The following is a 57,671-nucleotide window of genomic DNA, read 5'->3' as shown; positions in this document are numbered from 1 at the left end:
GCCCAAGCGAGCAACGTTTCGCGTTAGGTTTGAGTAACGGCCAAGTGATCGTTATCGGGATCGAGTTTGGCTTAACCTACCCAGACAACAAACGCGTTATTACGCCATCATTACGTTATCCGATTGGTGAAGAGCCATTAACGATTAATAATGAGGGCGCTGTTTATAATCTGGTGTTTGATTTCAGCGACAGCCGCATGAGTTTTGCTTACCAAGATGCCAATGGTGCTTGGAAGTTAAATCGCCAGGAAGGCGAAGAAAACATGATGACTGAAGAGGTTGAATGGTCATCTGTTGAAGTGTTTATTGAAGATGCACCTAATCATGTTATTTCGGCAATAATGACACCCGATCATCGTCAGCTTATTTTAGGCGCGACCAATAAACTGTTTGTCTACAACACTCGTGACGCAGACTCGATTGAATTACTTCAAGTTATCGATGTTCAAAAAGTCGGAGCTCAAGTGAGACAAGTCAATTTGCTTGCCGGTGCTAGCTCGATTTTGGTCAGTTATGACAGTGGTATTGTCAGTCAGTATTTCCAAGTTAATAGCGATAAAGGTCGTTTGTACCAACAAATTCGTGAGTTTGACGATATAGCACCTGTAAGTGTTATGGCGACTGAGTTTTACCGTAAAAGCTTTGCTGTATTGAGTAAAGAAGGTGAATTAACTCTGCTTTATACCACGAGTCAACGTGAACTATTTGATGAGAAATTTCAGTTAACCAACCCAGGTCAAATGGCGTTTAGTCCGCGTTCAAATGGATTAGTGATTGAAGCTGATAACAAACTTAACCTTTTCTCTGTAGAGAATAGCCATCCAGAAATATCCTGGAGCGCGTTGTGGGATAAAGTATGGTACGAAGGCTACCCAGAACCTAAATACGTATGGCAATCAACGTCTGGTACTGACGACTTTGAAGCTAAATTGAGTTTAATGCCCTTGGCATTTGGCACCATGAAAGCGGCATTTTACGCCATGTTATTTGCATCGCCACTGGCGATTGCTGGGGCAATTTATACCGCTTACTTTATGACGCCTAAAGTGCGCAACGTGGTTAAGCCAACGATTGAAATTATGGAAGCATTACCGACGGTTATTTTGGGGTTCTTAGCCGGTTTGTGGTTAGCGCCACTGATTGAGGAACACTTGCCCGGTATTGTGGTGTTGTTGATATTATTACCCACATCCATTCTTACTACCGCATTTGCGTGGAGTAAATTACCAGAAAAATGGAAGCAACGTTTACCTGAAACCTACCAAGAACTGATGCTATTACCAGTGATTATATTTGTTGGTTGGTTTGCATTTGAGATAAGCCCAATAATTGAAGTGGCATTTTTTGACGGCAACACGCGTCAGTTTATTACCAACGATTTAGGCATCACCTTTGACCAACGAAATGCGCTGGTTGTGGGAATCGCCATGGGATTTGCGGTTATTCCAACCATATTCTCAATTGCTGAAGATGCGATTTTCTCTGTGCCTCGTCATCTATCAAACGGCAGCTTGGCATTAGGTGCGACAAACTGGCAAACCTTAACTCGAGTGGTGTTACTCACTGCCAGTCCGGGGATTTTCTCGGCCATCATGATGGGCTTAGGCCGCGCGGTAGGGGAGACTATGATTGTGTTAATGGCAACCGGTAACACTGCCATCATGGAGTGGAGCGTTTTCGAAGGTATGCGTACCTTAGCGGCAAACATTGCGGTGGAAATGCCAGAATCGGCCATTGGTAGCTCGCATTATCGTGTGTTGTTCTTAGCCGCCTTTGTATTGTTTGTGTTCACCTTCTTCTTTAACACTATTGCTGAAGTGGTTCGCCAACGTTTACGCGAACGTTATAGCTCACTGTAAGGAAAGATGATGACTCAATTAATGATTATTTCGCCAATCGCCTTGAGAGGTTTGTGCAATGGGTAAGTGGTTTAAATCAGGTTCACCGTGGATTTGGATGACCGGTGGTGCCGTTAGTATCAGTTTAATTGCCGTATTAGGCTTATTACTGTTAATCGCTTGGCGTGGTCTAAGTTACTTTTGGCCCGCTGATGTTTATCAATGGCAGCTTGAAGACAATAATGGGGTTAAAAGTACCCTTATTGGTGAAATTTATGACCGTGAAGAAGTGCCAACAGAGCGCTTAATTTCAGCAGGGCATAAGTTTACTAAGCATCCTGGTGAGTTTGTGATGCGTTATCTGGTTAAAACCGGTAACCGTGAGTTTGTTGGCTTAGATTTTCGTTGGATCCTTGCAACAGATATCGTCAGCCGTTCAATTCCCGCTGATGTCGCTAAGCTTGAGCGTACGCAAAATGGTAACTTTTACGGTTATCCTGTTGCGGTTATCGAAGACGGTAAACGCCTAGCGTTAAACAGTGAATCAGATATAGAAGCTTCTTTGTTTGACCACATAGATCGCGCTGTAGCGATATCTGATCAAGCCCTGGAGTTGCAAAAAAGCGATATTGGTTCGATTAATTACCAAATGGAGCGTTTACGTTTAAAAGAACGTGGATATGAGCTGGATGGTGAATTAACTGAGGCACGTAAGGCTGATATTAAGGCGCAACTTGATCAACTTCAGCAAGACTACTTAGTGCTTGAAAAAGACTTATTTGCTCTGCGTGACAAAGCTGCCCGTGACTCTGTAATTATTAAAGACATGCGCGGCGTTGAGGTTACCTTGCCTCTAGACTCTATTTTAGACGTAAGCTATGTCAATCATATGAGTTTGCTACAAAAGATAACTCACTGGTTTGTGGGCATAGGTCGCTTTGTCAGTGATGACCCACGTGAAGCAAATACTGAAGGTGGGGTGTTCCCAGCAATATTCGGTACGGTATTTATGGTGATGCTGATGGCGGTGATTGTGACCCCATTTGGTGTTATTGCAGCCATTTACTTACATGAATACGCTAAGAAAGGTCCGATTACTAAGCTAATCCGTATTGCGGTGATTAACTTAGCCGGTGTGCCTTCAATTGTGTATGGTGTGTTTGGTTTAGGCTTCTTCGTTTACATGATGGGCGGTTCAATTGACCAATTGTTCTTCCCCGAAGCCTTGCCATCCCCTACATTTGGCTCACCTGGGGTGCTGTGGTCTGCACTAACCTTAGCAATTTTAACGTTACCAGTGGTGATTGTATCGACGGAAGAAGGCTTAAGCCGTATTCCGAGTGCTGTACGTCAAGGTAGTTTGGCCTTAGGTGCAACCAAAGCCGAGACTTTATGGCGCATTGTAATACCAATGGCAAGCCCGGCAATTATGACCGGTTTGATTTTGGCAGTAGCCCGTGCAGCAGGCGAAGTGGCACCGTTAATGTTGGTTGGTGTGGTTAAGCTAGCGCCAACATTACCGATTGATATGAATTTCCCATTTGTGCATTTAGAACGTAAGTTTATGCACTTAGGTTTCCATATTTACGATGTCGGCTTCCAAAGCCCTAACGTAGAAGCTGCTCGTCCATTGGTGTATGCAACTTCGTTCTTATTAGTATCTGTAATTGTTGCCCTTAATTTAACCGCTATCAGCGTGCGCAACCATTTACGTGAAAAATTCCGTTCGCTAGAACACTAATTAGCGATATCCTGAAGGAAAGATAAAATGATTTCTATTGATAGTTCAACAATGAAAAAAGAAGCCGTTGATTTAGTTAACTTACCGGCACAGGATACCGCGCTTGAGATACGTAACTTAGATTTACGTTACGGGAATAAACAAGCGTTATTTGATGTGTCGATGAAGATCCCTAAAAAACAAGTTACTGCTTTTATCGGCCCAAGTGGTTGCGGTAAATCAACGCTGTTACGTTGTATTAATCGCATGAATGACCTAGTTGATATTTGTAAAATTGACGGTGAAATCTTGCTTCATGGACAAAATATTTATGACAAGAAAGTTGATGTAGCAGCATTACGTCGTAATGTAGGTATGGTGTTTCAGCGTCCTAACCCGTTTCCTAAATCAATTTATGAAAACGTGGTTTATGGTTTACGTTTGCAAGGGCTAAGCAACCGTCGTGATTTAGATGAAGCGGCTGAACGTTCACTGCGTGGCGCAGCCATTTGGGATGAAGTGAAAGACCGCCTACACGACAATGCATTTGGATTATCAGGTGGTCAGCAACAACGTTTGGTGATTGCTCGTGCCATTGCCATTGAGCCAGAAGTATTATTACTCGATGAGCCAACGTCGGCACTGGATCCAATCTCAACCTTAACCATTGAAGAATTGATCACTGAATTAAAGCAAAAATATACCGTGGTGATTGTGACGCATAATATGCAACAAGCGGCGCGTGTGTCAGATCAAACGGCATTTATGTATATGGGTGAACTGGTTGAATACGCTAATACCAACACCCTTTTCACTACCCCTAAAAAGCGTAAAACAGAAGATTATATTACCGGTCGATACGGTTAATCTGGCTAAAACGCTTTTAATTAATATACAGAATTTAGGTGGGTATCATGGATAAAATGAATTTAAGTAAACATATATCAGGCCAGTTTAATGCTGAGCTTGATGATATTCGCAATCGCGTATTGGCGATGGGCGGTTTAGTTGAACGTCAGCTTGAGCAAGCATTAGATGCTCTTGCAAGCCTTGACTCAGAGCTGGCTCAACAAGTGATTGAAGGCGATCATAAAGTGAATGGCATGGAAGTGGCTATTGACGAAGAATGCACTCGTATTATTGCCAAGCGTCAGCCTGCAGCAAGTGACTTACGCTTAATTTTGGCTATTTCAAAAACCATTACCGATCTTGAGCGTATTGGTGATGCGTGTGTTCGTATTGCCAAAGCCGCGGTTGAAAAACGTGCTAACAGCCAACAACCTTTATTGGTGAGTATTGAAAACATGGGGCGTCATGCCACACGTATGCTGCACTCAACTTTAGATGCATTAGCTCGTATGGATGCTGACCAAGCATTTGAATTACATAAAGAAGATGCCAAAATAGACAAAGAGTATGAAGGTATCATCCGTCAATTAATGACTCATATGATGGAAGATCCACGCTCAATTCCTGGTGTATTAGACGTATTATGGGCTGCGCGTGCTGTTGAGCGTGTTGGTGATCGTTGTAAGAACATCTGTGAATACGTGATCTATTATGTAAAAGGTAAAGACGTTCGTCATATTTCTTACGAAGAAATGGAAAAAGAGCTTTAAGTCTCTAAATTGTAATATTCAAATCTAGAGTGCCTAAGTAAGCCATTTTTCGACCTTGTAATAAAGCCCCCATCGATAGGGGCTTTTTTTATGTAAGTGAGAGAAATGTATTATCAATATCATCAATATATTGATGACCAAATCTACTTTTTCATTGATTCAGCTGATCTTTTTTTAGGTAATCTTTTCTAAATACTAATGATTTAACAAACGATTATGTGGACATAATGACCATTGTTGGCGACATGCTATGGTTCATATTGTCGCAATGAAGTTGTTAAATTTATATTTAGGCATATTAATTTAGAGGTGTGTCGCATTTTTAATATGGCACTGTAATTGCTTTATTTCAGTATCCATTCCTTACGGCAAGATATATGAGATGTGAGATCAATCGTTTCGATAACGTAAATAAGATTTCAGGTGAGTTCAGTGGCGCATTTGCTGATTTAGGTACCTTTCTTCCTCTCGTTTTAGGCTTAATTGCCCTTAATCAATTCTCTCCCCAAGGGATATTTTTAGGATTTGGTTTTTTTGCCTTATTTACGGCATTTTATTATCGACGCCCCATTCCGATACAACCTATGAAGGTGATCAGTGCGTTAGTCATTGCAGAAGGAATGTCTCCTGGAATGTTACAAGCATCTGCCATGTTAATGGGCCTTATTCTACTGGTTTTAGCCTATAGCGGCATTATTCAATGGATGGCTAAGTTGTTATCGCCGGCGATCAGTATTGGGATCCAGCTAGCAATAGGACTCCAATTGATATGGTTAGGTGGCGTCATGATGAGCGAAACATGGTGGGTCGGCATACTTGCTTTTAGTTTTTTGTTTGCCAGTCGTTTTATGCCAATGCAATATTTGGTGATGCCGGTAGTGATTATTCTTGGCATTGTTTGGCAGTTAACAAGTGGGACTCTGCCCAGTGTTAACTTGAGCCATACCAGTGTTTGGCCGTTGAGTTGGCCGAGTATCGATGAGTGGGGCTCTGCTGCCGTTTTATTGGTGCTACCTCAGTTAGCGCTCACATTGACCAATGCAGTGATTGCGATTTCTGCGATGGCAAAAGATAAATTTCCTCAAGAAAGTGAAAGATTTGAACCACAACAATTTGCTAAAAGCTCTGGTTGGGCTAACTTGCTGTTATCGCCTTTTGGTGCAACGGCAATGTGTCACGGCGCTGGTGGGTTGGCGGTGCAATATCACTTTGGCGCACGAACCTGGCTAGCACCGACTATTTTTGGTAGTGCGTGCATTGTTATTGCCATCTTTTGGGGTAAAGGTATTGCCAGTGCATTGTCATTGATCCCTTTAGCCGTTTTAGGTAGTTTACTTGCCATAGCAGGGACACAATTAGCATGGTCTAAACGTTTATTTGATGGCAAGCCGTTTTGTATGTTGGTTATTTTATCAACCGCGGTGACGTGTTTATTGATTAACACCGCAGCCGGTTTGGCTGTTGGTGTCGTACTAGAGTTAGGTCGTCACCAATGGTTGCATCTTGTTAACTCGAAACAGTAATCGTGCACTTGTAGGGTAATATTTGTGAGCTTATGGTATCTTTTTTTATCTGGACAGTCTGACAGCGCAGCAATAGTCCAATGAGTCAGTTGCTATTTTTGAAGTGACTAATCAACAAACTGTGGTAACATTTTTGTCCTGTTCTATCTTCTTTTGTGTGATCAATGAAAAATACCCTTACTCGTGGTTTAACGAATTTATTACCTATGGTGCTATCGATCTGGCTTTTCTGGTCATTGTTCATCTCCCTTGATGGTTTAGGTAAGCTATTACTTGATATTGTTGGAATAGAACCTGTTTTTGTCGGCGCAGGTTTTTGTTTGGTCGCAGCCTTAGTCTTTATCGCGGGATTATTATTTTCAGTTAGCCCAATTGTGTGGGTCTATGGCTGGATTGAAAATCAACTGATGAAGTTTCCATTGTTTAAATCGGTTTATGGCAGCATTCGGGATATTGCCAGTTTAATGAACCGTGACGGCCAACCTAAAACCCAAAAAACCGTGTTAGTAAAGCAAGCCAATGGTAGCTTTGTGGTCGGTTTTATCATGAGTGAGTTTGCGCCACAGCCCTTAGTTGATGCTTTGCCTGAAGGCGATTGGGTGCCAGTATTATTTCAATTGAGTTATCAAATTGCTGGGGTAACAAGCTTAGTAAAGCGTGAAGACTTAATCAGTGTTGATTGGTCTTTTGAAGATGCAATGCGCTTTAATTTAACCGCTGGAATATCGAATATCAAAGACGCTTCATAGCCGCTAAAATCTGTTTGGAGCGATAACAGTTGATAAAAGCGATAGCTGCCAACGCTGTACTAAACATAAAGCGTTTTAGGGCTAAAGACTAGGGCGGGTTTGCCGTTCTGCTCGTTCGTTTGTCATCTCTAGTTATCGCTTTGACTTTGCATATATGACCATTGCAGCGTAATGGTCTTCAAGATGCTATAAACAATTACCCCAAGTGATAACTGTGATTATCCTTGAGGCCATTTTATTTATGAGTGATAAATTAATGTCAGCCAACGAAAGTAAATTAGATAAAGTATTAGCTGAAGACAGAGACTATAAAGCCTCTCGTGAGAAAGGCTATCGTGAGCAAGCCCTTAAGCTCTACCCTTGGGTATGTGGTCGCTGTACTCGCGAATTCACCCATAAAAATTTATCTGAACTCACGGTACATCATCGTGATCATAACCACGATAACAACCCATCAGATGGCACCAATTGGGAATTATTGTGCTTGTACTGCCACGACAACGAACACTCACGTTTTGAAGAATTAATTCGTTATGGCAGTACCAAAGAAGCCAAACAACAAGCGGCCACCTTCAACCCATTTGCTGACTTAAAAGCCATGATGAAGAAGTAGTTCAGCGACGGGTAAAGTGCTAAGAGAGATGACAAATTAATAACCGGCGATGACAAGCGCGAAACCGCCTAGGATCTAGGACGTTTCACGGCGAGATGCTATAACATCAAATTCAAAAGGGTGAAGCTTAGGGGGCTAGATTCCATCATGGCAATACTTCTGAGCTATGCCTGATGCCTTTACCCTTGTTACAGAAGGCGAAGCGCACTAGCAGGACGCTGTACGCCTAGTATCTAGGCTCGTAACCACTCGTTATCGCTCGTTATAACCTATCAGCGCTTAATCCGTTTTTCAGCTTCCAACCATTTGGCTCGTGACAAGGTCTGATTATTACTCTCACCTAAAAACTGTTGTTTTCTGGCCGTTAAACTGTCCCAAATGAGCTGTTGTTGCTCATCATTCATTTGTGACCAAGTGACAATCTCATCGATGTGACGAAAACAACCCATACAATAATCATCAGCATTTAAGCCACAACGGGCGACACAAGGTGAGTGCATAGTTTACAATTCCGGTTTAGGTATTCAATGGACTGCATCCTATCATTTCAATCAGCTAAGGTTAACTATAAGCAGCCATATGTCAGTAATCGATTATCATTCTACCTTTAACGCGGTCGATGCACTTCTTGATGCTTTAAAACCCTTATGGCAGCTGGTCGCGTTTGAGTGTGACCACTTACCTTGGCAACAGACCTTTCCGCAGTTAGCTCAAAAGGTGTGGCAGCTTGACGATGGTGAGATAGATAACCTCGATATGGATCAGCAGTTGCTGGTTGAGACGTTATTGCCCAGTTTGATGAGCGATATTAAACAAAGTCTATTACCACAGGCTGACGAACTCATTAGTCAACTAAGCTGGTTAGTCATCACTTCGGCTGCACAATCTGTTCACTCAGAGAATATGATCGATTTTTCCAGTCAAGAGCAACAGAATAATCAGCCTGAAAATGACGATTTAGTGCATTTTAGCGCTCATATTAAAGGGCGGAAATGGCAGCAAATTACGGCGTTTTCACATCAAGTTGATCCAAAGTATCAACCTTTGTTACCTCGATTACCCATTTTAGAATGGTGTGCTGGTAAAGGCCATTTAGGCCGTTTAGTCGCCAAACAGCAACAGGTTGAGGTGACCAGTCTTGAGTGGCAAGCGAGTTTATGCGCCCAAGGGCAAATGTTTGCCAAACAATGGCAAATCCCGCAGCGTTTTATTTGTGCCGATGCGTTTGCGCCAATAGACTCAAGTAAACCGCTATTGTTAATCGATCAACATGCCATCGCATTGCACGCCTGCGGTGACTTACACATATGTTTACTCAAGTTAGCAACCTTAGCGGGTACTCGGGCGATTTCTATTTCACCTTGTTGTTATCATTTGATTGAGCATGAAGATTATCAGCCGTTATCGGCTTTAGCCAAAGGCAGCGCTCTGAAGCTGTCAAAGCATGATTTACAACTACCCTTGCAACAAAGCGTTATTGCCAACAGTAAAAAACAACAATTACGCAATCAAGAGGTATCATGGCGCTTAGGATTTGATAGCTTGCAGCGAGATATTCGAGGTGTAGAGGCTTATTTGCCGGTGCCGACGATTAAAAAAAGCCAGCTTAGCGGTAGTTTTAGCGATTTTTGCCAATGGGCAGCAAATCAAAAGCATTTATCACTATCCAGTGAGATTAATTTAAGCCATTATTTGCACCGCGGTATTGCGCGTCAACGCCTGACAAAGAGAATCGATTTAGTGGCTCATTTATTTCGTCGTGCATTGGAGCGCTGGCTATTGCTCGACCGAGTCTGTTTTTTACATGAGCAGGGATACCAAGTTACCTTGGCTGAATTTTGTGCAAACAGTGTGACACCACGAAATGCCTTGATCCAAGCAATTAAAACAGACGAATAACAGCATTTGTCACAAATCGGTAAATTAAACCATTGTTTATACTAGTCTATTTACCTTAAAACTGTGAAAATCAACATACTAGTTAATCAAGCAATAAAATCTAACCATAAATAATTATCCAAATGACGGTATTGGCTTACTGTTTTTGATTGAATAATTAGGCCATTCTTGTTCAAATGGCGGGTTAATAACGAATAACAACTATTCTAGTGGCTTTTGGGCTTGCTAGAGCGAAGCGAATTATACGGTTTAATGAAATATTCACGCGTCTTTATCAATAGTCTGGCCTATGAGCTAGCACCACAAGTAGTGTCGAGTAGCGATTTAGAATCTCGCTTGGCGCCACTGTATCAAAAGTTTCGTATTCCAATGGGGCAACTTGCCGCATTAACCGGAATTACCGAGCGTCGCTGGTGGCCTAAAGGTCATCGTTTATCAGATGGTGCCATTGCTGCAGCACGAAAGGCCTTGAATGAAACCGGAATCAATGTCAGTGATTTAGGCGCGGTGGTTTACACCGGTGTCTGTCGTGACCAACATGAACCCGCTACCGCTTGTCGTATTGCTGCTGAACTCGGGGTGTCTAAAGACACTGCAATCTACGATATCAGTAATGCGTGTTTAGGTGTGTTGTCGGGCATTTTAGATATTGCTAACCGCATCGAGTTAGGCCAAATCAAAGCCGGTATGGTGGTGTCGTGTGAATCTGCACGAGACATAGTTGATGCGACCATCGACCACATGTTAGCTGAACCGACCATGCAAAATTTTGCTCAATCACTGGCGACATTAACCGGTGGCTCAGGCGCTGTTGCGGTAATTTTAACCGATGGCACTTTGGACCTTAAAACCACTCGCCAACACCAGTTGTTAGGGGCGAGTCATTTGTCTGCACCAGAACATCACCAATTGTGTCAATGGGGCCTGCAAGAAGCTGGGCACTTGTTGTACCGTGAGTTTATGCGTACAGATGCTGTCACCTTATTGAAAGAAGGTGTCGAGCTTGCCAAGCACACTTGGGAGCATTTTTTAGAGCAGCGCGATTGGGTTGTCGAACAAGTTGATAAAGTCATTTGTCATCAAGTGGGGGCTTCCAATCGTCGACAAGTGCTCAATGCATTAAATATACCCCACGAAAAAGAATATCCCACCTATCAAACATTAGGCAATATGGGCACGGTCTCACTTCCTGTGACGGCGGCAATTGCTCATGATGAAGGCTTTTTACGTGTTGGCGATCAAGTCAGCTTTTTAGGAATAGGCAGTGGCTTAAACTGCATGATGTTAGGAATTAAGTGGTAAGCCTATGGCTGCACTGACGTTTTTGCATTTCATTATAAAAATAGTTAACAGGATGCATCATGCTAGACAACTTGCTGCCATTTAAACGTCATTTTTTAGATCGTAATGGCAATAAACTGCACTATATCAACGAAGGCCAAGGCGAGCCTGTTGTGATGGTGCACGGTAATCCTAGTTGGAGTTACTACTACAGAAATTTAGTCAGTGCCTTGAGTGATTCCCATCAATGTATTGTGCCAGATCATATTGGCTGTGGTTTATCAGACAAGCCTGATGATCCTCAATATGATTACACTTTAAAAAGCCGCATTGACGATTTAGAAGCTTTGCTGGACAGTCTTGATGTTACACAAAACATTACTATAGTGGTGCATGACTGGGGCGGTATGATTGGTATGGGCTTTGCGGCGCGTCATCCCGATCGCATTAAGCGTATCGTGTGTTTAAACACTGCAGCCTTTCATTTGCCTAAAACCAAGCCGTTTCCATGGGCGCTATGGATTTGTAGAGAAACTTTGCTAGGCACCTTGCTGGTTCGTGGCTTGAACGCGTTTTCGTCAGCGGCTTCTTATGTCGGCGTTAAGCGAAAGCCAATGGCAAAAGAGGTTCGAGAAGCCTACGTTGCGCCTTTTAATTCGTGGAAAAATCGTATTTCGACCTTACGCTTTGTGCAAGACATTCCCCTAAAGCCAGGCGATCGTAATTATGATTTAGTCACCAGTATTGGCGACAGCTTAAGTCAGTTTGCTGATGTCCCGACATTGATTTGCTTTGGCTTACAAGATTTTGTATTTGATAAGCATTTTTTACAAGAATGGCGACAGCGAATGCCTCATGCGACTGTGCACGAGTTTGCTGACTGCGGTCATTACATTCTTGAAGATGCCAGCGACGAAGTCATTGGCTTAATCAAAGATTTTATCGCAAAAAACTAATCCGACTAAAAGGCTCATTTGAGCCTTTTAGTGATTTTAAGCGTCTAAAAAGTTTGGCTTGGTTATCTGTGTTATCACAGCAAGCCTGCTCAGATGAATCATCCACATTAGTCAGAATGAATAAACATGACTCAAACCACCGTTGTCGCTAATGCCAATATCTGCCAGCATCTAAACACCGCTGCGCAAACCATGCCAACAGAGCTTGCCGTTGCTGTGCAACATGCCAAGCAAGGGCGATTTGATTATCAAGAAATTGATTTTATCAGCCTGCATCAGCAATCAGATATGATTGCCAAAGGCTTATTGCAATTTGGTATTACGCGCGGCATGAAAGCCGTGTTAATGGTGACACCCAGCCTTGAGTTTTTTTCGCTTACCTTCGCCTTATTCAAGGCTGGGATTATTCCTATTCTGGTCGATCCTGGCATGGGCATTAACAACCTTAAACAGTGTTTTGAAGAGTCACGCCCGGATGTGTTTATTGGCATACCTAAAGCCCATATTGCAAGGCGTATCCTCGGTTGGGGTAAGGGCAGTGTTAAACACCTTATTAATGTCGGAGGCTCGGGTTTACAGCGTTGGTTAGCCAATGCGATTAGCCTAGAAACCATAATTGAAATTGGCCGTAATCAAGCGCAACCACTTAAGATAGCATTGCTTGAACGCGATGAAATGGCGGCGATTTTATTTACCAGTGGTAGTACAGGAACCCCCAAAGGCGTGGTTTATAGCCATGGGATGTTTGAAGCACAAATTAGCGCCCTTAAACACGATTACGGTATTACTCCTGGCGAGCGAGACTTAGCCACATTCCCGCTATTTTCATTATTTGGCCCAGCACTGGGCATGGCGTCTATTGTGCCCGACATGGATGCCAGTAAACCCATTAGCGCCAATCCTGCTAATTTGTTTGCTGCAATCGATCAATATCATTGCAGTAACATGTTCGTTAATCCCGCCTTATTAGAACGCTTAGGCCAAGCGGGCGAACAAACTCAGCATAAGTTAACCAGTGTTAAACGGGTTATTTCAGCTGGTGCGCCAGCCACAATTAGCTCGATTAAACGTTTTAGCCAGATGCTTAACCCACAGGTTGAAGTGCTGAATTCTTACGGCGCGACAGAATCTTTGCCTATCAGCATGATTGGCAGTCATGCATTGTTTGCTACTAGCGAATTAACCGATCAAGGTAAAGGCATTTGTGTCGGTAAGCCAATACAGTCTGTCAGTGTGGATATCATTGCGGTTACTGATGCAGCGCAGCCTGAATGGGCAAAGGTTAATAAGCTTAGCGCCAACCAAATAGGTGAAATCGTGGTGAGTGGTCCCATGGTCAGTCAAGCCTATTATCAACGTCAACATGCGACAGACTTAGCTAAAATTAACGATGGTGATCGCGTCATTCATCGTATGGGTGACGTAGGGTATATCGACGATCATGGCTTATTGTGGATGTGTGGACGTAAAGGTCACATAGTTGATGCTACGCGAGGTAAGCAGCGACTTAAACGCTTTTATACACTGCCCTGTGAGCGAGTGTTTAATACTCATCCTCAAGTTAAGCGTTCCGCCATTGTTGGCGTTGATGTTAATGGTGATATGGTTCCGGTTTTGTGCGTCGAATTACACAAAGGCATTGTTTGCTCAACCTCTAAGATCCTTTATCAGGAGCTAATGGCATTGGCTCAGCAGTATCCACATACTGAAGGCATTGGGCGCTTTTTAATTCATCCAGATTTCCCTGTCGACGTGCGTCATAATGCGAAAATATTTAGAGAAAAACTCGCCATATGGGCCCAAAAGCAATGGAAAGAATAACGATGGATTTGGCAGACTTACATCCTTTGGAGCAAGCTGCATTGAAGCAGTTAGCGCAATCGGTCAGCAAAGTTTTTGTGACCGGTGCGGGTGGCTTTCTTGGATTCGCCATTTGTCAGCGTTTATTAGCTGCTGGAATTGAGGTTGTCGGTTTTGCCAGAGGTCATTACCCTAAGCTTATAAAACTTGGGGTTGATATGCGTCAAGGTGATATTAGCGACTTTGCTAGTGTAAAACAGGCAATGCAAGGTTGCGATTTAGTTTTTCATGTGGCATCAAAAGCTGGCGTGTGGGGCAGTAAACAAAGTTATTTCTCGCCCAATGTCGATGGCGCAGCCAATATCATCAACGCATGCAAAGCGGTTAATATTCAAAGGTTAATTTATACCAGCACCCCAAGTGTAACGTTTGCTGGTGTGGATGAAAACGGTATTAATGAATCTGCACCTTATGCTACTGAATACCTTAATTACTATGGTGAATCGAAAGCCATCGCTGAGGCCATGGTATTAAAAGCCAATCATCCCATGTTAAAAACAACCGCCTTAAGGCCGCATTTAATTTGGGGGCCAAATGATCCTCATCTGGTTCCGCGAGTGATCGAACGGGCTAAAGCAGGGCGCTTAAAGTTGGTAGGACACCAAGATAAACTGGTCGATACGATTTATGTCGATAATGCCGCTTATGCGCATATTCTGGCGGCAGTTGATCTTGTTGGCGCCGCCAACAGTGCCGGTAAAGCCTATTTTTTAAGTAACGACCAACCGATTACAATGGCTGCAATGCTTAACCAGATCCTAGCTTGCGTTGATTTACCGCCAGTGACCAAGCGAGTCCCTGCATCTGTTGCTTATGCTGCTGGTGTGCTGCTTGAAACAGTCTACGGCTTACTTAACAAACAGCAAGAGCCCATCATGACTCGCTTTGTCGCAAGACAATTATCAACCAGCCATTACTTTGATATCAGCGCGGCAAAACAAGATTTAGGCTATCAGCCGCTGGTGAGTATTGAGCAAGGAATGCAAAAGCTTAAGTTATCACTGTCGCACTAATTGCCTGTTTATCATCTGCGTTGGCGGTTTAAGCTGTTAGCGCAAAATACCTTCGATTATTGCCCATGATAATCTGCACTATAGAAAATCCCCTTACTAAAAACACCACACTAAATGGTTTGTAAAATTGTTTTTACATTATTGGTTTTGGTTATTTTTTAGCAATCGCTTGGTTATATTTTATTCCACTGTATCTTGAATCCCGACCACCATAAAAAAGTTACCCTAAAGAGGGTAACAACTCATAACAAGGTGGCGCAGGGAGAAGCAATGCAAGACAACAAGAACAACACATGGAATTTAGCAACCTTAGCTATTCATGGCGGCCATCAACGCGAAGCCTTTGGCTCACTTACTACACCACTTTACCAAACCGCCACATTTGTATTTGATAACGTAGAGCAGGGTGGTGCTCGTTTTGCTGGCGAAGAACCAGGCTATATTTATACTCGTTTAGGTAATCCAACCACTGCAGAACTCGAGCGTAAAATGGCGTTGCTTGAAGGCGCAGAAGATGCGGCCGCAACCGCATCCGGTATGGCTGCTGTATCAAGTGCACTACTAACCCATTTACATGCAGGCGATCACTTGATTGCTTCCAAAGCCGTCTATGGTTGTACCTTTGCGTTAATGACCACTCAGCTGACTCGTTTAGGCATTACCAGCACCTTGGTCGATTTTACTGATATTGCAGCAATAGAAGCGGCTATTATGCCCAATACCAAAGTGATATTTTGTGAAACCCCAGTGAACCCACATTTACAAGTATTTGATCTTGCTGCAATCTCCAAGGTTGCTAAAGCCCATAAATTGGTATCAATAGTCGATAACACCTTTATGACGCCCTTATTGCAACAACCTTTAGCCATGGGTATCGACATGGTGATCCACAGTGCTACCAAGTACTTAAATGGCCATGGTGATGTTATTGCCGGTATTGTGTGTGGTAACGCCGAGCACATGCACCGACTCAAATATGAAATACTCAAAGACTTTGGTGGCGTGATATCCCCACACGATGCTTGGCTTATTTTACGCGGCTTAAAAACCTTAGATGTGCGATTAACTCGCCACTGTGACAACGCTGAAGTATTAGCTGAATATTTAGATAAACATCCTAAATTTAGCCAAGTTTTTTATCCAGGGCTAAGTCATCATCACGGTCATGGTTTTATCGGTAAGCAAATGAAACGCGCCGGAGGGGTGATTGCATTCGAACTCAAAGGCAATAAGCAAGACGCGATCAACTTTGTTAATCGTCTCGAGCTCTTTACCATAGCAGTCAGTTTAGGTGATGCAGAATCCCTAATTCAACACCCAGCATCTATGACCCACTCACCATACACTCCAGAGGCACGATTAGCCGCAGGTATCACCGATAATTTACTGCGTATCTCGGTTGGTTTAGAGAATGTTGAAGACCTGATAGCAGATATAGAACAAGCACTGCTGTAATAAAATTATACAAGCGGTAAGTCAAATGAAACACCTGGATCCCTGATACAAGCACTCAGGGATTACGTGCGGGTGGTGCTTACAGTTACATGCCAATACAAAGCTAGTAGGTGATGCTTACCAATACTTCATACAAATAACGCCCACTACCTCGTCATTCCGGCAATGCTTTTGAGCCGGAATCCAGGTGTAGATTTTTGCTTTTACACAAGGTCAACAGAAACACCTGGATCCCTGATACAAGCATTCAGGGATGACGAGCGGGTGGGGCAACACCTAGTAGCTAGAACCTAGGAACCCAAATCTAAGCAACACCTGGATCCCTGATACAAGCACTCAGGGATGACGTGCGGGTAGGGCGAAACCTAGAACTTAGGAACCCAAATCTAATCAACAGCTAGAACCATACAACAGATCTCGGGAATAACGATTGGATAATGATTCTGTGTGGCGGCTAAAGAATATATTGAATTTTAGCCATAAAAAAACAGCACAAATTGCGCTGTTTTTTTGTTTAAAGCAAATTCGTTTTGTAGTTATGTAAACTGTATTAAAACGAAATCGCGTTAAAAAATTAGTTGCTAGATATTGTTCCAGTGCCGCCGCCTGAGCCGCCACCGAAGCCTGGGCCACCTGGAGCTGGAGCTGCACCAAATGCACCGCCGCCAGCAGTTTGTGCATCTTCAAGATTGGCTGCAACAATAGGAGGGTCAATCCCATTAGCAATCGCAATCGCTAAGATGTCATCAGAGCTCAAACCTGCAGCAACAGCAGCTTTTAATGCTTCTATTATCAATGCTTCATCGCCATTAGCGGCAACAAGATAATTAGCTAATTGTGTTGCAGCTTCTGAAACTGGAGTATTTTGAGTACTAGCGATTAAAGTATTTTCAGCCATAACGGTGGCAGACATGCCCGAAGTCAATAATGCTGAAACCAATAACAGGGTTAATTTATTTTTGCGCATTATTTATTCTGCCTTGATGTTTGTTGAATAACTAAAGTTATTCAGTTGCAATGCGCTGATCCATGTACTTGTAGCATTAACGGGAATAATTGTGCTGAAATTTCGTACAGCATACAATCCATTACCTTGTAAACCATCGATATTCATGAGTGAAAAATGTTCACCTATAACGACTGATTCTACCTGTGGTGCGATGATTTTAATGCCAATACCATGACAAATTTGAATCACCGTTTGAACAAAAAAGCGTGTGTCAGATTCAGCTATGTCACGCACATAACTAGGATCAATCTTAATGTAATCAATGTTTAAGTTTCTGATGTAGCAAAATGAACTCAAGCTAGAGCCAAAACGTTCAATGGCAATATCAATATCTAATTGTTTCGCTCGGCTAATAAACTTCTCTGTCGATTCAAGCGAAAGCATTGCACCAGACTCGTTAAATTCATACAAAAGTGGTGGAAGGGTTCTATGCAATTTTTGGTATAAATCAAACAACCAATCGGTAAACACTGGGTTATGCAGCGCACGGTTACTAATGTTAATCGCCACACGCGTGTGTTCAATGTGTTGCAGCTTATAAAAAATAAAACACACAACAGCTTGTTCAAGATCTTGCAACAAGCCCAATCTTTCAGCCATGGCAAACACGTCTAAAGTTGATAAATTTTCTCCCGCTATTTTAAAGCGAACAAACGACTCAACATATAAAATCGATTGATTATCATCTACTACAGGCTGGAGCATTAAATCGAATAATTTATCTAACGGAATACACTTAATGGCAAAATCTTTGCTGCTAGAGTGGTTAATTTCGTTTTTGAAATACTCAGTAAACTGAGTCAAAATTCCAACCCATTCTTCACGCGAATGATTCTTTTGCATACCCTGAGCAGAAACGAGCCCCTTGGCCTTATCTGCATATTGATTATGAACAAGCTGATTATCTAAACGCATCACGACATCTGCAAAGTCTTCTTGATGGTTTACGCGGGTGAGGCTGTGTTTTGCAAAGCCATTACCAAAACGTGATGAGCTTTCAATCAAAATACTCTCAGCAATGTGCTCATCGACTTCTTTGGCTTCATCTTCAGTAAGTGAACTCAAAAAGGCAAATTCAGACCCAGAAATACGGTATAAGGTCGACTCTTGTAAACTGTTTATCTGCTTACTAAAAAGCTTTGCTCCAGATAAAATATAGTCATCACCACTGCCATAACCTTCATCGTCATTCACCTGCTTTAAAGAGGTCATCGACAACAAACCTAGATAAAATCGGTTTCCGTGTTGTTCATACTCAGCTTGAATCGACTCAAACTTTTTTAACAATGCTCGGCGATTTGGCAACCCAGTATGCGAGTCAATGTAAACCTCACGCGACAAGGTTTCTGCCAATTGAGTTTGTTCGTTAAATGATCGCTGAATATTCTCAATCATACGATTAATCGCATTAACTAAAGTACGTAATTCAGTGGTAAAGGGCTTAATAGGATTAAGCTCAAAGCGTTTTTGAATCACAGACTCAGCTTGCTTCTCAATACTATTAAGAGGTGTTAATACCGACTTTAAAATGAAGTAAGCACACAATAGGGCTATAACAAGTTGAAATAACGTTGAAGTTAAATTACTAACCGCATGATCCCATAAACTTTTATATGACGTACCTGCATGCGATTGCACTTCCAGTTTACCGGAAATACGCCAGCCGTCACTCACTTCACTGGTCATTACAGGAGGATGCAGCGTAAACCAACTGATAAACCATTCTGGTACAGCAAAGTTACCTTGAGGGTTGGTGCGTTCAAATAATACTTTGCCATCAAGATCGGTAAATGTGATGTGTTGATAATAGCCTGAATCGAAAATAGCATTGGTCATTGTTTCTGCAATTACCAGGCCTTCTTCATCCATAAAAGGTGATATCGATAATCCTAAACTGTGTGCAGCACCTTGTGCATGAGATGCCAACTGCTCATTTAAATAGCCACGCATATTCGATACATTATTGTATAACGTAGCGCCAAAGCTAAAAATCGATAAACAACCTATTAGGAGATACAACTGAAATCGTAACGACATTCCTTTAGAAAACATGGTTTGCTCCAGCGCATTTGTAACGATTATTCGCCATTTTCAATTCGATTTATTAAATCAGTCCAGTTTTTAGTGCCACCACGTGTGAATTTATCCATGGTAAACACAGCAAACTTAGCTCAGTATAAAAATATACATAAATGTAGTAATAATAACTCACATCATAATCTAGTTAACTTTAAAACGACAATAAAATGACGAATTGTATCAATGGATATCTGTATCACCACAAAGTAAAACGGCAACATACGAATTTAGTATCATTTTAACCCAAAAGTAATTAAACGAATGGTTTTGGTTGTGTCAATTTTTTGGCACGCAACTTGGTTAACCCAATGGGTCAATAGGTAATTTCAACACAAATTTTGTCCTGAACAGTCAGATTAAGCGTAGAAAAAAATCTATTCACTACGAATATCAATATAGAAACATACAATTAATGATGATTTTTAATTTTTATTAAATATTACGTGGTCAAACATCCTCACTGATTTTAGAGCTTGGAGATAGCTAATCATCCAAAGCTTCAACATACAAGTGGTCAAGTAGTGCGTCATAAGTTTGTTGGCTAGTTAAGCATGTTGCTAACAAGCAGTAAAATCATGTTTCAATTATGCTCAAACTGGTTTGAAACTATAGCCTGATTCAGTAGTGATCAAAAAGCATTTACCAAGGGACCTCTATTGTTTCGTTCTGAAGCGTTAAACCTCAAAGAAACAGATAATTTGAAACGCATCATAGTAATCTGGAAACAGTAATCTAGGGGTGGTAGCGTGTCTTTTTAGCTAAATAGCCATCATCCCGAAATAGAGAGATGCAGTTATTATTGAATTAATCAACAGCGTCACTGCTAGGTTCATAAACGCTGCCATCATTAGGCTCAACGACGCCGTCATCACCAAAATATATTATCGGGAATCCAGCTTTTATGATTTTGAATTTTCATCGCCTACCATCATTGTATCTTCTTGTTATCTGTTTATGCTTCTACTTCTACTTCTACTTCTACTTCTACTTCTACGTCTATATCGCTTGTTATCGCTTTCTCACATCAACGCCTTTCCTTTTAGCAATTTACGCAGCCACATTCTGTTGGGGCCAAGCAAAGCTTGTAGCTCTAGGCTTAGTGGTGATAGCTCGCCGCAGAGGTTTGCTGCTAAGCATTCTGCTACAAGTGGGCCTGAGCTTAGGCCGCGTGAGCCGAGTCCTCCTAATACATATAACCCGTCATAAATTGGTGCTGGTGTTGTTTGCCAGTAACGTTGCCATAGGCTAGGCTTGTCTTTCGATTGCTGCTGCACGGCATATCGGGTAGATAACGCTTCAACATCAGGTACGCAGCCCATTACTGGGAAATGATCGCGACTGACCATCCTTACGCCAACTCTGGCATCGTTGTTTGAAACATCAATATCGTTAGGCCAGTTTGAATTGGGAAAGCTTTGTTGCATTTTTAGACTGTTTTCATATTGTTCTAATGGACAGAAATCTAAGTGCTTAGGATCTTTGACATAGCTTGCTCCCACGCAATGAAGTTGATTGTGTTGTGGCGTAAGATAACCATTAGCGCAGATAACAGTATTGAGATGTGCCAATTCACCTTGTGGAGGAACATGGCTCACTTGGCCTCTAAAACCGGTGATTTGTAGCTGTTTTGTTTGCTTGTAGCGAGTCAGTTCAGCACCTGATGCAATGACGACCTGGTCGTGACTTGCTATAAGGGTGTTATTTTCGCCACTAAGCAGTTGCCAGCCAGATGGATGTGATTCCAGTGAGCTAATGTCACTATTATAGATAACGCGAACCTTGGCTAATGATTGTGCTTTGATAATGCTAGCCTGTGCGAATTCAAACGGGCAGGCCCAGCCACCTAATGGATAATAAAAGCCCGATTTATCGATATCCACTTTGGCAAGTTGTGTCGCTTGGCTCGGGTTTACCTTAAAAGCAATTTCAGTTGGCCATACTTGACCATCAATGATTTTATCTAATCTTGTTTGGCTGCGTTGATCAAAGCCTGTGTGCAAAACACCACACCAGTCATGACTAATATTAAATCCATTATCCGCTAAAGCCTGAATTCTTCGTCGGCTGTATAGAAAGGCTTGTTGAAAAAACTGACTTAGTGGGCCATTTTCTGGCGTCAATAACGGATAAATAGCGCCTTGTTTGTTGCCCGAGGCGCCTTGTCCTAGTGTGTCGTCTTTACAATAAATGACCACGTCTTTACCACGTTCAGCTAAAGATAGGGCAAGGCTTGCTGAAGCAATGCCTCCACCTATAATAGCGATAGGACTGCCGTCGTGAGAAGGTAAAGGAGGCATGGGGTTATAAGCGAAATGTTGGCGGGTTTGTTGTCTCAGTGCCTGACGTTCTGCAATAGCAATGTCATCATTTTCTTGTGATGATGTGGCAGTTAAAAAACCGCAACGTGATAATTGCTCATTAATGGATAGCGCAACATCGTCATGACTTGTACTGGCAAAAAATCTTGCATTATCAGTACTAATGCGTCCACATTGCCAAAGCAGTTGCTGATTAAAATAATGATCCGAATGAGTCTCTAGGCTCGTATGGGGTAGGGCAAACCAATGTGTTATCCTTTGTTTATTCGGCGTGGCGATAGTCTTAACTTGCTCCAGTGGCAAACCTTGATACAGGTCAATCGTCACTTGGCTTTGCAGGAGACTTAGGCGTTGGCAACCTTCGATTGCAGCTATTTCACAATCGAGCAAAGCGTGAGCAAAAGGGCATAATGGATGATGTGTATTTAGTAGCCCTTGTTGTTGCCATTGATGTTCAAGTTGCTTGCGGTTTATGGCGATGGGTTCAAATACACTAATATGAACTCGTTTGTGGACCTGTTTTAAGTCATTTTGCAGGTTTACCTGTTGTAAGGCTGCTAATAGCAGTATGATTTCGTGACCATTACCAAAACCAAATTGACCTAGTGTTAATAATTCACGCTGATTGCGGTTAGATTTTGCATCATAGTCACTGGTTTGCAATACAGTACTGATATAGTGGTTAACTTGTTGTGAATATCGACTGTTTTGATTGACGTTGTCGCCTAACAATTCACAGATTGGTAATGTGTGTAAGTTGTTAGATGTAGATAACAAAGTAGTTTTATTCAAAATATTTTACTCAGAGCCGATAAGTTGGCATTATTTTACCTGCGTTTATGGAAAGCTGACCACTTAATTGCGTTAAAGCAGCTATGATTGCCACAATTAAGTACCGACATGTACCAAATGGATAGTATAAAAATGAAAAGAGTCGTGATCACCGGAATGGGTGTTGTTTCAAGTATCGGCAATAACAAGCAAGAAGTGACAGAGTCATTGAAAGCGGGTCGTAGCGGTATTACTCACTCGGCACAGTTTGAAGAAATGCAACTACGCAGCAAAGTTTGGGGCGACATTAAAATGAACCCAGCTGATCATATCGATCGTAAAGCGTTTCGCTTTATGGGCGATGCTGCTGCATATGCTTACATAGCTATGCAGGAAGCGATTGCTGATGCTAATTTAACAGAAGAACAGTATTCTAATTTCCGTGTCGGTCTGATTGCTGGTACGGGTGGCGCATCGTCAAAAAACCAAGTTCAGGCTGCTGATACGCTGCGTGAAAAAGGCGTTAAGCGTGTAGGACCTTATATAGTACCTCGTATTATGTCTAGCACCGCAAGTGCTTGCTTGGCGACACCGTTTAAAATTAAAGGTATGAGCTATTCAATTAGTTCAGCTTGTGCCACTTCGGCCCATTGTATTGGCCATGCTGTTGAACTTATCCAGATGGGTAAGCAAGATATGGTGTTTGCTGGTGGTGCTGAAGAAGTTGATTGGACATTAACCATGGGTTTTGACGCTATGGGTGCGTTATCAACTAAATACAATGATACCCCTGAAAAAGCGTCTCGAACTTATGATGCTGACCGTGATGGTTTTGTTATTTCTGGCGGCGGCGGGATTGTTGTTGTTGAAGAATTAGAGCATGCATTAGCACGTGGTGCGAAGATTTATGCTGAAATTATTGGCTATGGCGCAACATCTGATGGCTACGACATGGTTGCTCCGTCTGGCGAAGGTGCGGTGCGTTGTATGCAGATGGCATTAGCCGATGTCGATACGCCGGTTGATTATATCAATACTCATGGTACTTCTACTCCAGTAGGTGACATGCGTGAACTTGAAGCGTTACGCGAAGTATTTGGTGAAAAAATGCCAGCTATCGCGTCAACCAAGTCTTTGACGGGGCACGCTTTAGGTGCTGCGGGTGTTCATGAAGCGATTTACAGCATGATCATGATGGAAGACAGTTTCATTGCGCCAAGCATCAACATCGATAACCTTGATGAAAAAGCGATTGGCATGCCAGTGGTTCGTGAAATGCGTAACACTGAGTTGAACACCATTATGAGCAACAGCTTTGGTTTTGGTGGCACTAATGCAACATTAGTGATGCGTAAATATAAAGCATAATGCGTTGTTAGTGGCTTAAGCCGCGAATGATGTTGAAGCCAGCTTGGGTAACCTTGCTGGCTTTTTTATTGCCTTTTGCCTAGAGAAAAAACGATAACTGGCGATTACAAGCGAACGCTGCGCTTATAGGAATGGCTAAATGCCTAAATTCTAGGTCGCTTCGATGCGAGGTACTATAAAAGCAAAAAGCCAAAGCTGGATCCGTCCCGGCAGCGTTTCTGAGCCGGGATAAAAGCATTCGAGGATGACGGCGTTGGGGATCCGTGATGACTTTATTGGGTCTGTGATAACGGTGTTGTGGATCCGTGATGACGGAAAACTTCATGATGACTGTTCTGGGCATCGGCAATCGCTGTTTCGTCCTATCCGTCGGGCTAACGCTGTTTCTCCTTATCCGTTGGGTCAACGTTGTTTCGTTCTATCTGTTGAGCCAATGCCGTTTTGTCCTATTCCTCGAGCCAACGTTGTTTCGTTCTATCAGTTGGGCCAATGCAGTTTTGTCCTATTCCTCGCGCCAACGTTATGTCGTCCTATTTGTTGTTCCAGCAATGTATTCACTCATGTAATCAATAATGTTTTCACTTACGTCATCCCGGTAACGCTTTTGAGCCGGGATCCATTCTTGGCTTTAGCTTTTCATTCCATAGCGCCGATGTCGCTTTGCTGTTAGGGGCTATAACATTAAAGTCTACCACTGGACTCCCAATAACCGATCTTGGGAATGACGAGCTGGGTGAATTTGGTATAAGATACTGGCCATAAAAAAACGCGATGCCATGTCGTTAAACTCGCAGTGAATAAGATACCCAAATGAAAATAATTGCCGATGAAAACATGCCTTATGTTGATGCCTTATTTGGCTATTTAGGCAAAATAGAATATGTAAACGGCCGAACCTTGACCCCTAAGCAAGTCGAAGATGCCGATGTGTTACTGGTGCGTTCGGTGACGAAAGTGAATGCTGCATTAATTAACAATGCACATAAACTTAAATTTGTCGGCAGTGCGACCATTGGTACCGATCATGTTGATGTTGAGTATCTTTCGACGCGCAATATTTACTTCACTAATGCCCCTGGTTGTAACGCCACAGCAGTCGGTGAGTATGCTTTTATTGCCATGTTGGAATTAGCTCAGCGTTTTGGTGAGTCTTTAGCCGGTAAAGTGGTGGGAATTGTCGGGGCTGGTAATACCGGCACTGCAGCCGCGAAGTGTATGCAAGCTTATGGGCTAAAAGTGTTGTTGTGTGACCCCATTAAAGCATTGCAAGGTGATACCCGTGAGTTTGTGTCACTTGATACGATTATTGAGCAGGCCGATATTATCAGTTTGCATGTGCCTATCACCAAAGAAGGTGAGCACAAAACCTGGTACTTGTTTGATGAAACTAGACTGAATAAGTTAAAACCCAATACCTGGTTACTAAATTGCTGTCGAGGTGAGGTGATTGATAACCGAGCGTTGATCAAATTTAAACAGCAACGCGATGATGTCAAACTGGTGCTTGATGTGTGGGAAGGTGAACCTAACCCAATGGCCGAATTAGTTGCCTTGGCAGAGTTTGCAACACCGCATATTGCTGGTTATAGCCTTGAAGGCAAAGCTCGCGGTACGTTTATGTTGTATCAAAAGTGGTGTGAGTTACTTGATTTTCCAGTAAAGAAATCATTGGAGAGTTTATTACCGGCGTTCCAATTTAACCAAATTGTTAGCCAAGGCGATTTAACTGAAGGCCAATTGCTGAAATTGTCGCGTTTGGTCTATGATTTACGTGATGATGATTTTAACTTTAGGGGGTGTTTTTCAACCGCGACAGGTTTTGATCTAATGCGTAAAAATCACACTTATCGTCGTGAATATAGTGCTATCTCGTTAACGCAATCTGTGGACTATTTATCTGCTGGTTCGATAAATCCATCGATGTTGAATGCTTTAGGTTTTAATTGATAAGCTAATGTGAATATTGCCGACAAGCGCACAGATTAAGGCTAAAAAACAGTAATTTTAGCCAGTTGAGAAAAAATCACTTCAAAGTCGGCTTTTTTAGTACATTAACCCTAGTAAAGCACAACTAAACTAGGGTAGATTGATTGCTCAAACTGGAAAATATGGAGTCGGGCGTTAATTATGTCTCAAGAATTTAATGTAGTCGTTTTAGGTGCATCGGGCGCAGTGGGTCAAACTATGATTGAGATCCTCGAGCAGCGTAATTTTCCGGTTGCTAAGTTGTTTCCATTAGCGAGCAGTCGCAGTGCTGGCGAAACGGTCAGTTTTCACGGTAAACAAGTTGAAATTCTTGACGTAGAAACGTTTGATTGGACCCAAGCACAAATTGGTTTCTTTTCTGCTGGTGGCGATGTTTCGGCTAAATGGGCGCCTATTGCAGGTGAAGCAGGTTGTGTCGTCATCGATAATACTTCACATTTTAGATATGACGTTGATGTGCCATTGGTCGTGCCTGAAGTTAATCCAGAAGCGATTGCTGATTTTCGAAATCGCAATATTATCGCCAATCCTAATTGTTCAACCATCCAAATGTTAGTGGCGCTCAAGCCTATTTATGATGCGTTTGGTATTTCACGTATTAACGTGGCGACTTATCAGTCTGTATCGGGTACCGGTAAAAAGGCGATTGATGAGTTAGCGGGTCAATCAGCTAAATTACTGCAAGGTTTGCCTTCAGAGCCGTCGGTTTATCCTAAGCAAATTGCGTTTAACGTATTGCCGCAAATCGATGTGTTCATGGAAAACGGCTACACCAAAGAAGAAATGAAAATGGTGTGGGAAACGCAGAAAATTTTTGGTGACGATGAGATTGTCGTTAATCCAACGGCTGTGCGCGTGCCTGTTTTTTATGGTCACTCAGAAGCTATCCACATTGAAACTCGTCAACCTGTTGATGCCGAAGATGTTAAAGCCGTATTACGTAACGCACCTGGCGTAGAATTATTTGACGATGATAGCGAATATCCAACAGCTGTCACTGAAGCCGCTGGTAACGATCCTGTTTACGTTGGTCGTGTTCGTAAAGATATTTCTCATTCTCACGGTATAAATTTATGGGTTACTGCCGATAATATTCGTAAGGGTGCAGCATTAAACAGTGTGCAAATCGCCGAGATTTTGATTAGAGATTATTACTAGTCACGTTTTTATGATCAGTAATGACTTAATCAGTTACGCGATTTAGTTTAAAAAGCCTGCAATGCGCAGGCTTTTTTCGTTTTACTGATCCCAATAGTAGCAGGTGTGGTAAATCTAGTTTATAGTCGTAAACATATCATTTTTAACATCAATAACATTGAAATTGCCTGCGAAATTGGCTCATCATGGATGTGATCAGATATAGTTAACGACCATAATACTAACGATAAAAATTGCCTAAAGCCTGTTGCCAAGTCGGTAACTCAATAGCGCTAAATGGGAAGGATGGGATGACTTTGCGTACTTCATATATTGTAGGTTTGATCGCCTGCACAGCCGTTGGCTTAACCAGTGTACAAATTATTGAGTCGGCACAAGCTGAAACGCTCAAAATTACTGGTCCCAATGGCGAGGTTAAACAACCAGCCAAACGCCAATATGGTCCGACGACGTCAAGAGATACCTTTTGGAGTATTGCGCAAAAAGTCAGACCCAGTGACAAGGTTAGTGTTTATCAAGTGATGGCGGCGTTATTTGATGCTAATCCGCACGCATTTAGCGGTAATAATTACAATACATTAGAGCGAGGAATGATATTACTGATTCCTTCTGCCGATGAGATAGCCGCTATTCCCAATGATGTCGCTAAACGCCGCGCAGAGCAAGATGACAGCCGCATGAGTAGACAAACTCAGCCCCGTCCCGCCAGCAAACCGGTGCAATCTCCTAAAGTGGATATTGCCAAAAAACCTACAGCAACAAAACCACTGCAAATAGCCCCACAACCCCCTGCTGTTGAGGTTCAAACCAAAGCGATTAACCAAGCGAATGTTGTTGAAGTGAGTGAGCTAAACAGCTCGCTAGATAAAGCGAATGCAAAAACATTAATGCTTACCGATGAGTTAGCGCGCTCACAAGATGAGTTAATGGTCAGTAACAATGACAATCAAGCGCTGAAAAACAAAATTGAACAAATGTCATTAAACATTTCGTCGCTTGAAGAAGATTTACAGTTATTACGCGAAAAATTTGATGCCCTAAGTTTAGAAAATAAAAAACTCGTAGATCAAGGCGAGAATGCTGCCCCCGTTATTGAGGAGCCGACTGACTTTTGGCGCAGCTTAATGGACAACACTATGTTGCTGATCTTGGCTGCATCGGTGCCGCTTTTGGCGATATTTGGACTTATATTTTGGTTACTCAGTCGCCGGAGTAAGAAGTCTCAGCAGTCTGAGGCAAATACAGAAGCTCAAGCCGAGAAAGCGCTCGATCCAACACAAGCCGCTGACGACTCTGACGATATAGTGGTTCATTTAGATACTGATGATGAAGAGTCGATTGATGATTTATTGGATTTAGATAGCGTTGATTTACAGCCTGAAGTCCAAATGAGCGGTGATGCTGAGATGGACATGGCTTCAGATATGTTCATTGATGAAAAAGTGCCTGAAGATGAGGGCACTTCTTTAGACGATTTATGGGCTGAAGCCATGGATGATCAAGATTCTGATCTGCCACCGCTTGAAGATGACGATGATCTCGACAGTCTGCTTGCTGGGTTAGATGATGATCCTGATCAATCCCTAGATTCTACCGCGTCAGAGGATGATATAAACAGCTTATTAGCTGAGCTAGATGCTGACGACATTGTAAATAATGACACTGATGCTTTAGATGCAGCTGCCGAAGATGACATTGATTCGTTATTAGCTGAATTTGATATGCCAGCAGAGTCGGTTGCTGCAGCTGCTGCTGTAAAACCTCAGCAATCAACTGCCGAAGATGATATTGACTCTTTATTGGCTGAATTTGATATGCCGGCTGAGTCTGACGATGCTGATACACCCATTATGGCGGATAGCGCCGAAGATGATATCGATTCATTATTGGCTGAATTTGATCTGCCAGCTGAGTCTGATGCTGCGCCTGCACAGAGTAAACCCGAAGCGGCCACCGCCGAAGATGATATCGATTCATTATTGGCTGAATTTGATCTGCCAGCTGAATCTGATGCTGCGCCTGCAGTAAGTAAACCCGAAGCGGCCACCGCCGAAGATGATATCGATTCATTATTAGCTGAATTTGATATACCGGCTGAGTCTGATGATGTGCCTGCAGAGAGTAAACCCGAAGCGGCCACAGCCGAAGATGATATCGATTCGTTATTGGCTGAATTTGATATGCCAGCGGAGCCTGGAGATGTGCCTGCACAGAGTAAACCGGAAGCGGCCACAGCTGAAGATGATATTGATTCATTGTTAGCTGAATTTGATATGCCAGCGGAGCCTGGTGATACGCCTGCTGAATCGGATGAGACTATATCTGCAGATGACGCTATATCCACTGATGACACCAATACTGAAGATAATGCTGACGAGCTGCTTGCTGGCTTATCTGCCACCAAAGATGAGAGTGATCAAGATGGTTCGCAGGATAGCGGCGATAACCGTGCTGAAGCAGACGAATTGGCACCTCTTACCAGTGATTCGGTTGACAATGATGATGACATTGCCGCGTTAATTGCTGCTGAGTTACAAGACGATGCAGATGACCAAGATGAACAGAGTAGCGATGAAGATATTGATTCATTATTAGCCAGCCTAAACGAACCGGTTATTGATTCTACATTTGCCGAAGAAGATGATGATTTAGCGGCGCAAATTGCGGCAGAATTAACCGATGAAGATATCACTGATGCTAATGACGATAATGAAACCAGTGATGATGACATCGATGCATTGTTAGCTAGCCTTAATGACCCGGTTATTGAGTCTGATACCACTGATAAGGACAATGCTGCGCTACAAGCACAAATTGCCGCTGAGTTAGAGGATGATACCGCTGCTGAAGAACTTGTCGCCGATGATGAATCTATCGATGATGATATTAATGCTCTATTGGCCAGCTTTGAAGAGAAAGCAACCGACGATTCACCTTCTGCCACTGATGCTGAGAGTTCGACATCTGTCGAAGAAGCTCTTGAAGATAATGAATTATTTGACGAGTTTGACCAATATCTTACTGAAACTGAAACTGAAACTGACTTGGCTTCAACAGACGATGATGTTGAAGACAACCAAGCTCCTGCGGCAGCAGAACCCAAAGTTGATACTGCAGTCGACAGCGAAGAGGAAGACAACAGCTGGTTGGAGGCTGAACTTGAGGCTGCATTAGCATCAAGTAGCGCGACTGACAGCGATGTTGATAGTGATACCGAGGTTGAGCCAGAGCCTGCTACTAAAATAGCGACAGAGACAGATGATGATGGTCTTGAGGCATTGTTGGCTCAAATGGACGATGACGATACGCCGCCATCGGTCGCGCAAAATAAGGCCAATAAAGATTCTGGTTTCTTTAATGATCTTAAATCGAGCAAACCTAAACCTGAGTTATTAGATTGGGAAAGTGATTTACTTAATGCGGTTGAGTCAGCGGCTGATGAAAGAGAAGTCGATGAGCCACAGGTAAGTGATGATGATCTATTGGCAGCATTTTCACAGTCATTAAAAGATGATGACAATGATGATGACTATAGCTCTGAAGACGATTATATCCTTAGCGATAACAACTTAACGGTTGATGAAGCATTAGCGGCACTTGACGAAAAAGAACGTAGCAAATCTTCAGCATATAAAGCCAGTGATGATGACTTAATGCGTTTTGAACGTGAAAATGGCTACATTGATATTGATAAATTGTTGAACGATGCGGATGAAGATGACGATAAAACAGATCAATATAAAGACGTTAGTGTTGATATGGGCTCTGTAAACTCGTTAATCGGCAATCCAGATATGGTTGATGTTGATGATGAAGAAAACTCTGTTAATGCCAAACTTGATTTAGCCAGGGCATACATTGAAATTGAAGATCAAGACAGTGCTCGAGCATTATTAAAAGAAGTGCAAATCGACGGTAATGAACGTCAACAATTAGAAGCTAAGAATTTAATTAACAGTTTCAGTTAACCCACTAAATGAGGTTTCATAGGCTTAAAATACAGGCTTATGTTGACCATATAAAAGCAAACGGCGCAGATACATGCGCCGTTTTTTTGTGATAAACTGCGCGCCATTATTGAGTAGAGGATATAGGCATGCGGGTCGCGTTAGGTGTTGAGTATGATGGTAGTGGGTTTTGTGGGTGGCAGCGCCAACTCGATGTCGATTCAGTGCAAGCCCAGATTGAGAAAGCGTTAAGTTATGTGGCTAACGAGCCTATAACCGTATCGTGTGCTGGACGAACTGACACCGGAGTACATGGTACTGGGCAAGTGGTGCATTTTGATACCAATGTGCAACGTCCAATGACGGCGTGGACACAAGGCGTTAATGCTAATTTACCCAACAGTGTGGCGGTGAGATGGGCAAAAGAAGTTGATGACAGTTTTCATGCCAGATACAGTGCATTGGCCAGACGCTATCGTTATGTCATTTATAATCATAAGCTACGCCCTGGTATTCTCAGTGCCGGAGTGAGTCATTATCACGGCGATATTGATGAAAAACTGATGCATCAAGCTGCGCAACTTTTTGTTGGTGAACACGATTTTACCAGTTTTAGAGCGCTGCATTGTCAATCTAAAACCCCATTTCGTAACGTGCATCAAGTCAATGTGACTCGCCAAGGCATGTACATCATGGTCGATATTCAAGCTAATGCATTTTTACATCACATGGTGCGTAATATTGTGGGTTCATTATTGCAAATCGGTTTAGGCAATCAACCTATCGAGTGGATCTCTGAACTGTTGGCTCTGAAAAATCGCAAGCAAGCTGCTGCGACGGCTAAACCTAATGGATTGTATTTAGTCGATGTGACTTACCCAGAGCAATATCAACTGCCTAAGTTGTCTCTCGGGCCATTGTTTATGCTCGACTAAAGTGATGTTAGTCATTTTTGAGTTGTTAAACCCAGAGTATATTACTGCAACACCTGCTAAGGTTTGCATACGTTAAATGGTATTGAATTATGTCAATCGCGTCTGAAATTACTGTTCCTAATCAACAATCAAGCTTAAATCAATGGCTGGATTATTTACTGGCTATTCATCCTAGTGAAATTGATATGGGATTAACTCGAGTGAGCGCTGTTGCTAGGCGTCTTGAGGTGATTGATTTGGCTCCTGCTAAAGTGATTACTGTAGCCGGTACCAATGGCAAAGGCACAACCTGCGCCATGCTCGCGTCGATTTTACGCCAAGCTGATTTGTCGGTGGGTGTTTACAGCTCACCGCATTTACTGCACTACAATGAACGAGTACAGATTAATCAGCAAGACGCCAGTGATGCCTCTCTTATTGAAGCCTTTTGTGCCATTGAGGCCGCTCGTGGTGATATTTCATTAACCTTTTTTGAATATGCTACCTTAGCCGGTTTATATTTGTTTAAAGCTGCTAAAGTCGATGTGATTATTCTGGAAGTCGGCTTAGGGGGCAGGTTAGATGCCACCAATATGATTGATTCCACCGCCACGATCCTTACCTCTATTGATCTTGATCATCAAGAATATTTAGGTGATACCCGTGAACTGGTTGGCAGAGAAAAAGCCGGTGTGTTTCGCCCCGATTGCCTGGCCATTGTTGGTGAACCCGATTTGCCGATGAGCGTCACTGAATATGCACATCAAATTGGGACTACACTTTATCGTGTTGGTCATGAGTTTGATTACCATAAAGACCAGAGCCATTCAGACCAATGGCATTTTACATCGATGCAGCAAACATATTCAGGGCTGAGTGTACCAAAGCTACCACTGGCCAATGCGGCGAGTGTTGTAGCCTTGCTAAGCCATATTTGGCCGCACATTAGTCAGCAGCAGATTAACCAAGGTTTGCAGCAAGCTCAACTCGCTGGACGATTAGAGCAAGTCAGTGAGCAACCATTAGTACTCTTAGATGTGGCACATAATCCCCATGCGGCCAGATATTTAGCCCAGCAATTGCAGGCGTATCAAGGTCGTCGTATTGTAGCCTTGTGTGGCATGCTTAAAGATAAAGATATTACGTCAGTATTAGCGACATTAGCCGAGCAAATTAGTCAGTGGAACTTCGTCAGTTTAGATATTCCACGTGGCGCATCAGCGCAAGCTCTACGTCAAGCATTGCCTAATGATACATGCCGTGACCGTGCCAGTGAGTTTGTTGATATCAGCAGTGCATGGCACGCGATCCAAACGACAGTGAAAGCCGATGATGTAGTCATTGTATTTGGCTCTTTTTATACTGTCGCAGGGTTTAAATTGTTATAAACACTATTTGTTTAAGACGTCGTTTTTAGAAATCATCATAAACGTCATTTGGTTAAAGAAGGGAATTAGCTTTGAATCGTCAATTTCAAAATCGTTTGGTAGGAACCATAGTACTCGTGGCCTTGGGGGTGATTTTTTTACCTGATTTATTAGACGGTAAAAAAGCTCAGGTTGTTGAGGAGTTCACTGAAATTCCTTTACGACCAGCTAGATTAACAGCTCCAAATCGCCCTAATTCTGCTGAAAAAGTAGAAGAGTTCCAAGTATTAACGATTGCAGAACCACAAGACCTTAGCAACGATATTGTGGCATTAGGTGAAGAGGAAGCAACCAAAGAACCGGCTAAAGAAGTGGCTCAAGTAGTTGAAAAGCCTGCTGTGGTTAAAACGGTCAAAAAACCTCAAGTCCAGGTAGCGAATAAAACCTCTGCACCGATCACCGCAGGCTTTACTCTGCAGTTAGGCGGTTTTAATAATATTACTAATGTAAAAGCGTTGATTATTCAACTGCGTAAAGCCGGATTTACGGCTTACACACTGCCTAAAACACCTGTCGAGGGGAAACTCACCCGAGTGTTCGTTGGCCCTGAAGTATCAGAAGATAAACTTAAAGCTCGTCAGCAACCTATATTCAAATTAACCGGATTAAAAGGCAAAATCGTTGCCTATAATCCACAAGAACAATAACCTATTCAGACGGTATTTTGCTTGGGTGATTAATATTTACAATTTGATTGTTCTTAATCACGCAAGAATAATTTGTACAATCAGAGGTGAGAAACATCTCTGTCTCTGTTAGAATCCCGCCGTCTTGAACCCTATACCGGATCCCCATCTTCATGGTTTGGATTGATTACGCAATTATTATCGTCATCGGGTTATCAACTGTAATCAGTTTGATCCGCGGATTTGCCAAAGAAGCCATGTCTCTTGTGGTTTGGTTTGCTGCATTCTTTATCGCTAGCCAGTTTTACCTCGATCTTGCTGCTCATTTAACCCAAATGCAGGACGAGTTAGTCAGAAACGGTGTGGCGATTGCTATTCTTTTTATCATTACCCTGATCTTAGGGGCACTCGTTAATTATTTACTCGGCCAGTTAGTGGCCAAAACAGGCTTATCGGGCACAGACCGAGTGTTAGGCCTGTGTTTTGGTGCCATTCGTGGCGCGTTGATCGTTAGTGCTTTACTGTTTTTCATGGATGCGTTTACAGCATTTCCAGATTCTAAATGGTGGCACGATTCTGTACTTGTACCTGAATTTGGTGTGGTTATTCAGTGGTTTTTTAACTATCTGGAAAACACGTCAAGCTTTGTACCCCAAATATAAACATAAAACACTTTACAGTGAGGAACCTTACCCATGTGTGGTATCGTCGGAATAGTAGGAAAATCAACAGTTAATCAGACCATTTATGATGCGCTAACTGTGCTTCAACATCGTGGTCAAGACGCAGCAGGTATTGTGACTGTTGACATGAATGCGTTTCGTTTACGTAAAGCAAACGGCTTAGTCAAAGATGTGTTTGAGCCTAAACATATGCAGCGTTTACAAGGCAATGCCGGTATTGGACATGTTCGTTATCCTACTGCTGGTAGCTCGAGTGCATCAGAAGCTCAACCGTTTTATGTTAACTCGCCATTTGGTATTTCGTTAGCACATAACGGTAACTTGACTAATACGATTGAACTGGCTGAAAGCCTAGTGACAAAGCGTCGTCATGTTAATACTACTTCTGACTCCGAGGTCTTGTTGAACCTGTTAGCCGATGAGTTACAAGAAACGCGCAGTTTAACCTTAAGTGCTGATGAAGTGTTTGATGCTGTTGCCAAAGTGCATGCGCAAACCCGCGGTGCTTACGCTGTAGTGGCCATGATCATCGGTCAAGGTTTAGTTGCATTTCGTGACCCATTTGGTATCCGTCCATTGGTACTTGGTAAGCATGAAACGCCTACCGGCACTGAATATATGGTTGCTTCAGAGAGTGTTGCTTTAGACGCAGTTGGCTTTGAAGTGATGCGTGACGTGGCACCTGGCGAAGCAATTTATATTTCACTTGATGGACAATTATTTACCCGTCAATGTGCTGCAGATCCTAGCTATGCTCCGTGTATTTTCGAATTCGTGTATTTTGCACGTCCTGATTCGAGCATTGATAAAGTGTCTGTTTATGCTAGTCGTGTAAACATGGGCGCCAAGTTGGGCGAAAAAATTAAGAAAGAATGGGAAGATCATGACATTGATGTGGTGATTCCTATTCCTGAAACCTCGTGTGATATCGCCTTAGAAATTGCCCGTTGCATGGATCTACCGTATCGCCAAGGTTTTGTTAAAAACCGTTATATTGGTCGTACGTTTATCATGCCTGGTCAGCAAGAACGTAAAAAATCAGTTCGTCGTAAATTGAATGCGATTAACACTGAATTTAAAGGCAAAAACGTACTATTAGTTGATGACTCAATAGTACGTGGTACTACGTCTGAGCAGATCATTGAAATGGCGCGTGAAGCTGGAGCAAAGAAAGTGTACTTTGCATCAGCAGCTCCTGAAATCCGTTTCCCGAATGTCTATGGTATCGATATGCCGACCTCAAATGAGCTTATTGCTCATGGTCGTGATGCTGACGAAATTGCTAAAATCATTGGTGCCGATGGTATTATTTTCCAAGACTTAAGCGACTTAATTGAAGCCGTAAGAATGGAAAATCCAGAGATTAAGCGTTTTGAAACATCAGTGTTTGATGGTCATTACATTACTAATGACGTTGACCAAGCTTACTTGGACCATTTAACACAATTACGTAATGATGATGCCAAAGCTAACCGCTCAAAAGACATTGGAACTAACTTAGAAATGCACAACGAGTGTCATCCATAAGCTAGCCAGGTTTTCATAGCCATAAAAAACCAGCATGAAAATGCTGGTTTTTTTATGTCCGCTTTAAACACTCGATAACAAGCGATAACAAGATAGATATCTCGATACTAGGTCGCTTCGCGGCTAGAGGCTATAAAAGCGATAAAGAACGATAGTAAGTGATAACCTGAGAATACAAGCGCATCGGATTTAAGGGCTCTCTTTCAAATACGACCATACAGCAATATTGTCTACACCTTCTATCAGACATTATTACTATGCCTTCAATCAGATAGCGATTAATTTTATCGTCAAACGAATATGTCTGCTATACCTTCAATCAGATATCGATTGCTTTTATCGTCAAATGAATATGTCTGCTACTCCGTCAATCAAATAGCGATTACTTTTATCGTCAACCAGATATGATTCCTTTTACCGTCATCCCGGTAATGCTTTTGAGCCGGGATCCAGCGTCTAAAATAGCGCCGTACACTCGGAGGTCGACGTCCGTTCTTTACGTTCGACTTGTGCTTTAATTGCTAGATAATTTGGCAACGCCTGTGATGCTTTTTGCGGATTCGACAAGGTTATTTTTTGATAGTGAGTCAGCACTTTGTGTAAATATCGTATAGCAACATTGTGCTCGTGGTCATTGTTACATTGCCAAAGTTTATCGCCCACAGCGCTAATGTTAGTGGTAGAACTATCACTATCACTTTCTATTCGCGACGATGGACTGTCACGCCTCACATAGATAATTTCATAAAAGCGGCGATTTTCTTCAATCAGTTTTTCATCAATTAAACGGCAATCAAGTTCAATGAGTTGTTGGCGAAGTTCGTACTGGTGATGGACCGGACACAAGATAAAATCAATTTGACGGTTAGGGTGCAATTGGCAAAGTGTATTCACTAACTCGATCATCAAATCTCCGCCAATACCAGCAATGATCACTAATGGGGTTTGCTCATCTTGCTCCAGAGGTATCGCTGACACATCTAAACAATGTACCTGCCATTGATTGGCAGTTTGCCGTGGGTAAAAAAGTTCAAGCTTAGCGGTTAACTGCTGCATTAATGCAGGCACAATATCGACAAAATGGATCGTGGTTGCAGCATGCCTATCGAGTAATGCCGCACCAAGAAATCCATGGTCGCAACAACAATCCCAAATATGGCTATAACCCACGGTGATCATACTGTTGATTTGTGCTAAACGCTGGCCGAGTTTCATCTGTTCATCGTGTTTGGGATTTAAGCTGCGTATTGTAATATTTTGACGATATAAGTGGTGAATTATTTCGTATTTGCAGCTTGGCGTATTTAGCGCTAATCTATACTGTAAATTTATACAGTTAAGCGGTGCCATTGAGTTTTATCTAATTGAACTTTAGCGCCCTAATAATGGATTATGATTCTATATATTGCTGAAAAACCCAGTCTCGGCCGTGCTATTGCCGATGTTCTGCCAAAACCACATAAAAAAGGTGATGGCTTTATCACTGCCGCCAATGGTGATTGCGTGTCATGGTGTATTGGCCATTTATTGGAGCAAGCCGAACCTGATGCTTACGATGATGCATTTAAATCATGGAAGCTAGAACATTTGCCCATAGTGCCACAAACGTGGAAGCTTATGCCTAAAACCAAAACTCGCAGTCAACTTACTGTGCTGCGTAAACTGGTTAAGCAAGCCTCAGTAATCATTAATGCTGGCGATCCAGATCGTGAAGGGCAGTTGCTGGTGGATGAAGTGATTGCTTATTTAGGCGTCAAGGGTGACAAGCTCAATCAAGTTCAGCGACTATTAATTAGTGATTTAAATCCACAAGCAGTCAAACGTGCGTTAGGGCAGTTACGCAGTAATCGTGAGTTTATTCCTTTATCGACTTCTGCATTAGCCCGCAGCCGCGCTGATTGGCTATATGGCATGAACATGACTCGTGCTTATACCATTCAAGGGCGCAAAGTGGGTTACCAAGGCGTGTTGTCTGTTGGCCGAGTGCAAACGCCTTTGCTTGGCTTAGTGGTGCGCCGCGATGATGAGATTGCCGATTTCAAGCCAAAGTCTTTTTATGAAGTGCTGGCCCATCTGGTTACCGATCAGCAACAAACCTTTACCGCCAAATGGCAACCGAGTGAAGCATGCCAACCATACATGGATGAAGATGGCAGAGTGTTAGCCAAAGGCTTAGCTGAAAATGTCGTTGCTCGTATTAATGGTAAACCAGCGCAAGTGACTAAAATTGAAGCCAAAGATAAGCGCCAAAATCCACCATTACCCTATAGCTTATCAGCATTGCAAATAGACGCGGCTAAACGTTTTGGCCTCTCGGCAAAAGAGGTACTTGATACTTGCCAAAGTTTGTATGAGCGCCATAAATTAATTACCTATCCGCGTTCAGACAGTCGCTATTTACCTAAAGAGCAACATGCTTTGGCACCAAAAGTATTGGACGCGGTACTCAAAGGTGCTGCTGCATTAGTTGATGGTTGTGAGGCACCAAATGCCAAGCTTAAGTCTAAAGCTTGGGATGACAGTAAAGTCGATGCTCACCATGCCATTATACCCACAGAGAAAGTTGCTAATTTGTCATCGTTATCCAGTAACGAAGCCAAGTTATATCAACACGTTGCGAGGCAATATTTAGCCCAGTTTTATCCAGCTTATATGTATGCTGAAACCGCTGTGGAAGTGACTATTGCTGGAGGTTTGTTTACCACTAAAGCGCGTCAAGACAAAAGCTTAGGCTGGAAACAACTGTATAAGCGGGCGACCACAGTAAATCAAGCGAGTTCTGATTCTAGTTCAACTAGCAGCGATGACGATAACGACGACACGGTACAATCATTACCGCCGCTGGTTAAAGGGCAAATACTCCAATGTGAGCGTGGTGAATTACTAGAAAAAATGACTCAAGCGCCCAAGCATTTTACCGACGCGACATTATTAGGCGCGATGACTGGCATTAGCCGTTATGTGACAAACAGCGATATTAAGAAAATTCTTAAAGAAACTGATGGCTTAGGCACTGAAGCGACTCGTGCTGGGATTATTGAATTACTGTTTAAGCGCGGTTATTTAGTTCGCCAAGGTAAATCAATACTGGCCACACCTGTGGGTGTTGGTTTGATCCGCAGTTTACCTGAATCTGCAACCACACCAGACATGACCGCATTATGGGAAAACAGCCTCGATGCCATCAGTCAAAAAAGGCTTAAGTATGATGCGTTTATGCAGCCATTACTCAGCCAATTAGATAACCTAATTACCCAAGCATCGAGTCAATTACCTTCTGCATTACAAGGTGTTGCCAGCAGTGCACCAAAGCGCAGTTTTAAAAAGCCATATAAAAAGAAAACTAAAGCGAAAAGTTAACAGGGTGGCAAGCGATGAAAATTGTTAAGAGGGATGATGACAGGCAAACTTACCCAGGCTAGTCGCCTTGGCCAGACTAGGTTGGTGACGACATGGTTTAAAACAGTCAGGTGTCAAAGAAAGATTATTGCCAGTAACCTATTCACATCTTCTCAGAAGTAGAGGGGAAGCTTGGGTAGGCAAAATACAAGTTTGAAGAGCAATAAACACGATACAGCAAGGTGATGCTAACCAGGCTGATTTTATGTTTTATGAAATCTGGCCGAGCCGTGAATTATGCCAAGTCTCTATGCAGACTTAGTATTAAGCTGATTATGTAGCAATGGCAGAGGGTGCGATAATTGAATCTACGCTACATGAAATGGCCGTTTTCGTGAATAATCGTCAGTGTGATCAACTGAAGTGATTTTAATCGCAAAGTAGAACCAAAATGTTCTACTTTTTTTGTCGATTTTTTTAAGACTCCTGTGAGACACTCAGAAGATAAACTCTGGTGAAGAATCAGTATTAATAGACAGGGATAATCGCCACAATGGAAATTCGGTTTACTCAGCTGCAATGCCGTTCGTCTAGTGTCACCATGAACATTGAAGATTGGCTTATTGAATCACAACAATCTTGGGGCGTGTTTAGTTCCGAAGGTGATTTAGGCGCCATATTGGGCCAGTTATTGACTCAGCAAGCACAAGATAACGCTTTGGCCTATTCTGGCATACTATCGGGTGTTGACTACTCGCAGGTCGCTTTGGTGTCACTGCATGAACAGCAGCTGTTACTCGAACAGATTCTTGAGCAAGATGACAGCGAGGCTTTAGGCTACATCGACCCTAATACTAGCGTTTATGGGGTGATTTTTACACTATGTGATGATCACGCACTGACAAAGCGCTTATTAGAACAGCTGGATCTCACTCGGTTAAGCGATAGCCAGTTTACTCAGCTTTCTACCGGTGAAAGTCGCCGAGTCATGCTGGCCCGTGCTGTGGCAACCCAAGTGCCATTTTTAGTCCTCGACGAACCTTATGCAGGGCTTGATGTGGGCCATCGACAAGCGTTAAGTCAATATTTGCAGCTGTTGTCGCAAACGGTACAAATGCTGGTGGTCGTGTCACGTGAAGAAGATATGCCTGACTGGATTGAGCATGTTGCGATGTTTAATCATGGCGCGTTAGACAGCATAATGACTAAGACTGAGTGGGATAATCATCCGCTTATTAGTCAACTTACGGCGCAATCAGGCCAACAAAGTGAAGATATGTTGGCGCTTATTCGTCGTCACAGACATAAGCCATTATTCGCAAATCCGGTTTTTCAGTTACACAATGGCCGAGTAGCTTACAGTGACAAAGTGATTTTCTCTGGGGTTAATTGGCGCATCGATAATGGCGTACATTGGCAAGTTAAAGGCCCAAATGGTTGTGGTAAAAGTACTTTGCTAGGGCTTATTTTTGGCGATCATCCACAATGTTATAGTAACGACATTGATATTTTTGGTAAAAAAAGAGGCTCAGGCGAGAGTATTTGGGAGATAAAAAAGCATATCGGCATGGTGTCATCAGCGTTACATTTACAGTATCGGGTTAATTGCAGTGCCTTAGATGTGATTGTATCGGGCTTTTATGACTCGATTGGTTTGTATCAACAACCGACAGCACAACAGTTAGCTATTGCATCCGAATGGTTAGCCATTTTACACATGAGCCAGTTGAGTAAAACGGCCTTTAGACAATTAGAATATGGCCAGCAACGCTTGTTGCTCATTGCTCGCGCTATTGTGAAACAGCCCACGTTATTGATCCTTGACGAGCCTTACCAAGGCTTAGATTACCTAGGCCGAAGATTGATTAAAAATGCCCTTGAACTCATCGCTAAAGAGCACTTGAGCCAATTGTTGTATGTGTCACATTATCAAGAAGATAGCCTTGATAGTATTCAGCACTTTATTGAGTTTGTCGCCGACGAACATCAAAGCGGCTATCGTGCTGTGGTAACTGAAAGCTAATCATTGCATGGCTATTGTTTAAGGCTATGACGCTTATCTAAACAGCTAACATTTGTTGGCTGTTTTTCTTTGTCTGCTTAATGGCAAAACACACCCGATAACCTTGCCATCATGGCACTGTATGCGGCAGCTAAAGTCGCTAGGCGGATTGAACATCTGAATGACTTGATACCCGCAGTAAATAGCATCTTTGGGCGGCTTGGTCGAATAGCCTAATCGAACTTTAGTTAGTGATAAACCTTGAAAACCCCATGTTTTGGCACCATAACCGTCTTATAGTGTATTTACTCAATTTTTTTAATATTGTTTTGTTGTTTTATATTGTTCGTATCAAGTCTATTGAGCCAGATTGTAGGTTAATCGATAACATTACGACATGTCGTTTCACTGCTAACTCTTTCTCTGAGTGTTTAAAATTAATATGGAGTCTGACATGACCAACGCTATTATTACTGATTTAGAAAAACGTTACACCGCCAAACGTTATGATGCGACTAAGCGCGTATCACAACAAGATTTAGCCGTCATTTATGACGCAATGGTGTTATCACCTTCATCTATTAACTCTCAACCATGGAAATTTATCGTGATTGAAAGTGATCAAGCAAAACAACGCCTACATGACTCTTATGCTAATAAGTTTCAGTTTAACCAACCGCATGCTAAAGCGGCTTCACATACCATATTGTTTGCATATAACCCTAAGTATACCCGTGAAGATTATGCCAAAGTGGTTGATCAAGGCATTATCGATGGCCGTACTAAGCCTGAAGATCGCGAAGCTGCATTTGGTGGATACGCATTTGTTGATTTAAACACTGATGAAGCGGGCAACAATGCGGCATGGACTAAGTCACAAACCTATTTAGCATTAGGTAATACTATGCATATTTTAGCTCGCCTTGGTATTGATTCTACGCCGATGGAAGGCGTAGACAGTGAGTTGCTAGGTGAAATTTTTGCTGAAGAACTTGGCGGTTATGTGTGTGAAGTTGCATTAGCATTTGGTTATCATCATTCGGATGAAGACTATAACGCTAAGTTACCTAAATCTCGTTTGGCTAAAGAGCAAGTATTACAAGTCGTATAATAGGCTTTGATATTGATTTTATTCGTTTCAATGTCGAATAAACCTTGGTTAGATAAATATTAATGTTGTAGCGCTTCGCCCACAGAGGATCAACAAGGGGAACACTGCTTGCCCTTGTTGATCGCTCCATCAATTCCGCCAAGGTGTTGATCTTCCATACCATAATAACAATCACCTCATAGCCCAGAGAGTACATCTGATGTGAAAAGCTTCTGACGCCGTTATATGTGATAAATAGCATGATTTTACCACAGGGTTCTCATCATGCTATTTCTGACTCTTCGGACGGTGACTTTAGGTTTATCGCTTTGTTTTAGTTAAGCTTATGCCAGTTTATTTTCATCACACAAACTTGGTTGATTGATGCATTAACGTAAACAATGACCGCGGTTGAGGCTAATAAGCTTATCAAGAATGCGTTCGCCATCCATGCGGATGCCGTTGTGTTCATATTCGGAGGTGAGCCAATACTTGAGATTGTTGACTTGCTTAGCGGTTTCTAGACTGTATTGCATTTCGACAAACATGTCGTTGCTGTAAATAGCGGCTGCTACCGGAACCTTATTATTCGCTAACGTTTCAAGGTCATATAATGCCGGCCAATCTTTCTTAGCCGCGATTAAGTCTGCTGCAGGTTGTAATGGCATTAATGCTTCAAATTGAGCAAACATCCATGGGTAAATCATTTCACCTGTAAACAATAATGGCTTATTCGGACTGTAATTGAATTGTTCAAACTGCGCTCTCACTCGATGGGCCGCCCACGCTGAAGCCTTATGTTGGCAGTAAATAGATTCGTGCAATAAAGCAAAAATAGGATTAGTGCTGTAGTCGAGGAAATGACTAAATTGATGTAAAAATAACGGATTAACATCAATACCGTGGGGTGTTTCGATTAAGGCTTGTTCAAGCAAATAGTAGACCGCTTCTGGCCCTTGTTCCATGCCTAAATTAATCCCTAACAATTGCAACATTTCAACTGTCAGTAATTCGCCTGTGGCTAAGTACACTTTGTTTTGATAAAGGTGGCTGGCTAAGTTATCAACTAAGCTGCGGGCATCACTAAAGCGTTTGAAAAAGTCGTTGTTTTTGGCGATGACTCGTTGATATGTCGCTTGATATACTTCATCTGCAGGGCGGCTAAGTGAAGGTATGCCGCCAGTAATGTAGGCTTCTTTTAGGCCTTCAGGCGCAGCAGACAAATAATGCAGCACACAAAAGCCACCAAAGCTTTGGCCTAAAATACTCCAAGGCTGGTCTGGGGATAGTTTGGCTCTAATATATTCTGCATCGCGAATAATGTTGTCGGCACGGAAAAAACTTAAATAATCAGCCTGGTCGGTGGCGTTCATATAACTTAAGCTGGTGGCATTGATTGGGCTTGATAATCCGGTGCCCCGCTGGTCGAGCAATAACACTCTATATTCAGTTAACGCACGTTTTATCCAGCCGTTATTGCTGATCGGTCTGACGGCACCAAATCCTGGCCCACCTTGAAAGAATACTAAATAAGGCAGTTTTTTATGTTGGTTTTCAACACTAACAATTTCCCGAGCGAAAACCGTAATCTGTTTACTGGGACTTTGTTGATAATCTAATGGCACCGAGAAAAAGTGCTTACGAGCAACAATGTCTGCTAAGGTGAGTTCTGTGTGCATAAAATGCCTATTGGGTCATGATTAATGTTGATATCAAGCTTATTCAGCCGTAAGTAACGTTATTTTATGAGCCATGTTAATGATTAACAATCACTAACTTGATGCAAATCATCTTAAATAGCTATCTAGATCAAATCTGCCTAGGTAGAATTAACCGATAATTAGCCACTGATTATTAAACAACGAGGTTGTCAATGAAGTATCAAATCATCCCCGTAACGCCTTTTCAGCAAAATTGTAGTGTTATTTGGTGCGAAAAGACCTTGAAGGCTGCGGTAGTTGATCCTGGTGGTAACATTGATAGGATTTTAGCCGAGGTGGCTAAGTTAGGCTTAACGGTTGAAAAAATATTATTAACCCATGGGCATATTGATCATGTTGGTGGGGCGGCGGCATTGGCGAACGAATTAGCTATTCCGATCATTGGTCCGCACATTGCGGATAAATTTTGGTTAGAAAACTTGGTAAAACAAAGTCAAAACTTTGGGTTTCCGCGTGTAGAAGCTTTTGAGCCAACCCAATACCTTAATGAAGATGATGAGTTAAGTGTTGGTGAGCAACATTTACGAGTTTTGCATTGCCCTGGACATACACCGGGACACATTATTTTTTATAATGCTTTTGCTAATTTAGCCTGGGTGGGCGATGTGCTTTTTCGTGGCTCAATTGGTCGTACCGATTTCCCGCAATCCAATCATCAAGACTTACTTCAATCAATCACCACTAAGTTATGGCCATTAGGTCACAATGTGAGTTTTATTCCTGGTCATGGCCCAATGTCGACGTTTGCAGATGAACGACAACATAACCCTTTTGTTGCGGATCAGTTATTTGATTAACACTTTTCTACACAATTAGGTCGTTGAGGTTATTTATTAATAAGTTGAAACTATTGATTCTTTGCATTGTAAACCCAGTCTGTTAGCTTAAGAGTATGCGTTTACATATGATGGACAGTTCAAATGGTTCAACACCTCGTTGATTTACTCGATACCTGGTTACCTTCTTATCAAGAAGACTGGGTACTCGCCGTTCTCACTCAAGTACAAGGCTCTTCTTACCGCAAACCAGGCGCAATAATGCTATTTCATCCCATGGGCAAAAGCTTAGGAATGTTAAGTGGTGGTTGCCTTGAAGCGGATCTCCGTCGTCACGCGCAACGTGCGATTCAAACTCAGCAAGTTATTCAGTTAACCTATGATGCAACTGACGAGTCTGATACCAGTTATCAACTTGGCTGTGGTGGCATCGTTAATATCATGATGGTGTCGTTGAATAAATCTAACAATTATCTTGGTTTAGTGAGTGTTCATGATGCTTTGATGCGCAGTCATTCAGGTGTATATCAAATTGATATCGTTGCTGATGGCACGCCGGCCGACCAACTCAATGGCCACTTTGTTGAACAAAAATCTGAGCAAGCTACCGTTATCACTCTCAATACTAAAACCCACAAAGAAGCCTTTGAAGATCACTCAGTGTTACATATTCCTATCAGGCCACCTGTGCATATTGGTATTTTTGGGGGCGGTTTAGATGCCCAACCAATTGCGCAAATGGCGCAAACGTTAGGTTGGAAAGTCACTGTATTTGATGAACGTACTGCGTACGCACGCACTTATGATTTTCCTGGCTGCCAGATCATCAAAAAAGCCACCAAGGATGTGTCAAGCTCACTGTTGGCCAGTTTAGATGCAGCCTTTGTGATGAGTCATAATTTACAGATTGATGCTAAAACATTACAGGTACTGCAACCTTTATCCCTAGCGTATATTTCATTATTAGGTCCGACTCACCGCCGTGACAAGGTGTTGAGCATGGCTGAACTTAATATCGATGACTTTAGTGGTTATTTTTCGGCACCAGCAGGGTTGGCATTAGGGGGCGAGCTGCCTGGTTCGGTTGGACTGAGCATATTGTCCCAGTGCCATGGCGTACTTTATCAAAGCAAGATAACCAGTCTTGATACTGTAATGCTGTCTTAGCGAGTTGATACGTAAATGACGGCAAACATAGTTACAGTGATCCTAGCTGCTGGGGCAAGCAGCCGATTTAACAGCGCTAAAATTGTTGCTAAAGTGCAAGGCGAACAAAGTTTGCTGGCACACGGCTTACAGACTCTTGATGTGGTGACTCAAACGGCAGGTATTGCACCTGCGGTGGTGATGTTGGGTGCCCATCAAACCGATGAAGTGTTAGCGATAACGGCCAATCATCAGCGAATTATTAATCATGATTGGCATTTAGGTTTGTCCAGTTCAGTGAAACTTGCTGGCCAATATGCCCAAACGCAACAGGCGGATGCTTTACTGGTGGTGTTAGCCGACCAAGTCGCATTACAAAGCAGTGATTATTTACAATTGATCCAAGCATATATCCATAATAAGTTAACTAGCTGTGCTTTTTACCTGCATAGCGTAGGTGTACCTGCTATCTTTTCAGCTGAAGATATTAAAATATTGATGTCTCTTGATGGCGATAATGGTGCAAAAAGCATTTTAAAACAAAATGATAAAAATAATAGCTTGAACATTATTGTGATGGAACAAGCGCAATTTGATATTGATACACCTGCTGACTTAGTACGTTGGTTAGATAATAAGGATTGATTATGACAACCCCAACACAAAAATTGATGGTCAATGGAAAGGATTTTACCCTTGATGCCGACCCGAATATGCCAGTACTTTGGGCATTGCGTGACATATTAGGTCTAACCGGCACTAAATTTGGTTGTGGAGCAGGGCTTTGTGGTGCATGCACTATCCATGTTGACGGCAGTCCAATGCGTGGTTGTTTAACCAGCTTAAAGCAAGTTCAGGGTAAGCAAGTTACCACTATTGAAGGTCTTGAGGCTGAAAAACTAAAGCAAGCTTGGTTAGCGCATAATGTGCCGCAATGTGGTTATTGTCAGGCTGGGCAGTTAATGTCTGCCGCAGCCTTACTCACCAGCACGCCTAAACCGACTGAAACCCAAATCCTTGATGCGATGTCGGGTAATATTTGTCGTTGTGGTACCTATCCACGGATAAAAGCCGCCATTCAATCGGCTTCGGAGGCGTGATCATGACCACATTCACAGCTGTTGAGAATATTAGTCGCCGTAATGTATTAAAGTTATTTGGTGCAGTCGGTGGTGGACTCGCTCTAGGGGCAACCAGTTTAAGTTGGAGCCCAATGGCCTTAGCTGAAGACAAGCAAGCGCTGATGAACTTGTTTGTTGCTATCGGTGAAGACAATAAAGTGTATTTGACTTGTCATCGTTCTGAGATGGGACAAGGGATTAGAACAGGCATACCGCAAATTTTGGCTGACGAGTTAGAAGCTGATTGGGATAAGGTTGTAGTGGTGCAAGGCTTAGCGGATAAACGCTATGGCAGCCAAAATACTGATGGTAGCCGCAGTATTCGTAAACATTATCATCGTATGCGTCAAATGGGCGCGACCGCAAGAACCATGCTTGAACAAGCTGCGGCGCAAATTTGGCAAGTTCCGGTTGCTGAGGTGTATGCTAAAGCCCATAAAATCCATCATAAAGGCAGTAACAAAAGCCTTAGTTACGGTGAGTTGGCTGTAGCGGCATCGAGATTACCGATGCCAGAATTAGATTCTGTAGTGCTAAAGCCAGAAAGTGAATTTACCCATATTGGTCAATCTCATACTATTATCGATATGGATGCCATGCTCACGGGCAAAGCGATTTACGGCTATGACATTAAATTAGACGGTATGTTGTATGCCAGTATCACTCGTCCGCCAGTATTAGGCAGCGATGTGCTGAGTCTTGATGACACCAAAGCCCGTAAAATAGCCGGGGTGGTCGATATTATTACCTTACCCGTTCCGAAAGGTGCACCATTATTTCAGGCTTTAGGCGGCGTCGCAGTGATTGCCACTAACAGTTGGAGTGCGATTGAAGCGCGTAAAGCGTTGGTGATTACCTGGTCTAAATCGATTAATGATAGCCACAATTCAGACACTTACCTGCAGGGGTTGGTCGAGAGAGTAAACCAACCAGGTAAAGTGATGCGCCAGTTAGGTGAGTCAGTCACTGATTGGCCTGAAGCGTCAACAGTTAAGGCTGTTTACACTGTGCCCTATTTAACCCATGCCATGATGGAGCCACCAGTAGCAACAGCAAATGTAACCGCCAATGGATGTGAGTTGTGGGCTTCGAGCCAAACCCCACAAAGTACCCAGCAAAATGTGGCTGGTGCATTAGGGTTAAAAGAAGAGCAAGTTACCGTTAACGTGACTTTACTGGGTGGTGGTTTTGGGCGTAAATCTAAGCCTGACTTTAGTGTTGAAGCCGCCATTTTATCGCAAAAGCTCAATAAACCCGTCAAAGTATGTTGGAGCCGTGAAGACGAAATTCAGAATGGTTATTATCATGCTATCAGTGCGCAGATGTACCAAGTCGCTCTCGACAATAATAAGATGCCCACCGCACTATTAGCCCGTACAGGCTTTCCGTCAATCAGTTCAACATTTGCCGAAGGGGTTGAATACCCTTCAGCTGGTGAGCTCGATTTAGGTTTTAGTGACGTACCGTTAGCGCTTAAGCACATTCAACTTGAAGCCGTCAAAGCGCCCGCGCATACGCGTATTGGTTGGATGCGTTCTGTGTGTAATATTCAGCATGCTTTTGGTATTGGCAGTTTTGTTGACGAGATAGCCGTAAATGCTAATAAGCCCTGTGTACAAATGTGGCGTGATTTATTAGGTAAAGCGCGTATCGAACCGTTTGAAAACCAAAACTTTACCTATGGAAATTACGGTGAAGACTTAGCCGATCATCCCGTGGATGTAGGGCGTTATCATAAAGTGCTCGACAAGTTAGAAGCCGTAATGGCAGATGCCCCTAAAGCGGCTAAAAACCAAGGTTGGGGTATGGCGGTGCATCGCAGCTTTGTTAGCTATGTTGCCGTTGCTACGCTAGTTGAAGTGGTAGATAAACAGCTTAAAGTATTGAAATCTATTGCGGTGATGGATGCTGGGAGAGTGATTAATCCTGATCGAGTGAAATCACAATTAGAAGGTGCGATCATTTTTGGTTTAAGTTTAGCGACCATGGGCGAAATTACCTTTAAAGACGGTAAAGTCGAACAATCTAACTTTCATGACTATCCGTTATTGCGTATGCCGCAATCGCCACAGATTGACACTTATATTATTGAGTCGATAGCAAAGCCTGCTGGTGTCGGTGAGCCCGGTGTGCCTCCTGTTGCGCCCAGTTTAACCAATGCCATTTTTGCGGCAACGGGGATACGATATCGCGATTTACCGCTTAATAAATTTTTATCGGTTTAGCCATTTTCGTGAGCTACAACACTTAAGTTTACTGCGCTTAAGCCGATAATAAATAAGCTAAATGCCTAAGTGTATTCGCACTTAGGCATTGTTTTTTTTACGATAATTTAAAATCACTCTCAATTGAATCGTTAATGAATTTTAGTATTGATTCAGATTGAGTGGGTGCTGTTGTTTATTTAATCTTATTCTCATATTTGAGATAGTAACGCATTGCCTTAGGAAGCTTATATGAAGCAAATTCAGTTTAGAACCATTGATGCAATTTTGATTAAATTTAGCCTGAATGGCAAATTTTGGGTGGTGTGTTCGCTGGTTGCATTGATCACCAGTGTTATTGCTCTGATGAATTACCAACAAACGAATGATTTAATTGCTCAATCATCATTACAGCGGGTTAAAGCAAGTGCTGAAAGTTATGCCTCGGTTGCCAATAATCAAGGCTTAACAAATACTGCTCTGGAGCAATTTGCACAAACTCATCAATTACAGTTATCTGGTCGCGATAATACTTTGCGCAGTGGTGATCAAGTAACAGCATCAGCGAGTGTCGGCGATCAGTTTCTAAGCGTGAGTCAAAATGTTCAATCCTGGGAACAGGAACCATTAAGCCAAAGCTATTTTATGCTAATCATCGCATTAGTTGGCTTGCTACCATTATTTCAACTGAGTTACTGGATCTCAACCTCGTTAGGCGGCGGTTTATGGGATATGTACATGGCTATCAAACGGTTAGCTGATGGTGATTTAACCTTGAGATTAAACTTCTTTGGTACTGACGATTTCAGTTTAATCGCCAATGAAATTGATCGCTGTGCTAATAATATGAGTGAAATGGTGACCGCTATTCGGAGTAATGCAGACACCCTAGCGACTGCCGCCAATGAGTTTAATCATCAAGCTAACACTAATGATGACTTAATTGATCAGCAACATCATTATTTAGATTCTGTAGCGCATGCCATGGATCAAATGACCGGAGCCATTGCAGATGTATCACATCATGCGAGTGATGCATCTTTGAATACTAAGCAAAATGCTACCCAAATGGGTCAGAGTCAGGGCAAGATTAATGATGCAGTTAAGCGGATTGGCTATTTGTCTGAGCGTATTGCTGAAGCATTTTCATCTGTAGAGCAGTTATCTCATGATGCCACCCAAATTAATGTTGCTGTTACTACCATTGAAAGTATTTCTGAACAAACTAATTTATTAGCGTTAAATGCAGCCATTGAAGCGGCGCGTGCCGGTGAGCAAGGCCGGGGTTTTGCTGTGGTGGCTGATGAAGTACGTACTCTTGCAGGGCGGACTCAACAAGCGACCGTTGAAATTCAAAATATGATCGAAGGCTTACAACAAGGTTCTAAAAAACTGACCAGCATTACCAATGTGATTGTTACCGAAGCAGATCAGGGCAGTGCAAGTATTAAAGCGGTCGGTGACGATATTACCGACATGGCTGAGTCGATTAATGCCGTGTTTGATATGAGTAGCCAGATAGCCGCCTCAGCTGAACAACAAAGTGTCTCTGCTGGTGATATTGCCTCGCAACTTAATCAAATCCGTCAGCAATCGGAGACGATTCGCAGTACTGCAAAACATGCCGGAATATTAGCGAAAGATTTACATCAATCATCTCAAGGTTTAGCGGCGATTTTAAGTCAATATAGAATTTAATTTTGTATCAAGCAGCCCATAACAACGTTCAGTGATAGTTAGTTAAGGTGCTCGATAAAGATGGCATAGTAGTGATGATAATCACTTGGGTTACTAATATGCATGCTTAGCCATTATTTGATTTTTATAGCAGCAACCTTTTAAGGGCGATTATTTGGCCTGTAATATACTAACGTGAGTCGTTTACTCTGCTCATGTGAGCGTGTTGACAAACTATCAAACTATCAAGCTATCAAGCTTAGCCGGTGGTGAAGGAATGCTGTAAAACTAAAAAAGCTATAAGCAAGATTGCTTATAGCTTTTTTGTTGCTAAGCGATGTCGGGGGCTAGGTTATGTCAGCACCCTAACGATTAACTAAACGTAGTCCAAATGGGGGCATGATCGGACGGTTTCTCAATCGCGCGTAATTCGTAATCGACATCAGATTCGACTACGCGTGACACTAATGAGTCGGTCACTAATATCACGTCGATGCGCAGACCACGGTTATCATCAAAGCCTTTACTGCGGTAATCAAACCACGAGTAACGTTCAGTGCGATCTGGATGCAATTGGCGGAAACTATCAATAAAGCCCCATTGTTGTAAACGTGCTAACCATTCACGTTCTTCTGGTTGGAAGCTACATTTTCCGCTTTTTAACCAACGCTTAGCGTTCACTTCACCAATGCCGATATCTAAATCGGTGGGCGATATATTGATATCACCAATGATTGCTATGTCATCGCTTGGTTGGTGATGTTTCTCTAAATATAGCATTAAGTCTTGATAAAACTTACGTTTAGCCGGGTATTTTGTTTCGTGGTGAATGCTTTCACCTTGTGGAAAATATCCATTGAATACCGTTAATACTCGGCCATTATCTTGTGTAAATTGGCCAATAATAAGTCGACGCTGAGCATCTTCATTATCAGATTCAAAACCTTTAATAATGCTAATGGGTTCAGCTTTTGACAGCATGGCTACGCCATAATGTGCTTTGCCGCCATGGTAATGAACTTTGTAGCCCATTGCCTCAACATCTGCAACCGGAAAGGCTTCGTCGTGCACTTTGGTTTCTTGTAAGCCAATAATGTCAGGCGCGTGGCTGTCTATAAGTGCTTGCAATTGATGCAGTCGAGCACGTATGCCATTAATGTTAAAAGAAACAATCTTCATTATGGGAGCACTCGTTTAAATGGCTTAACAATAACGCTTTTATACACACCAGCACCAATGTAAGGATCCACATCAGCCCATGCTTGTGCATCTTCTAATGAGGCAAAATCGGCAATAACTAATGAGCCGGTAAAACCTGCTTCACCAGGGTTTTCGTTATCAATAGCAGGATGTGGTCCGGCAGTTAATAAACGGCCTTCATCAGCTAAATCTTGTAAACGAGCTAAATGTTCAGCGCGAACAGATAAGCGTTTCTCTAAACTGTTTTCCACATCTTGAGATGAAATCATATACCACATATCGTTGCTTCCTTTATTTGATTTTATTTTACATGAATGCTTATTGACCATCAGTTGTTTGCGAATCGTCATCTTGCATATTTTTATACAAATAAACGACCGTAATAACGGTGTTGATTAAGGTGAGGGCGGTTAGGCCAAACACTTTGAAGTTTACCCAGGTTTCCAGAGGTAAATTAAACGCAATGTAAATATTAGCAAAGGCACATAAGACAAAAAATCCAACCCAATACCACGTGACTTGAGCCCATATTTTATCGTCAACTTTCATTTCTTTACCAAGCATGCTTTTAAGCGCAGGTTTGCCCATCATTTGTGAGGCAATTAGTCCTATGGCGAATAAGGCATAAACGATACTGACTTTCCATTTGATAAAGGCATCGTCATGGAAAAACAGTGTGAGTGAGCCAAACACAGTGACCAAGGCGAAGGTGGCTAAATGCATTTTTTCAATGTGTTTATAAAGCAGATAAGTGATTACAAGTTGAAGCGCTGTTGCCGCGATCAATACTCCTGTAGCGGCGTAAATATCATAGAACTTGTAAACCGCAAAAAAAATGACTAATGGTAAAAAATCTAACAGTTGCTTCATATAAATCTCAGGCTAGGGAAACGATAATGTCTAGTTCGGACATGATTGCATCATATTTCCAATCGTAGTTGTGGCCAATTGTAGCATGATGTTATTGCCATTCGCATTAATATGGTGGTTAATCTGTGGATTCTAAACCTCTATTGTGCAAAAGAATGTAAACCTTTTTAATTAGGTTTGTGAGTAATAGAAGGTGATTACAGTAGTGCTAAACCTGCTGTGGCTGAGTGTAATTTATTGATTATCAATGTTTTTGATAAAACCTGCAATCTCTGTATCATCAATGAGCATCGCATAGGTTGAGCGTTTAATTGTAAAGAGGTACCGCAATAGAGGTTGCTGTTTTGATGGTTAACCATAATTTCGGCTCATCAAGAAGACTGGCGCTTTTTTCTGACAACAAGGGATTATGCAGAACAAATTCTTTACGTTTGTCGAGTTCGGATTTTTCGAGCATGCCATCGGTGATGGGGTGATTATAGAACATGGCATTGAAGCTACCGTCATCGATGGCGACTCGTAAGCCATATTCAATTCGTTCAGCTAACCGAGGATTGTCTTTACTGACAAAAAAATAAATTGGGGCTGTGTAGCGTATTAAGATATTCTTTTCTACTACTAATTCACTGTGACGAGCAAGGTCGCGCCAAGGTTCAAAAAGAGCACGAGGGTAATAATCAAACCGATTTTTAAGCAACATACTAATTAAACTCTTTTCTGGTCCTGGGACCACATTAAAGCCATTGCTGTTCAAAATATTGGTATCAGGCCAATCTAAACCTTGACCCATGAGGATTTTTTTTAGGTCTTCTAGGCTGGTGAGTTGATCAAATTGTGCTTGGTCGCCTTTGCGTATAATCCCAATTCTATATCCCATAAGCCCTTTTAATAGTGGGATATAGACTGCTTGAAGCTGTGCTTCCCGTTCAATACTTGTCATGCTCCACGCGACATCGATATTTTTGTTTTCGGCCAGCATTTTTAGGGTACGACTTTGAGGCATATTAATCATGGCTGCACGCATTTGAAACGTACCGTAGCGGCTAGCACTTTTATCCAGAGCAAGTGCTAACAGTGAAATAAAATAGGCTTGCTTAGGATCAACACCTTGAACGGAGGCATTGTAATTAACTATGGTGTGTTCAAACTCTAACGCATTTTCTGAGGCGTTTGAGGTATTGAATGAACATAAGATTACAAGTGTTAACATCCTTATTAACTGACTTTTCATACAGCGCCGATTTAGTGATTGATTGATGATAAATAAAGTATAGTTAACAATAAAAAAATAGCTGGAATAATTACTCTTTTTTGTTATTTTTATCAGTAACCTATAAGCGGGATAAAAAACGTTTATTAAACCGTTATTTGCCCGCTAGTGTGGACAATTTAACTTGCTAAAGCTTAGCACTGGATACGTTATTATTTCTTGCTTGGTACACACATTACTCGTTTGATATGAGATGGGTCAAGTTTATGATTTTGTACATACCGCTATCATTTATTGACCCCCGTTAAAGTTTACTTTTGGAACTGATAAACACTGCCTAATTTCAAAATTTGTGTTAGCTCATCTAACGCAGTGCGCGATTCAATAATCAATTGTGGGTCGGCTAAATCTTGAACCGTTAATTGGTCGCGATAATGCCTATCAACCCAGGTATTTAGACGAGTAAATAAGCTATCATTCATGAGGGTGTTTTGATTAACTGCGGCAACTTCTTGTTGGTTCATTGCCACACGTAAACGTAAACAAGCTGGCCCACCACCATTTTGCATACTTTGTTTCACATCAAAATAACGCACCTGTTTGATTGGCGTGCCTAAGGTTATCAGTTCATTTAAGTAAGCAAAAACTGCGGGATTTTCTTGGCAGTTTGTCGGTGCAATAATGGCCATTTCACCAGACGGTAATGTAATGATCTGCGTATTAAACAGGTAACTTTTGACCGCATCATCAATTGACACTTGGCTGGTTGCCACTTTGATAAAATGCATGTCACTATCCATTTTTCGGCGAATTTCATCAAATTTTGCTTCGGTATGTAAAAACGCCTGTTCATGATAAAAAAGGACGTTTTGATTACCAACAGAAATCACATCGTTGTGGAATACACCTTGGTCAATCACATCAGGGTTTTGCTGCATAAACACGCAACTTTCATCTTCAAGCTGATGCAAACGAGCAACGGCTTGTGATGCTTCTAAGGTTTGACGGGCGGGATATTTTTTCGGTTTTGGTGCATCAGGATTGGTTGCCGATTGTCCATAAACAAACAGTTCAACACCAGCATGGCCGTATTCAGCACATAGGCGGGTATGATTTGCGGCGCCTTCATCACCAAAACTTGCATGTTCTGGTAAATGTTGGTGATGTTTAAAATGGCGATCGTTGTTAAATGTTGCCTGTAAAATATTGCCTGTGGTGACAGGCTCAATGCTGCGGTGTAATTTGTCGACTAAGTTAGCTGGCGTGAAATGAACTTTACCGTCCCGGGTATCGGCACTGGGGGATACGGTTGCCGCGTTAGCAGTCCACATACTTGATGCACTGCAACAAGCATTAAGTAGCGCAGGAGCCTGTTGAGCCGCTTTTTGTAAAACTTCAGCGTCTGACCCAGAAAAACCAATTCGACGCAGTGTATAAAGGTCTGGACGCTCTTGTGGGGCTAATACCCCTTGTACCATTCCCAAGTCTGCTAATGATTTGGCTTTTTGCAAACCTTGTTTAGCTGCCGCTTTGGGATTTGAGGTTTGGGCCGCATTACTAAATGAGGCTACATTACCAAATGATAATCCGGCATAGTTATGGGTTGGTCCTACCAAGCCATCAAAGTTTGCTTCAAAATGCTTCATTCGTGATCCTTGAGAGTTTTTAGTGAATAATTATTATTGTTGTTGCACTTATTTGTGTTACTTATAAAAAAGGAACGTGATTGCTGACTACAGTTAACGCTAATTTAACCCCAGTATACTGAAGCTATAAGGGTTAACAAGGTGTGGTTAATTTGTACAAATGTGTATAAATGACTAAAAATGCACTGAAGGTGCTCGCAAGTATCATTAAGTGAAAAATTACGTTTAAAAAACGCATATTATTTTTCGCATTTTTTATTATTGAATAAATTTTGCTTAAAAAATGACTTACTAGCCATGTAAAAGAGGGATTAACTTGAAACTATTGTCTCAACCCTCTATATATGGAATCAATTTTCTTTTTTTCGAGACTTTTTGGCGCAAATAAAACTATGGGTAAATCGCTAGTTATTGTCGAATCGCCGGCCAAAGCCAAGACAATTAATAAATATCTTGGTAAAGACTTCATTGTGAAGTCGAGTGTAGGTCACATACGTGACTTACCAACTTCGTCTACTTCTGACGGTACAACTGTGACTAAAACCGCAGCAGAAGTTAAGAAATTATCTCCTGAAGAAAAAGCTAAATACAAGCTAATCAGAGACAAACAAGCGCTTGTGGCGCGAATGGGTGTCAACCCAGATAAAGGCTGGGCGGCTAAGTATCAAATCCTGCCTGGTAAAGAAAAAGTTGTTAAAGAACTCAAAGCGTTAGCAGAAGATGCTGACCAAATATATCTCGCAACGGATTTGGACCGTGAAGGGGAAGCCATCGCCTGGCATTTGCAGGAGATCATTGGTGGTGATGCTTCACGGTATCAGCGAGTTGTGTTTAACGAAATTACTAAAACTGCGATTCAAGATGCATTTAGTAACCCGTCTGTACTTGACACTAATATGGTTAACGCCCAACAAGCACGTCGTTTCTTAGACCGTGTCGTTGGCTTTATGGTGTCACCTTTATTATGGAAAAAAGTTGCTCGTGGTCTATCGGCTGGGCGTGTGCAATCGGTTGCGGTTCGCTTAGTTGTAGAACGTGAAAGTGAGATTAAAGCATTTGTTCCAGAAGAATTTTGGGACATACATGCTGAATTAAATACGCCAACCGCAGCAAGCTTGAAAATGCAGGTGATGAAGTATCAATCTGCTGCATTTGAGCCGATTAATGAAGCACAAGCTAAAGTGGCAGTCGATGCATTGCGTGGGGCGTCTTACGTGGTCAGTGCGCGTGAGGATAAAGCAACCTCAAGCAAACCAACAGCACCTTATATAACCTCTACATTGCAGCAAGCCGCGAGTACTCGTCTAGGTTTTGGTGTGAAGAAAACCAT

43 protein-coding genes (2 of these 43 cut by a window edge) are annotated in these 57,671 nt (G+C 42.3%); 32 read left to right on the top strand and 11 right to left on the bottom strand.

All coding sequences use genetic code 11. The features are described 5' to 3' along the window. The 7 genes from H5123_RS15225 to H5123_RS15195 all read left to right on the top strand — a co-directional run. A protein-coding gene (locus H5123_RS15225) for an ABC transporter permease subunit (RefSeq protein WP_182698512.1) crosses the window boundary here: on the top strand, positions 1 to 1,859 show its 3' portion. 397 nt of this gene lie to the left of the window's left edge; only the last 1,859 of its 2,256 coding nucleotides appear in the window; the start codon falls outside the window, past its left edge; its stop codon occupies positions 1,857 to 1,859. Positions 1,860 to 1,917: 58 nt separating this feature from the next. After that, positions 1,918 to 3,579: a phosphate ABC transporter permease PstA gene (gene pstA, locus H5123_RS15220; RefSeq protein ID WP_182698511.1), complete on the top strand. Its 1,662-nt coding sequence runs from the start codon at positions 1,918 to 1,920 to the stop codon at positions 3,577 to 3,579. A 27-nt stretch (positions 3,580 to 3,606) separates the two neighbouring features. Then, a complete protein-coding gene (gene pstB, locus H5123_RS15215; protein ID WP_124016197.1) occupies positions 3,607 to 4,425 on the top strand; it encodes a phosphate ABC transporter ATP-binding protein PstB in 819 nt (272 codons plus the stop codon). 47 nt (positions 4,426 to 4,472) lie between these two features. Continuing rightward, complete coding sequence (gene phoU / locus H5123_RS15210) at positions 4,473 to 5,177, top strand: phosphate signaling complex protein PhoU (protein ID WP_124016196.1); 705 nt, start codon at positions 4,473 to 4,475, stop codon at positions 5,175 to 5,177. A 377-nt stretch (positions 5,178 to 5,554) separates the two neighbouring features. Continuing rightward, on the top strand, positions 5,555 to 6,700 hold the full coding sequence (locus H5123_RS15205; RefSeq protein WP_182698510.1) for a putative sulfate/molybdate transporter: 1,146 nt from the start codon (positions 5,555 to 5,557) through the stop codon (positions 6,698 to 6,700). A 164-nt stretch (positions 6,701 to 6,864) separates the two neighbouring features. Further along, on the top strand, positions 6,865 to 7,449 hold the full coding sequence (locus tag H5123_RS15200; protein ID WP_182698509.1) for a DUF502 domain-containing protein: 585 nt from the start codon (positions 6,865 to 6,867) through the stop codon (positions 7,447 to 7,449). Between the two features lie 256 nt (positions 7,450 to 7,705). Then, positions 7,706 to 8,062: a YajD family HNH nuclease gene (locus H5123_RS15195; RefSeq protein ID WP_182698521.1), complete on the top strand. Its 357-nt coding sequence runs from the start codon at positions 7,706 to 7,708 to the stop codon at positions 8,060 to 8,062. A gap of 272 nt (positions 8,063 to 8,334) precedes the next feature. On the opposite strand, the gene H5123_RS15190 is transcribed toward H5123_RS15195, so the two are convergent. After that, positions 8,335 to 8,562: a DUF1289 domain-containing protein gene (locus tag H5123_RS15190; protein WP_124016193.1), complete on the bottom strand. Its 228-nt coding sequence runs from the start codon at positions 8,560 to 8,562 to the stop codon at positions 8,335 to 8,337. Between the two features lie 79 nt (positions 8,563 to 8,641). Between H5123_RS15190 and H5123_RS15185 the strand changes: the two genes are divergently transcribed. The 6 genes from H5123_RS15185 (at position 8,642) to megL (ending at position 16,526) form a co-directional block, all read left to right on the top strand. Beyond that, positions 8,642 to 9,961 (top strand): methyltransferase, encoded by a 1,320-nt coding sequence (locus H5123_RS15185; RefSeq protein WP_182698508.1) that lies wholly within the window; start codon positions 8,642 to 8,644, stop codon positions 9,959 to 9,961. Between the two features lie 252 nt (positions 9,962 to 10,213). Next, complete coding sequence (locus H5123_RS15180) at positions 10,214 to 11,263, top strand: 3-oxoacyl-ACP synthase III (RefSeq protein WP_124016191.1); 1,050 nt, start codon at positions 10,214 to 10,216, stop codon at positions 11,261 to 11,263. 59 nt (positions 11,264 to 11,322) lie between these two features. Further along, a complete protein-coding gene (locus H5123_RS15175; protein WP_182698507.1) occupies positions 11,323 to 12,198 on the top strand; it encodes an alpha/beta fold hydrolase in 876 nt (291 codons plus the stop codon). A gap of 126 nt (positions 12,199 to 12,324) precedes the next feature. After that, the gene (oleC, locus tag H5123_RS15170; protein ID WP_182698506.1) at positions 12,325 to 14,019 is read left to right on the top strand and encodes an olefin beta-lactone synthetase; all 1,695 of its coding nucleotides are present in this window, start codon (positions 12,325 to 12,327) and stop codon (positions 14,017 to 14,019) included. Then, positions 14,007 to 15,071 carry a 2-alkyl-3-oxoalkanoate reductase gene (gene oleD / locus H5123_RS15165; protein WP_259395677.1) on the top strand — a complete coding sequence of 355 codons (1,065 nt, stop codon included), beginning with the start codon at positions 14,007 to 14,009 and terminating at the stop codon, positions 15,069 to 15,071. The genes oleC and oleD overlap by 13 nt, the downstream gene beginning before the upstream one ends. Before the next feature lie 270 nt (positions 15,072 to 15,341). Then, on the top strand, positions 15,342 to 16,526 hold the full coding sequence (megL, locus tag H5123_RS15160) for a methionine gamma-lyase (RefSeq protein ID WP_182698505.1): 1,185 nt from the start codon (positions 15,342 to 15,344) through the stop codon (positions 16,524 to 16,526). A gap of 574 nt (positions 16,527 to 17,100) precedes the next feature. Here the strand turns inward: megL and H5123_RS15155 are convergent. The 3 genes from H5123_RS15155 to mnmC form a co-directional block, all read right to left on the bottom strand. After that, complete coding sequence (locus H5123_RS15155) at positions 17,101 to 17,493, bottom strand: hypothetical protein (RefSeq protein ID WP_182698504.1); 393 nt, start codon at positions 17,491 to 17,493, stop codon at positions 17,101 to 17,103. Positions 17,494 to 17,496: 3 nt separating this feature from the next. Beyond that, positions 17,497 to 19,587, bottom strand: a complete 2,091-nt coding sequence (locus H5123_RS15150) for a LapD/MoxY N-terminal periplasmic domain-containing protein (protein WP_182698503.1) — start codon at positions 19,585 to 19,587, stop codon at positions 17,497 to 17,499. A gap of 1,046 nt (positions 19,588 to 20,633) precedes the next feature. Continuing rightward, the gene (gene mnmC, locus H5123_RS15145) at positions 20,634 to 22,724 is read right to left on the bottom strand and encodes an FAD-dependent 5-carboxymethylaminomethyl-2-thiouridine(34) oxidoreductase MnmC (protein WP_259395676.1); all 2,091 of its coding nucleotides are present in this window, start codon (positions 22,722 to 22,724) and stop codon (positions 20,634 to 20,636) included. A 132-nt stretch (positions 22,725 to 22,856) separates the two neighbouring features. Between mnmC and fabB the strand changes: the two genes are divergently transcribed. From fabB to purF, 9 genes are all read left to right on the top strand, one after another. Continuing rightward, on the top strand, positions 22,857 to 24,071 hold the full coding sequence (gene fabB / locus H5123_RS15140) for a beta-ketoacyl-ACP synthase I (RefSeq protein ID WP_165870081.1): 1,215 nt from the start codon (positions 22,857 to 22,859) through the stop codon (positions 24,069 to 24,071). Positions 24,072 to 24,881: 810 nt separating this feature from the next. Continuing rightward, positions 24,882 to 26,018, top strand: a complete 1,137-nt coding sequence (locus tag H5123_RS15135) for a 4-phosphoerythronate dehydrogenase (RefSeq protein WP_182698502.1) — start codon at positions 24,882 to 24,884, stop codon at positions 26,016 to 26,018. Between the two features lie 180 nt (positions 26,019 to 26,198). Then, on the top strand, positions 26,199 to 27,215 hold the full coding sequence (locus tag H5123_RS15130) for an aspartate-semialdehyde dehydrogenase (protein WP_124016162.1): 1,017 nt from the start codon (positions 26,199 to 26,201) through the stop codon (positions 27,213 to 27,215). Positions 27,216 to 27,505: 290 nt separating this feature from the next. After that, entirely contained in the window at positions 27,506 to 31,183 is a 3,678-nt protein-coding gene (locus H5123_RS15125; protein ID WP_182698501.1) for a FimV/HubP family polar landmark protein, read from the top strand. A 128-nt stretch (positions 31,184 to 31,311) separates the two neighbouring features. Continuing rightward, entirely contained in the window at positions 31,312 to 32,097 is a 786-nt protein-coding gene (truA, locus tag H5123_RS15120) for a tRNA pseudouridine(38-40) synthase TruA (protein WP_182698500.1), read from the top strand. Between the two features lie 89 nt (positions 32,098 to 32,186). Continuing rightward, a complete protein-coding gene (gene folC / locus H5123_RS15115) occupies positions 32,187 to 33,464 on the top strand; it encodes a bifunctional tetrahydrofolate synthase/dihydrofolate synthase (protein WP_182698499.1) in 1,278 nt (425 codons plus the stop codon). 71 nt (positions 33,465 to 33,535) lie between these two features. After that, positions 33,536 to 34,150, top strand: coding sequence for an SPOR domain-containing protein (locus H5123_RS15110; protein ID WP_124016158.1), 615 nt, complete (start codon positions 33,536 to 33,538; stop codon positions 34,148 to 34,150). Between the two features lie 152 nt (positions 34,151 to 34,302). After that, on the top strand, positions 34,303 to 34,791 hold the full coding sequence (locus H5123_RS15105) for a CvpA family protein (RefSeq protein ID WP_124016157.1): 489 nt from the start codon (positions 34,303 to 34,305) through the stop codon (positions 34,789 to 34,791). A gap of 33 nt (positions 34,792 to 34,824) precedes the next feature. Next, a complete protein-coding gene (gene purF, locus H5123_RS15100; protein ID WP_182698498.1) occupies positions 34,825 to 36,339 on the top strand; it encodes an amidophosphoribosyltransferase in 1,515 nt (504 codons plus the stop codon). Positions 36,340 to 36,795: 456 nt separating this feature from the next. Here purF and H5123_RS15095 read toward each other — a convergent pair whose 3' ends face one another. Next, positions 36,796 to 37,554, bottom strand: coding sequence for a tRNA (adenine(22)-N(1))-methyltransferase TrmK (locus H5123_RS15095; protein ID WP_182698497.1), 759 nt, complete (start codon positions 37,552 to 37,554; stop codon positions 36,796 to 36,798). Positions 37,555 to 37,731: 177 nt separating this feature from the next. On the opposite strand from H5123_RS15095, the gene H5123_RS15090 reads away from it, so the two are divergent. From H5123_RS15090 to H5123_RS15080, 3 genes are all read left to right on the top strand, one after another. Next, on the top strand, positions 37,732 to 39,699 hold the full coding sequence (locus H5123_RS15090; protein WP_182698496.1) for a DNA topoisomerase III: 1,968 nt from the start codon (positions 37,732 to 37,734) through the stop codon (positions 39,697 to 39,699). Between the two features lie 532 nt (positions 39,700 to 40,231). After that, entirely contained in the window at positions 40,232 to 41,701 is a 1,470-nt protein-coding gene (locus H5123_RS15085) for an ATP-binding cassette domain-containing protein (protein ID WP_182698495.1), read from the top strand. Between the two features lie 433 nt (positions 41,702 to 42,134). Continuing rightward, positions 42,135 to 42,791 (top strand): nitroreductase family protein, encoded by a 657-nt coding sequence (locus tag H5123_RS15080; RefSeq protein ID WP_182698494.1) that lies wholly within the window; start codon positions 42,135 to 42,137, stop codon positions 42,789 to 42,791. A gap of 368 nt (positions 42,792 to 43,159) precedes the next feature. Here H5123_RS15080 and H5123_RS15075 read toward each other — a convergent pair whose 3' ends face one another. After that, positions 43,160 to 44,449 (bottom strand): alpha/beta fold hydrolase, encoded by a 1,290-nt coding sequence (locus tag H5123_RS15075; RefSeq protein ID WP_182698493.1) that lies wholly within the window; start codon positions 44,447 to 44,449, stop codon positions 43,160 to 43,162. A gap of 194 nt (positions 44,450 to 44,643) precedes the next feature. On the opposite strand from H5123_RS15075, the gene H5123_RS15070 reads away from it, so the two are divergent. The 6 genes from H5123_RS15070 (at position 44,644) to H5123_RS15045 (ending at position 51,436) form a co-directional block, all read left to right on the top strand. Then, positions 44,644 to 45,288 (top strand): MBL fold metallo-hydrolase, encoded by a 645-nt coding sequence (locus H5123_RS15070; RefSeq protein WP_182698492.1) that lies wholly within the window; start codon positions 44,644 to 44,646, stop codon positions 45,286 to 45,288. Between the two features lie 123 nt (positions 45,289 to 45,411). Further along, on the top strand, positions 45,412 to 46,434 hold the full coding sequence (locus H5123_RS15065) for an XdhC family protein (RefSeq protein WP_182698491.1): 1,023 nt from the start codon (positions 45,412 to 45,414) through the stop codon (positions 46,432 to 46,434). A gap of 15 nt (positions 46,435 to 46,449) precedes the next feature. After that, on the top strand, positions 46,450 to 47,058 hold the full coding sequence (locus H5123_RS15060) for a nucleotidyltransferase family protein (RefSeq protein WP_182698490.1): 609 nt from the start codon (positions 46,450 to 46,452) through the stop codon (positions 47,056 to 47,058). Between the two features lie 2 nt (positions 47,059 to 47,060). Beyond that, entirely contained in the window at positions 47,061 to 47,513 is a 453-nt protein-coding gene (locus H5123_RS15055) for a (2Fe-2S)-binding protein (RefSeq protein WP_182698489.1), read from the top strand. A 2-nt stretch (positions 47,514 to 47,515) separates the two neighbouring features. After that, on the top strand, positions 47,516 to 49,759 hold the full coding sequence (locus H5123_RS15050; RefSeq protein WP_182698488.1) for a molybdopterin cofactor-binding domain-containing protein: 2,244 nt from the start codon (positions 47,516 to 47,518) through the stop codon (positions 49,757 to 49,759). A gap of 231 nt (positions 49,760 to 49,990) precedes the next feature. After that, positions 49,991 to 51,436, top strand: a complete 1,446-nt coding sequence (locus H5123_RS15045) for a methyl-accepting chemotaxis protein (protein WP_182698487.1) — start codon at positions 49,991 to 49,993, stop codon at positions 51,434 to 51,436. Positions 51,437 to 51,787: 351 nt separating this feature from the next. Here the strand turns inward: H5123_RS15045 and xthA are convergent, their stop codons facing one another. The 5 genes from xthA to astB form a co-directional block, all read right to left on the bottom strand. Further along, the gene (gene xthA, locus H5123_RS15040; protein ID WP_182698486.1) at positions 51,788 to 52,594 is read right to left on the bottom strand and encodes an exodeoxyribonuclease III; all 807 of its coding nucleotides are present in this window, start codon (positions 52,592 to 52,594) and stop codon (positions 51,788 to 51,790) included. Continuing rightward, positions 52,594 to 52,893 (bottom strand): YciI family protein, encoded by a 300-nt coding sequence (locus tag H5123_RS15035; RefSeq protein WP_182698485.1) that lies wholly within the window; start codon positions 52,891 to 52,893, stop codon positions 52,594 to 52,596. Before H5123_RS15035 ends, xthA begins: the two co-directional genes overlap by 1 nt. 40 nt (positions 52,894 to 52,933) lie before the next feature. Beyond that, the gene (locus tag H5123_RS15030; RefSeq protein WP_124016141.1) at positions 52,934 to 53,485 is read right to left on the bottom strand and encodes a septation protein A; all 552 of its coding nucleotides are present in this window, start codon (positions 53,483 to 53,485) and stop codon (positions 52,934 to 52,936) included. A gap of 307 nt (positions 53,486 to 53,792) precedes the next feature. Continuing rightward, positions 53,793 to 54,695 (bottom strand): hypothetical protein, encoded by a 903-nt coding sequence (locus tag H5123_RS15025; protein WP_259395675.1) that lies wholly within the window; start codon positions 54,693 to 54,695, stop codon positions 53,793 to 53,795. A gap of 311 nt (positions 54,696 to 55,006) precedes the next feature. Continuing rightward, positions 55,007 to 56,341 carry an N-succinylarginine dihydrolase gene (gene astB / locus H5123_RS15020; RefSeq protein WP_182698483.1) on the bottom strand — a complete coding sequence of 445 codons (1,335 nt, stop codon included), beginning with the start codon at positions 56,339 to 56,341 and terminating at the stop codon, positions 55,007 to 55,009. A gap of 392 nt (positions 56,342 to 56,733) precedes the next feature. Between astB and topA the strand changes: the two genes are divergently transcribed. Next, positions 56,734 to 57,671, top strand: partial view of a type I DNA topoisomerase gene (topA, locus tag H5123_RS15015; protein ID WP_124016138.1) — the beginning only. It continues 1,702 nt past the right edge of the window; only the first 938 of its 2,640 coding nucleotides appear in the window; it begins with the start codon at positions 56,734 to 56,736; its stop codon lies beyond the right edge, outside the window.

It is taken from the genome of Shewanella sp. SR43-4, assembly GCF_014163845.1.
Classification (GTDB): domain Bacteria; phylum Pseudomonadota; class Gammaproteobacteria; order Enterobacterales; family Shewanellaceae; genus Shewanella; species Shewanella vesiculosa.
The sequence above is the reverse complement of the archived record's forward strand: the minus strand, read 5'-3'. Positions and strand labels throughout refer to the sequence as shown.

What these genes read in the sequence shown, in the direction of transcription:
- pstA (WP_182698511.1), top strand. Translation starts at nt 1,918, where the DNA reads ATGGGTAAGTGGTTTAAATCAGGTTCACCGTGGATTTGGATGACCGGT.
- pstB (WP_124016197.1), top strand. Translation starts at nt 3,607, where the DNA reads ATGATTTCTATTGATAGTTCAACAATGAAAAAAGAAGCCGTTGATTTA.
- phoU (WP_124016196.1), top strand. Translation starts at nt 4,473, where the DNA reads ATGGATAAAATGAATTTAAGTAAACATATATCAGGCCAGTTTAATGCT.
- H5123_RS15205 (WP_182698510.1), top strand. Translation starts at nt 5,555, where the DNA reads ATGAGATGTGAGATCAATCGTTTCGATAACGTAAATAAGATTTCAGGT.
- H5123_RS15200 (WP_182698509.1), top strand. Translation starts at nt 6,865, where the DNA reads ATGAAAAATACCCTTACTCGTGGTTTAACGAATTTATTACCTATGGTG.
- H5123_RS15195 (WP_182698521.1), top strand. Translation starts at nt 7,706, where the DNA reads ATGTCAGCCAACGAAAGTAAATTAGATAAAGTATTAGCTGAAGACAGA.
- H5123_RS15190 (WP_124016193.1), bottom strand. Translation starts at nt 8,562, where the DNA reads ATGCACTCACCTTGTGTCGCCCGTTGTGGCTTAAATGCTGATGATTAT.
- H5123_RS15185 (WP_182698508.1), top strand. Translation starts at nt 8,642, where the DNA reads ATGTCAGTAATCGATTATCATTCTACCTTTAACGCGGTCGATGCACTT.
- H5123_RS15180 (WP_124016191.1), top strand. Translation starts at nt 10,214, where the DNA reads ATGAAATATTCACGCGTCTTTATCAATAGTCTGGCCTATGAGCTAGCA.
- H5123_RS15175 (WP_182698507.1), top strand. Translation starts at nt 11,323, where the DNA reads ATGCTAGACAACTTGCTGCCATTTAAACGTCATTTTTTAGATCGTAAT.
- oleC (WP_182698506.1), top strand. Translation starts at nt 12,325, where the DNA reads ATGACTCAAACCACCGTTGTCGCTAATGCCAATATCTGCCAGCATCTA.
- oleD (WP_259395677.1), top strand. Translation starts at nt 14,007, where the DNA reads ATGGAAAGAATAACGATGGATTTGGCAGACTTACATCCTTTGGAGCAA.
- megL (WP_182698505.1), top strand. Translation starts at nt 15,342, where the DNA reads ATGCAAGACAACAAGAACAACACATGGAATTTAGCAACCTTAGCTATT.
- H5123_RS15155 (WP_182698504.1), bottom strand. Translation starts at nt 17,493, where the DNA reads ATGCGCAAAAATAAATTAACCCTGTTATTGGTTTCAGCATTATTGACT.
- H5123_RS15150 (WP_182698503.1), bottom strand. Translation starts at nt 19,587, where the DNA reads ATGTTTTCTAAAGGAATGTCGTTACGATTTCAGTTGTATCTCCTAATA.
- fabB (WP_165870081.1), top strand. Translation starts at nt 22,857, where the DNA reads ATGAAAAGAGTCGTGATCACCGGAATGGGTGTTGTTTCAAGTATCGGC.
- H5123_RS15135 (WP_182698502.1), top strand. Translation starts at nt 24,882, where the DNA reads ATGAAAATAATTGCCGATGAAAACATGCCTTATGTTGATGCCTTATTT.
- H5123_RS15130 (WP_124016162.1), top strand. Translation starts at nt 26,199, where the DNA reads ATGTCTCAAGAATTTAATGTAGTCGTTTTAGGTGCATCGGGCGCAGTG.
- H5123_RS15125 (WP_182698501.1), top strand. Translation starts at nt 27,506, where the DNA reads ATGACTTTGCGTACTTCATATATTGTAGGTTTGATCGCCTGCACAGCC.
- truA (WP_182698500.1), top strand. Translation starts at nt 31,312, where the DNA reads ATGCGGGTCGCGTTAGGTGTTGAGTATGATGGTAGTGGGTTTTGTGGG.
- folC (WP_182698499.1), top strand. Translation starts at nt 32,187, where the DNA reads ATGTCAATCGCGTCTGAAATTACTGTTCCTAATCAACAATCAAGCTTA.
- H5123_RS15105 (WP_124016157.1), top strand. Translation starts at nt 34,303, where the DNA reads ATGGTTTGGATTGATTACGCAATTATTATCGTCATCGGGTTATCAACT.
- purF (WP_182698498.1), top strand. Translation starts at nt 34,825, where the DNA reads ATGTGTGGTATCGTCGGAATAGTAGGAAAATCAACAGTTAATCAGACC.
- H5123_RS15095 (WP_182698497.1), bottom strand. Translation starts at nt 37,554, where the DNA reads ATGAAACTCGGCCAGCGTTTAGCACAAATCAACAGTATGATCACCGTG.
- H5123_RS15090 (WP_182698496.1), top strand. Translation starts at nt 37,732, where the DNA reads ATGATTCTATATATTGCTGAAAAACCCAGTCTCGGCCGTGCTATTGCC.
- H5123_RS15085 (WP_182698495.1), top strand. Translation starts at nt 40,232, where the DNA reads ATGGAAATTCGGTTTACTCAGCTGCAATGCCGTTCGTCTAGTGTCACC.
- H5123_RS15080 (WP_182698494.1), top strand. Translation starts at nt 42,135, where the DNA reads ATGACCAACGCTATTATTACTGATTTAGAAAAACGTTACACCGCCAAA.
- H5123_RS15075 (WP_182698493.1), bottom strand. Translation starts at nt 44,449, where the DNA reads ATGCACACAGAACTCACCTTAGCAGACATTGTTGCTCGTAAGCACTTT.
- H5123_RS15070 (WP_182698492.1), top strand. Translation starts at nt 44,644, where the DNA reads ATGAAGTATCAAATCATCCCCGTAACGCCTTTTCAGCAAAATTGTAGT.
- H5123_RS15065 (WP_182698491.1), top strand. Translation starts at nt 45,412, where the DNA reads ATGGTTCAACACCTCGTTGATTTACTCGATACCTGGTTACCTTCTTAT.
- H5123_RS15060 (WP_182698490.1), top strand. Translation starts at nt 46,450, where the DNA reads ATGACGGCAAACATAGTTACAGTGATCCTAGCTGCTGGGGCAAGCAGC.
- H5123_RS15055 (WP_182698489.1), top strand. Translation starts at nt 47,061, where the DNA reads ATGACAACCCCAACACAAAAATTGATGGTCAATGGAAAGGATTTTACC.
- H5123_RS15050 (WP_182698488.1), top strand. Translation starts at nt 47,516, where the DNA reads ATGACCACATTCACAGCTGTTGAGAATATTAGTCGCCGTAATGTATTA.
- H5123_RS15045 (WP_182698487.1), top strand. Translation starts at nt 49,991, where the DNA reads ATGAAGCAAATTCAGTTTAGAACCATTGATGCAATTTTGATTAAATTT.
- xthA (WP_182698486.1), bottom strand. Translation starts at nt 52,594, where the DNA reads ATGAAGATTGTTTCTTTTAACATTAATGGCATACGTGCTCGACTGCAT.
- H5123_RS15035 (WP_182698485.1), bottom strand. Translation starts at nt 52,893, where the DNA reads ATGTGGTATATGATTTCATCTCAAGATGTGGAAAACAGTTTAGAGAAA.
- H5123_RS15030 (WP_124016141.1), bottom strand. Translation starts at nt 53,485, where the DNA reads ATGAAGCAACTGTTAGATTTTTTACCATTAGTCATTTTTTTTGCGGTT.
- H5123_RS15025 (WP_259395675.1), bottom strand. Translation starts at nt 54,695, where the DNA reads ATGTTAACACTTGTAATCTTATGTTCATTCAATACCTCAAACGCCTCA.
- astB (WP_182698483.1), bottom strand. Translation starts at nt 56,341, where the DNA reads ATGAAGCATTTTGAAGCAAACTTTGATGGCTTGGTAGGACCAACCCAT.